Source organism: Nocardioides hwasunensis, from assembly GCF_014779665.1.
GTDB lineage: Bacteria > Actinomycetota > Actinomycetes > Propionibacteriales > Nocardioidaceae > Nocardioides > Nocardioides hwasunensis.
The window spans coordinates 112,745-169,762 of record NZ_JACXYY010000004.1 but is presented as its reverse complement, the minus strand read 5'-3'; the positions used below and the strand labels follow the sequence as shown (position 1 = coordinate 169,762).

55 protein-coding genes (2 of these 55 only partly in view) are annotated in these 57,018 nt (G+C 69.1%); 40 read left to right on the top strand and 15 right to left on the bottom strand.

Annotated elements, in window-relative coordinates:
• Both IEZ25_RS10765 and IEZ25_RS10760 read right to left on the bottom strand, forming a co-directional pair.
• Positions 1-233 carry the 5' portion of a DUF6542 domain-containing protein gene (locus IEZ25_RS10765; RefSeq protein ID WP_191199430.1) on the bottom strand. It extends 211 nt beyond the left edge of the window, so the window shows 233 of its 444 coding nt (coding positions 1-233); the start codon lies at positions 231-233; the stop codon falls past the left edge of the window.
• A 21-nt stretch (positions 234-254) separates the two neighbouring features.
• Positions 255-1,451: a DNA recombination protein RmuC gene (locus tag IEZ25_RS10760; protein ID WP_191199429.1), complete on the bottom strand. Its 1,197-nt coding sequence runs from the start codon at positions 1,449-1,451 to the stop codon at positions 255-257.
• Between the two features lie 127 nt (positions 1,452-1,578).
• Between IEZ25_RS10760 and IEZ25_RS10755 the strand changes: the two genes are divergently transcribed.
• Positions 1,579-2,889: an MFS transporter gene (locus IEZ25_RS10755; protein ID WP_318152167.1), complete on the top strand. Its 1,311-nt coding sequence runs from the start codon at positions 1,579-1,581 to the stop codon at positions 2,887-2,889.
• On the opposite strand, the gene IEZ25_RS10750 is transcribed toward IEZ25_RS10755, so the two are convergent.
• From IEZ25_RS10750 to IEZ25_RS10740, 3 genes are all read right to left on the bottom strand, one after another.
• The gene (locus IEZ25_RS10750) at positions 2,882-3,661 is read right to left on the bottom strand and encodes an exodeoxyribonuclease III (protein WP_191199428.1); all 780 of its coding nucleotides are present in this window, start codon (positions 3,659-3,661) and stop codon (positions 2,882-2,884) included. The genes IEZ25_RS10755 and IEZ25_RS10750 overlap by 8 nt on opposite strands.
• A gap of 163 nt (positions 3,662-3,824) precedes the next feature.
• Positions 3,825-5,354 (bottom strand): PH domain-containing protein, encoded by a 1,530-nt coding sequence (locus tag IEZ25_RS10745; protein ID WP_191199427.1) that lies wholly within the window; start codon positions 5,352-5,354, stop codon positions 3,825-3,827.
• Entirely contained in the window at positions 5,351-5,884 is a 534-nt protein-coding gene (locus tag IEZ25_RS10740) for a PH domain-containing protein (RefSeq protein ID WP_191199426.1), read from the bottom strand. Before IEZ25_RS10740 ends, IEZ25_RS10745 begins: the two co-directional genes overlap by 4 nt.
• A gap of 218 nt (positions 5,885-6,102) precedes the next feature.
• On the opposite strand from IEZ25_RS10740, the gene IEZ25_RS10735 reads away from it, so the two are divergent.
• From IEZ25_RS10735 to IEZ25_RS10725, 3 genes are all read left to right on the top strand, one after another.
• Positions 6,103-6,918, top strand: a complete 816-nt coding sequence (locus tag IEZ25_RS10735; RefSeq protein WP_191199425.1) for a M57 family metalloprotease — start codon at positions 6,103-6,105, stop codon at positions 6,916-6,918.
• Positions 6,919-7,062: 144 nt separating this feature from the next.
• A complete protein-coding gene (gene ychF, locus IEZ25_RS10730; RefSeq protein ID WP_191199424.1) occupies positions 7,063-8,139 on the top strand; it encodes a redox-regulated ATPase YchF in 1,077 nt (358 codons plus the stop codon).
• 288 nt (positions 8,140-8,427) lie between these two features.
• Positions 8,428-8,724, top strand: coding sequence for a DUF4193 domain-containing protein (locus tag IEZ25_RS10725; RefSeq protein WP_191199423.1), 297 nt, complete (start codon positions 8,428-8,430; stop codon positions 8,722-8,724).
• Positions 8,725-9,107: 383 nt separating this feature from the next.
• Here the strand turns inward: IEZ25_RS10725 and IEZ25_RS10720 are convergent, their stop codons facing one another.
• Both IEZ25_RS10720 and IEZ25_RS10715 read right to left on the bottom strand, forming a co-directional pair.
• A complete protein-coding gene (locus IEZ25_RS10720; protein ID WP_191199422.1) occupies positions 9,108-9,668 on the bottom strand; it encodes an RES family NAD+ phosphorylase in 561 nt (186 codons plus the stop codon).
• A complete protein-coding gene (locus tag IEZ25_RS10715) occupies positions 9,665-9,952 on the bottom strand; it encodes an antitoxin Xre/MbcA/ParS toxin-binding domain-containing protein (RefSeq protein ID WP_224748840.1) in 288 nt (95 codons plus the stop codon). The genes IEZ25_RS10720 and IEZ25_RS10715 overlap by 4 nt, the downstream gene beginning before the upstream one ends.
• Positions 9,953-10,090: 138 nt before the next feature.
• Between IEZ25_RS10715 and IEZ25_RS10705 the strand changes: the two genes are divergently transcribed.
• The 4 genes from IEZ25_RS10705 (at position 10,091) to IEZ25_RS10690 (ending at position 16,128) form a co-directional block, all read left to right on the top strand.
• Entirely contained in the window at positions 10,091-11,239 is a 1,149-nt protein-coding gene (locus tag IEZ25_RS10705; protein WP_224748839.1) for a hypothetical protein, read from the top strand.
• A gap of 626 nt (positions 11,240-11,865) precedes the next feature.
• The gene (locus tag IEZ25_RS10700; RefSeq protein ID WP_191199419.1) at positions 11,866-12,654 is read left to right on the top strand and encodes a hypothetical protein; all 789 of its coding nucleotides are present in this window, start codon (positions 11,866-11,868) and stop codon (positions 12,652-12,654) included.
• On the top strand, positions 12,651-13,223 hold the full coding sequence (locus IEZ25_RS10695) for a hypothetical protein (protein ID WP_191199418.1): 573 nt from the start codon (positions 12,651-12,653) through the stop codon (positions 13,221-13,223). Before IEZ25_RS10700 ends, IEZ25_RS10695 begins: the two co-directional genes overlap by 4 nt.
• Positions 13,224-13,710: 487 nt before the next feature.
• Complete coding sequence (locus IEZ25_RS10690; RefSeq protein WP_191199417.1) at positions 13,711-16,128, top strand: hypothetical protein; 2,418 nt, start codon at positions 13,711-13,713, stop codon at positions 16,126-16,128.
• 139 nt (positions 16,129-16,267) lie between these two features.
• Here the strand turns inward: IEZ25_RS10690 and IEZ25_RS10685 are convergent, their stop codons facing one another.
• The 5 genes from IEZ25_RS10685 to IEZ25_RS10665 form a co-directional block, all read right to left on the bottom strand.
• Complete coding sequence (locus tag IEZ25_RS10685; RefSeq protein WP_191199416.1) at positions 16,268-17,395, bottom strand: tyrosine-type recombinase/integrase; 1,128 nt, start codon at positions 17,393-17,395, stop codon at positions 16,268-16,270.
• A 58-nt stretch (positions 17,396-17,453) separates the two neighbouring features.
• Positions 17,454-17,684, bottom strand: a complete 231-nt coding sequence (locus IEZ25_RS10680) for a helix-turn-helix transcriptional regulator (protein ID WP_318152166.1) — start codon at positions 17,682-17,684, stop codon at positions 17,454-17,456.
• 229 nt (positions 17,685-17,913) lie between these two features.
• Positions 17,914-20,550 (bottom strand): MobF family relaxase, encoded by a 2,637-nt coding sequence (mobF, locus tag IEZ25_RS10675; RefSeq protein WP_318152165.1) that lies wholly within the window; start codon positions 20,548-20,550, stop codon positions 17,914-17,916.
• 303 nt (positions 20,551-20,853) lie between these two features.
• A complete protein-coding gene (locus IEZ25_RS10670) occupies positions 20,854-21,348 on the bottom strand; it encodes a hypothetical protein (RefSeq protein WP_191199414.1) in 495 nt (164 codons plus the stop codon).
• Between the two features lie 225 nt (positions 21,349-21,573).
• A complete protein-coding gene (locus tag IEZ25_RS10665) occupies positions 21,574-22,323 on the bottom strand; it encodes a glucose 1-dehydrogenase (protein WP_191199413.1) in 750 nt (249 codons plus the stop codon).
• Positions 22,324-22,370: 47 nt separating this feature from the next.
• Between IEZ25_RS10665 and IEZ25_RS10660 the strand changes: the two genes are divergently transcribed.
• Positions 22,371-22,937: a TetR/AcrR family transcriptional regulator gene (locus IEZ25_RS10660; protein WP_191199412.1), complete on the top strand. Its 567-nt coding sequence runs from the start codon at positions 22,371-22,373 to the stop codon at positions 22,935-22,937.
• Between the two features lie 6 nt (positions 22,938-22,943).
• Here the strand turns inward: IEZ25_RS10660 and IEZ25_RS10655 are convergent, their stop codons facing one another.
• The gene (locus IEZ25_RS10655) at positions 22,944-24,155 is read right to left on the bottom strand and encodes an acetyl-CoA C-acetyltransferase (protein ID WP_191199411.1); all 1,212 of its coding nucleotides are present in this window, start codon (positions 24,153-24,155) and stop codon (positions 22,944-22,946) included.
• Between the two features lie 153 nt (positions 24,156-24,308).
• On the opposite strand from IEZ25_RS10655, the gene IEZ25_RS10650 reads away from it, so the two are divergent.
• The 14 genes from IEZ25_RS10650 (at position 24,309) to fabG (ending at position 38,268) form a co-directional block, all read left to right on the top strand.
• Complete coding sequence (locus IEZ25_RS10650; RefSeq protein ID WP_191199410.1) at positions 24,309-25,595, top strand: cytochrome P450; 1,287 nt, start codon at positions 24,309-24,311, stop codon at positions 25,593-25,595.
• Positions 25,595-26,833, top strand: coding sequence for a cytochrome P450 (locus IEZ25_RS10645; protein ID WP_191199409.1), 1,239 nt, complete (start codon positions 25,595-25,597; stop codon positions 26,831-26,833). Before IEZ25_RS10650 ends, IEZ25_RS10645 begins: the two co-directional genes overlap by 1 nt.
• A 2-nt stretch (positions 26,834-26,835) precedes the next feature.
• The gene (locus IEZ25_RS10640) at positions 26,836-27,057 is read left to right on the top strand and encodes a ferredoxin (RefSeq protein WP_191199408.1); all 222 of its coding nucleotides are present in this window, start codon (positions 26,836-26,838) and stop codon (positions 27,055-27,057) included.
• An 81-nt stretch (positions 27,058-27,138) separates the two neighbouring features.
• A complete protein-coding gene (locus IEZ25_RS10635; RefSeq protein ID WP_318152164.1) occupies positions 27,139-28,929 on the top strand; it encodes an acyclic terpene utilization AtuA family protein in 1,791 nt (596 codons plus the stop codon).
• Entirely contained in the window at positions 28,926-29,690 is a 765-nt protein-coding gene (locus IEZ25_RS10630) for an enoyl-CoA hydratase/isomerase family protein (RefSeq protein ID WP_191199407.1), read from the top strand. The genes IEZ25_RS10635 and IEZ25_RS10630 overlap by 4 nt, the downstream gene beginning before the upstream one ends.
• A 170-nt stretch (positions 29,691-29,860) precedes the next feature.
• Positions 29,861-31,036: an ABC transporter substrate-binding protein gene (locus IEZ25_RS10625; RefSeq protein ID WP_191199406.1), complete on the top strand. Its 1,176-nt coding sequence runs from the start codon at positions 29,861-29,863 to the stop codon at positions 31,034-31,036.
• Positions 31,037-31,101: 65 nt separating this feature from the next.
• Entirely contained in the window at positions 31,102-31,974 is an 873-nt protein-coding gene (locus IEZ25_RS10620) for a branched-chain amino acid ABC transporter permease (protein ID WP_191199405.1), read from the top strand.
• The gene (locus IEZ25_RS10615) at positions 31,974-33,044 is read left to right on the top strand and encodes a branched-chain amino acid ABC transporter permease (protein ID WP_224748837.1); all 1,071 of its coding nucleotides are present in this window, start codon (positions 31,974-31,976) and stop codon (positions 33,042-33,044) included. Before IEZ25_RS10620 ends, IEZ25_RS10615 begins: the two co-directional genes overlap by 1 nt.
• The gene (locus IEZ25_RS10610) at positions 33,041-33,769 is read left to right on the top strand and encodes an ABC transporter ATP-binding protein (protein ID WP_191199403.1); all 729 of its coding nucleotides are present in this window, start codon (positions 33,041-33,043) and stop codon (positions 33,767-33,769) included. The genes IEZ25_RS10615 and IEZ25_RS10610 overlap by 4 nt, the downstream gene beginning before the upstream one ends.
• Positions 33,766-34,500 (top strand): ABC transporter ATP-binding protein, encoded by a 735-nt coding sequence (locus IEZ25_RS10605; RefSeq protein ID WP_191199402.1) that lies wholly within the window; start codon positions 33,766-33,768, stop codon positions 34,498-34,500. Before IEZ25_RS10610 ends, IEZ25_RS10605 begins: the two co-directional genes overlap by 4 nt.
• The gene (locus tag IEZ25_RS10600; RefSeq protein ID WP_191199401.1) at positions 34,497-35,243 is read left to right on the top strand and encodes an SDR family NAD(P)-dependent oxidoreductase; all 747 of its coding nucleotides are present in this window, start codon (positions 34,497-34,499) and stop codon (positions 35,241-35,243) included. The genes IEZ25_RS10605 and IEZ25_RS10600 overlap by 4 nt, the downstream gene beginning before the upstream one ends.
• Before the next feature lie 18 nt (positions 35,244-35,261).
• The gene (locus tag IEZ25_RS10595; RefSeq protein ID WP_191199400.1) at positions 35,262-35,573 is read left to right on the top strand and encodes a hypothetical protein; all 312 of its coding nucleotides are present in this window, start codon (positions 35,262-35,264) and stop codon (positions 35,571-35,573) included.
• Entirely contained in the window at positions 35,570-37,459 is a 1,890-nt protein-coding gene (locus IEZ25_RS10590) for an AMP-binding protein (RefSeq protein WP_318152163.1), read from the top strand. Before IEZ25_RS10595 ends, IEZ25_RS10590 begins: the two co-directional genes overlap by 4 nt.
• 5 nt (positions 37,460-37,464) lie before the next feature.
• Positions 37,465-38,268 (top strand): 3-oxoacyl-ACP reductase FabG, encoded by an 804-nt coding sequence (fabG, locus tag IEZ25_RS10585; protein ID WP_191199398.1) that lies wholly within the window; start codon positions 37,465-37,467, stop codon positions 38,266-38,268.
• A 117-nt stretch (positions 38,269-38,385) separates the two neighbouring features.
• Here the strand turns inward: fabG and IEZ25_RS10580 are convergent, their stop codons facing one another.
• Positions 38,386-39,591 carry a CaiB/BaiF CoA transferase family protein gene (locus IEZ25_RS10580; RefSeq protein ID WP_191199397.1) on the bottom strand — a complete coding sequence of 402 codons (1,206 nt, stop codon included), beginning with the start codon at positions 39,589-39,591 and terminating at the stop codon, positions 38,386-38,388.
• Between the two features lie 132 nt (positions 39,592-39,723).
• Between IEZ25_RS10580 and IEZ25_RS10575 the strand changes: the two genes are divergently transcribed.
• The 17 genes from IEZ25_RS10575 to IEZ25_RS10495 all read left to right on the top strand — a co-directional run bounded on the left by IEZ25_RS10575 (position 39,724) and on the right by IEZ25_RS10495 (position 55,937).
• Positions 39,724-40,995, top strand: coding sequence for a cytochrome P450 (locus IEZ25_RS10575; RefSeq protein ID WP_191199396.1), 1,272 nt, complete (start codon positions 39,724-39,726; stop codon positions 40,993-40,995).
• Positions 40,992-41,807 carry a citryl-CoA lyase gene (locus tag IEZ25_RS10570; protein WP_191199395.1) on the top strand — a complete coding sequence of 272 codons (816 nt, stop codon included), beginning with the start codon at positions 40,992-40,994 and terminating at the stop codon, positions 41,805-41,807. Before IEZ25_RS10575 ends, IEZ25_RS10570 begins: the two co-directional genes overlap by 4 nt.
• A 5-nt stretch (positions 41,808-41,812) precedes the next feature.
• Positions 41,813-43,075 (top strand): flavin reductase, encoded by a 1,263-nt coding sequence (locus IEZ25_RS10565; protein WP_191199394.1) that lies wholly within the window; start codon positions 41,813-41,815, stop codon positions 43,073-43,075.
• A 77-nt stretch (positions 43,076-43,152) separates the two neighbouring features.
• Positions 43,153-44,334, top strand: a complete 1,182-nt coding sequence (locus IEZ25_RS10560; protein ID WP_191199393.1) for an LLM class flavin-dependent oxidoreductase — start codon at positions 43,153-43,155, stop codon at positions 44,332-44,334.
• Between the two features lie 96 nt (positions 44,335-44,430).
• Positions 44,431-45,081: a TetR/AcrR family transcriptional regulator gene (locus IEZ25_RS10555; protein ID WP_191199392.1), complete on the top strand. Its 651-nt coding sequence runs from the start codon at positions 44,431-44,433 to the stop codon at positions 45,079-45,081.
• Positions 45,082-45,272: 191 nt separating this feature from the next.
• On the top strand, positions 45,273-45,596 hold the full coding sequence (locus IEZ25_RS10550) for a 2Fe-2S iron-sulfur cluster-binding protein (protein WP_191199391.1): 324 nt from the start codon (positions 45,273-45,275) through the stop codon (positions 45,594-45,596).
• Complete coding sequence (locus tag IEZ25_RS10545; protein WP_191199390.1) at positions 45,593-46,825, top strand: NAD(P)/FAD-dependent oxidoreductase; 1,233 nt, start codon at positions 45,593-45,595, stop codon at positions 46,823-46,825. The genes IEZ25_RS10550 and IEZ25_RS10545 overlap by 4 nt, the downstream gene beginning before the upstream one ends.
• A 99-nt stretch (positions 46,826-46,924) precedes the next feature.
• Positions 46,925-48,118: an acyl-CoA dehydrogenase family protein gene (locus IEZ25_RS10540; RefSeq protein ID WP_191199389.1), complete on the top strand. Its 1,194-nt coding sequence runs from the start codon at positions 46,925-46,927 to the stop codon at positions 48,116-48,118.
• Positions 48,115-49,164 carry a phosphotransferase family protein gene (locus IEZ25_RS10535; RefSeq protein WP_191199388.1) on the top strand — a complete coding sequence of 350 codons (1,050 nt, stop codon included), beginning with the start codon at positions 48,115-48,117 and terminating at the stop codon, positions 49,162-49,164. The genes IEZ25_RS10540 and IEZ25_RS10535 overlap by 4 nt, the downstream gene beginning before the upstream one ends.
• Entirely contained in the window at positions 49,161-49,904 is a 744-nt protein-coding gene (locus IEZ25_RS10530; protein WP_191199387.1) for an SDR family NAD(P)-dependent oxidoreductase, read from the top strand. The genes IEZ25_RS10535 and IEZ25_RS10530 overlap by 4 nt, the downstream gene beginning before the upstream one ends.
• Positions 49,901-50,356: an alpha-hydroxy-acid oxidizing protein gene (locus IEZ25_RS10525; RefSeq protein WP_191199386.1), complete on the top strand. Its 456-nt coding sequence runs from the start codon at positions 49,901-49,903 to the stop codon at positions 50,354-50,356. The genes IEZ25_RS10530 and IEZ25_RS10525 overlap by 4 nt, the downstream gene beginning before the upstream one ends.
• Before the next feature lie 83 nt (positions 50,357-50,439).
• Complete coding sequence (locus IEZ25_RS10520) at positions 50,440-51,795, top strand: MFS transporter (RefSeq protein ID WP_191199385.1); 1,356 nt, start codon at positions 50,440-50,442, stop codon at positions 51,793-51,795.
• Positions 51,792-52,667 (top strand): 3-hydroxybutyryl-CoA dehydrogenase, encoded by an 876-nt coding sequence (locus IEZ25_RS10515; RefSeq protein WP_191199384.1) that lies wholly within the window; start codon positions 51,792-51,794, stop codon positions 52,665-52,667. The genes IEZ25_RS10520 and IEZ25_RS10515 overlap by 4 nt, the downstream gene beginning before the upstream one ends.
• Positions 52,668-52,779: 112 nt before the next feature.
• Positions 52,780-53,793 (top strand): NAD(P)H-dependent flavin oxidoreductase, encoded by a 1,014-nt coding sequence (locus IEZ25_RS10510; protein ID WP_191199383.1) that lies wholly within the window; start codon positions 52,780-52,782, stop codon positions 53,791-53,793.
• Entirely contained in the window at positions 53,790-54,689 is a 900-nt protein-coding gene (locus tag IEZ25_RS10505; RefSeq protein WP_191199382.1) for a crotonase/enoyl-CoA hydratase family protein, read from the top strand. The genes IEZ25_RS10510 and IEZ25_RS10505 overlap by 4 nt, the downstream gene beginning before the upstream one ends.
• A gap of 724 nt (positions 54,690-55,413) precedes the next feature.
• Positions 55,414-55,623, top strand: coding sequence for a hypothetical protein (locus IEZ25_RS10500; RefSeq protein ID WP_191199785.1), 210 nt, complete (start codon positions 55,414-55,416; stop codon positions 55,621-55,623).
• Positions 55,620-55,937, top strand: coding sequence for a type II toxin-antitoxin system RelE/ParE family toxin (locus IEZ25_RS10495; RefSeq protein WP_191199381.1), 318 nt, complete (start codon positions 55,620-55,622; stop codon positions 55,935-55,937). Before IEZ25_RS10500 ends, IEZ25_RS10495 begins: the two co-directional genes overlap by 4 nt.
• Before the next feature lie 288 nt (positions 55,938-56,225).
• On the opposite strand, the gene IEZ25_RS10490 is transcribed toward IEZ25_RS10495, so the two are convergent.
• On the bottom strand, positions 56,226-57,018 hold the 3' portion of the coding sequence (locus tag IEZ25_RS10490; RefSeq protein WP_191199380.1) for a hypothetical protein. The gene runs 188 nt beyond the window's last position; the window shows 793 of its 981 coding nt (coding positions 189-981); its start codon lies beyond the right edge, outside the window; its stop codon occupies positions 56,226-56,228.

The following is a 57,018-nucleotide window of genomic DNA, read 5'->3' as shown; positions in this document are numbered from 1 at the left end:
GTGGCCGTCATCAGCACGGGCGGGAGCAGCGCGACCATGTAGAAGTCGCCGCGGCGGACCCGTGCGGCGAGGGCGAGGCCGAGCGCCATGAAGCACAGGTCGAAGAACAGGGTCAGGTGACCGCTGAGGATCACGTCGATGCCGACCGCGGTGAGCGTGAGGGCGACGCCCAGGAGCACGACCTGCCGGCCCGGCTCGCGCCCGGCCTCCCAGAACCCATCGGCCTGTGCCACGAGGTCAACCTAGGTCCGGTCTCAGGCGCCCCGGGCGCGCCGCGCCGGACCGCGGGTGGTCTGGATGTCCTGCTCGTCGGCGAGGAGCTCGTCCAGCGTGGGCTCGTCGGTCGGTCCCGGCACGTCCAGCGCGTCCAGGTCTGACGTGACGGGCTCGGAGCCGGCGAGCTCGGGCGCGGCGAGGGATCGCGGGGCCGTCTCCACCTGGCGCGGTGCCTCCAGGCCCTCGGTGGTCACCCCCAGGTCGGCGAACCGCCGTGCGGAGACCAGCACCCGACCCTCGAGCGAGCCCATCGCCTGGTTGTAGGCGACGACGCTGGCGTTGAGCGAGCGGCCGACCCGGTCGAGGTGTCCGGCCATCGACCCGAGTCGGGCGTGGAGCTCCTGGCCGAGGCGCTGCACCTCGTGAGCCTGCTCGTTGAGCACCTCGTGCTGCCAACCCTGCGCCACCGTGCGGAGCAGTGCGATCAGCGTGGACGGGGTGGCGAGGACGACGTTCTTGGCGGCCGCCTGCTCGACCAGGTCGGGCACCGCCTGGAGCGCGGCCTGGAGGATCGCCTCGCCTGGCAGGAACAGCACCACGAACTCCGGAGTGCCGGGCACCGCCTCCCAGTAGCGCCGCGACCCGAGGTCGCCGACGTGCTTGCGCACGTGCTCGCCGAGCCGAGCCAGCGCGCGGTCGTGCTCCGCCGGGTCATCGGAGCCGGTGAGGTCGAGGAACGCCGCCAGCGGCGCCTTGGCGTCGACCGCGATCGTCCGGCCGCCGGCCAGCGAGACGACGAGGTCGGGGCGCAGCCGGCCGTCGTCGAAGCGCACCTGCTCGGCGAAGTCGCAGTGGTCGACCAGCCCGGCGAGCTCGACGGTGCGGCGCAGGTGGAGCTCGCCCCACTGACCGCGCACCTGCGGCTTGCGCAGGGCCGTGGCCAGGGTGGTGGTCTCGCGGCGCAGGGTGTCGGTCGAGTGGCGCATGTCGGCGACCTGCTGGTGGAGCTGGGCCTGCCACGCGACCCGGTCGTGCGCGAGGTCGCTGAGCTGGTCCTGGAGGCGGTCGAGCCCGTCCTGCACGACGGCGTGGTCGGCCACGCGCTGCTGGAGGGCGGCGATCGCCGGGTCGTCGGCGGGGCGGCTGCGCGACCACAGCACCCCGATCACCGCGCCGAGCGCCAGGCCGACGGCGAGGACCAGCGCCAGGGTGAGCAGCAAGGGGAAGGTGTCCATGGCCCCAGCATGGACGGCCCCACCGACAGCTCGTCGGCAGCGGGGTGGGCGAACGCGGCAGGATCCGTGCGCAGATTGACATTCCGGCCACTCGTCCACCGGGTGCCCCAACCGTGAGGATGTCCGGGTGACGACGGCGACCCCCGCAGGGACCCCGACCGGTCCCCACGCCACCCGACGCCCGCCGCTCCACTGGGCGTGGATCGTCGCGGCTACGGCGTTCGTCACCCTGGTCGGCGCCGCCGCCTTCCGCTCGGTGCCCGGCGTCCTGATCGAGCCGCTGCACGAGGAGTTCGGCTGGTCGCGCGGCCTGATCGGCTCGGCGGTCTCGCTGAACCTCATGCTGTTCGGGCTGATCTCGCCGTTCGCCGCGGCTCTGATGGACCGCTTCGGCGTCCGTCCGGTCGTCACCTTCGCCCTGGTGATGGTGTCGGTCGGCAGTGGCCTCACCGTCTTCATGACGCAGGCCTGGCAGCTCGTCCTCTGCTGGGGCCTGCTCGTGGGCATCGGCACCGGCTCGATGTCGATGGCCTTCGTCGCCACGATCACCAGCCGTTGGTTCGTCGCCCGCCGCGGCCTGGTCAGCGGCATCCTCACCGCCGGCAACGCCACCGGCCAGCTGATCTTCCTACCGGTGGTCGCGTGGTTCGCGACGCACCACGGCTGGCGTACGGCGGCGCTGCTGGCGTCGGCGGCCGCACTGGCCGTCGTACCCCTCGTCCTGCTGCTCCTCCGCAACCACCCGGCCGACCTGGGGCTCCGGGCGCTCGGCGCCACCGACGCCGACCCTGGTCCGCCGCCGCACCAGCAGGTCGGCTCGAGCGCGGGCCGCGCCCTCGCGGTGCTGCGCGACGCCGCCCGGACGAGGACCTTCTGGCTGCTGTCCGGCGGCTTCGCGATCTGCGGGATGACCACCAACGGCCTCATCGCCACCCACTTCGTGCCCGCCGCCCACGACCACGGCATGCCCGCGACCACCGCGGCCGGCCTGCTCGCGGTCGTCGGGATCTTCGACGTCGTCGGCACCATCGCGTCGGGCTGGCTCACCGACAAGGTCGACCCGCGGCTGCTGCTCGTCGGCTACTACGTCCTGCGCGGCGTCGGGTTGATGGCCCTGCCGGCGCTGATGGCGCCGCACGTCGAGCCGAGCATGTGGGTCTTCATCATCGTCTACGGCCTCGACTGGGTGGCGACCGTGCCGCCGACCGTGGCGATCTGCCGCGAGTGGTTCGGCGCGGCCTCCGGGCCGATCGTGTTCGGCTGGGTGTTCGCCAGCCACCAGGTCGGCGCGGCGGTGGCCGCCACCGGTGCCGGCCTGGTCCGCGACCTCACCGGCGGCTACGACCCCGCCTTCTACGCCGCAGCCGGGCTGTGCGCTGTCGCCGCGCTGATGTCGTACGCCATCCGGCGCACGCCGCGTCCGGTGCCGATCAGCTGAGGTCCACGACCACGGGCGCGTGGTCGGACGGGGACCCCGTCCCCTGCGCGGGGTCGCGCTCGTCGCGGTCGATGAAGGCACCCGCGACCCGGTCCGCGAAGGCGGGGGAGCCGAGGACGAAGTCGATCTTAAGGCCGCGGTCGCGCTCGAAGCGCTGGCGGTAGTAGTCCCAGTAGGTGTAGCCCGGCGCGTGCGCGCGGGTGACCTCGGCGTAGCCGTCGTCGAGGAAGCCCTGGAACGCCGCGCGCTCCGGCGGTGTGACGTGGGTCGACTTCGCGAACTGCTTGACGTCGAAGACGTCGTCGTCGGTGGGGCAGACGTTCCAGTCCCCGACCAGCGCGGTCTCGCCGTCCAGCCACCCGGTCGCGGCCGCCCGGAGCCGAGCCAGCCAGTCGAGCTTGTAGACGTAGTGCGGGTCGTCGGGCTTGCGACCGTTGGGGACGTAGAGCGACCAGATCCTGACGCCGCCGCAGGTCGCTCCGATCGCGCGTGACTCGGCCGCGGCCGGGTCGCCGTACGGCGGCATGTCGGCGAAGCCGACCTCGACGTCCTCCAGCCCGACGCGCGAGAGCAGCGCCACGCCGTTCCACTGGTTCGTGCCGGCCACCGCGATGTCGTAGCCCAGCGCCTGCAGCCCCATCAGCGGCAGCTGGTCCTCGCGCGCCTTGGTCTCCTGCAGCGCCAGGACGTCGATCTCGTGTCGTTGCACGAAGGCCTCGACGCGGTCGATGCGGGAGCGGAGGGAGTTGACGTTCCAGGTCGCGATGCGCACGGCACCACCCTACGAACCGGGGACACCGTCCACAGCGCCGGGCGATTGCCCCCGATGCCGCGGCGCAGCGAGTACGGTGAGCAGATCAAGTCCGAACGCCCCTTCTGTCCCGAGCGGAAGGGGCGTTCACCTTGCGGGGGTGATCGGTCCCCGGCGTTGCCGGTCAGGCAGTCTCGGCCAGGAAGTCGCCGAGCAGGCCGGGCGTTGCGTCGTCCGCCAGCGCGACCGCCACGTCGAGACGTACGTCGCGCACCAGCACGCGCTCCGCGCCGGCCGCGGTGGTGGCCGTCAGGTCGGCGAGGCCGATGCGGCGCTGCCACCACGACTGGGTGATGACCCAGCCGATGATGCCGTCGGTCTCGAGCACCGTGCGGATCCGCGCGAGGACCCCGCTGCCCGCGACCAGGTGGTCACCGGAGAGCCGGTGCCCGAGGTGGCGGTACGACGCCTCGCCGGCCGCCGCGGCGAGCACGAGGAGGACGGCGGCGAGGCCGACCAGCCACCACCACGAGAAGTCGAGGAACCACCAGGCGATCGCCGCCACCACCAGGACGTCGAGCGCGTTGAGCACCTGCCGGATCCACGCTCGCCGGCGCGCCCGGGGGCCGTGCTCGACGAGGGCGTCGGTGAGCGGACCGCGGTGCTCGACGACCGTCTCGCCGACACCGACCGCGACGTCGCGCGGGCACGGCGGCAGCACGCGGGTGACGCCGTCCTCGACGCCCGTCGCCAGTGTGGCGAGCTCGGCCCCGCCGACGACGCGCATCAGCACGGGCTCGGTCAGCACGACCCCGCGCACCTTCGCCTCCTCGACCGTGATCGAGCGGCGCGTGAAGAGCCCTGATGTCAGGTGCAGCGAGCCGTGCTCGCGGACGAGCAGGAAGTTCCACCACTGCACGACGTAGCCACCGACCGAGACCACCAGCCACACGCCGAGGCCGACGACCAGCAGCACGACGACGATGGCGATCACCGCGAACTGGGTGAGCCAGTTCCACGTCGAGGTCGCCGTCTCCTCGTTCCAGATCGGCAGGTTGTCGCCGAACTGCGAGAAGACGCCGACCGCGCCGGCGAGGATCACCAGTCGGCCGAGGGAGAACGGCGCGAACCGCAGCCACGACCAGTCGATCCGGGCCAGCAGCACCGGCGCGGGCTCGGGCGCCGGGGGAGCGGGGCCCGTCGGCTCCTGGTGCTCATCCAGCGCCGCGCCGGCCGTCACGTCGGCGATCGGGTCAGGTGCCGTGCGGCGGCGCAGGAGCGTCGTACGCAGTGCCTGGGCGTCGGCGGCCGCGAGTGCGTCGAGCGTGATCCGGTCGTCGTCGACGCCGGTGCCGATCTGCACCTTCTGCACGCCGAGGACTCGGTGCAGCAGGGACGCCTCCAGATCGACGCTGCGCACCCGGTCGAGCGGTGCGGTCGAGGTGTTCTTGTTCAGGATCCCGCTGCGCACCTGGATCTGGGTCTCGGTGAGCCGGAAGTGCGTGGTGAGCCAGGGCAGGATGCCGAAGAGCAGGGGGGCGACGATCGCGATCGGCAAGATGATCGGCCAGAAGCGTGGGTTCTGGCTGATGCCGACCAGCGCCACGACGACAGGCACGATCGCCTGCCCGACGGCCTTCACCGGGTCGAGCAGGAGCTTGCGCGGGCTCAGCCGGGACCACCCCTCGTCGGGGCCGCCGGGAGCGGGGATCACGTGGCGTCGCCCTCGGTCGCGGCGGTGATCTCGGTGAGCCGTGCGACCACGTCGCGGGCCACGTCGGCGTCGAGGCAGTCGACCGTGATCGGTCCCGCCGCCGAGGCGGTGGTGACGGTGATCGAGGCCAGCCCGAACAGGCGCATCAGCGCCCCCTGGCGCGAGTCCACCGTCTGCACGCGGCTCAGCGGCGCGATCCGCGTCTCCCGCCCGATCCAGCCCTCCCGGGTGTGGACGGCCGTGTCGCTGACCTCCCAGCGGTGCACGCGGAAGCGGATGCGCGGCATCAGCGCGACGTGGGCGGCCGCGGCGAGCGCGAGGGCCAGCACGACCAGACCCGTCCAGCCCGGGACGTCGGGGATGAGGAAGTAGGCCAGCGCCGCGGCGACCACGACCACGCCGTCCCCCAGCAGGGCCGACACCGTCCAGAACGGGACCGCCTGCCGCGAGACCTGGTGGGCCGGCTCCCGCAGGACCGGCGTACGGCTGGCAGCGCTGGTCACGCCGTCACTGGCCCCGACATCACTCATGCGGCCGAGTCTTGCAGGTGCGGGGCCGACGCTCCGCCCCAGCGACCGCTCAGCAGGCGCAACGCAAAAATGTGCAGTCCACGAAGGCGTTCGATAGGCGGACGAACTTCTGCAGGTTCTTGCAGTGCACATTCCTGACCGACCGTTCGGCTTCCATCCCGCGGTCTAGACAGGTTGGTTGGAGGGGCCAACCGAATCCAACCGGAAGAAGTGAAGCAATGTTGAAGACCACGATCAGTCGGTCCATCGCGGCAGCCTTCAGCGCAGGGGCGCTCGCCCTGTCGATGGCCCCGGCCAACGCGGCCCCGGCCGGGGAGAACGTCCCGACGTTCGAGGAGTTCCAGGCCTCGACCTTCCGGGACGTGGGCGGGCAGTACGTCGTCAACGGCGACGAGACCATCGCCAACACCAAGGCGCTCCGGGACTACTACGACCGGATGGTCAGCTCCAGCAAGCCCGGCGGCTCGACCTCGCTCGTGGTCAACACCAACGGCGGAGCTGACGACCTCTGGAGCGACGCGACCACGCTGACCTACTGCGTGAGCAACTCCTTCGGCTCCGACAAGTCAGCCATCGTCTCCGCGATGCAGTCCGGCGCGGGCCAGTGGGAAGCCGCCTCCAGTGGTGTCGACTTCACCTACGTGTCCTCCGCCGACGCCAGCTGCAACACGTCGAACAGCTCGGTGACCTTCTCGGTCGAGCCGACCAGCACCACGCAGTACATCGCCCGCGCCTTCTTCCCGAGCAGCCCCAAGTCGCAGCGCAACGTCCTGGTCAACGCCTACTCGCTGCAGAACTCCGGCTCCTGGACCCCGTCGAACATCCTGGCCCACGAGCTGGGTCACGTGCTGGGCTTCCGCCACGAGCACACCCGGCCCGAGGCCGGCACCTGCTTCGAGGACAACAACTGGCGCCCGCTGACGCCGTACGACTCGTCCTCGATCATGCACTACCCGCAGTGCAACGGCTCGTCGAGCGACCTCTCGATGACCGCCACGGACCGCGCCGGGGTTGCGTCGGTCTACGGCTCCTGAGGCGTCACTGACTGGTCACCGACCTGCTCACCGACGCTCGAGGAGCGAGGGGCCCGGCCGTGGGGCCGGGCCCCTCGCATGTCCGGACGACGACCGGGCTCGCGTTTCGTCGGCCCGTGCCCGGTCGCCGTAGACTCCCCGCCCGTGGCTCTCACCATCGGCATCGTCGGTCTCCCCAACGCGGGCAAGTCGACGCTCTTCAACGCACTGACCAAGAACGACGTCCTCGCGGCGAACTACCCGTTCGCCACCATCGAGCCCAACGTCGGCGTCGTCGGCGTGCCGGACGAGCGGCTCCCGCAGCTCGCCGAGGTGTTCGAGTCGGCCAAGGTGCTGCCCGCCACGGTCGAGTTCGTCGACATCGCCGGCATCGTCCGCGGCGCCTCGCAGGGCGAGGGCCTGGGCAACAAGTTCCTCGCGCACATCCGCGAGTCCGCGGCCATCTGCCAGGTCACCCGGGTCTTCCGCGACGAGGACGTCACGCACGTCGACGGCGAGGTCAACCCCGCCAACGACATCTCGACCATCCAGACCGAGCTGATCTTCGCCGACCTCGAGACCGTCGAGAAGGCCATCGCCCGGCTCGAGAAGGAGTCGCGCAAGGTCAAGGACCTCGTCGCCAACCTCCACGCGGCCCAGGCTGCCAAGGAGGCCCTCGAGTCCGGCACGCCGATCATGGCCACCGACATCGACCGCTCCCTGCTGCGCGAGCTGTCGCTGCTGACCGCCAAGCCGTTCATCTACGTCTTCAACTGCGACGCCGACGAGCTCGCCGACGAGGCGCTCAAGGACAAGATGCGCGAGATCATCGCGCCGGCCGAGGCGATCTTCCTCGACGCCAAGTTCGAGGCCGACCTCGCCGAGATGGACGACGACGAGATGGCGCACGAGATGCTCGGCGAGATGGGCATCACCGAGTCCGGCCTCGACCAGCTCGCACGCGTCGGCTTCGACACCCTCGGCCTGCAGACCTACCTGACCGCCGGCCCGAAGGAGACCCGGGCCTGGACGATCAGGAAGGGCGCGACCGCGCCCGAGGCCGCCGGAGTCATCCACACCGACTTCCAGAAGGGCTTCATCAAGGCCGAGGTCGTCTCCTTCGACGACCTGATGGCCGCGACGTCCATGCTCAAGGCCCGTGAGGCCGGCAAGGTCCGCATGGAGGGCAAGGACTACGTGATGGCCGACGGTGACGTGGTGGAGTTCCGCTTCAACGTCTGAATCGCTGCGTTTTCGCAGGTCAGAGCGGGTGCGACCCTCACCAGTCCGCACGCAGTCCGCAAGAATTTCGGTCCCTGGCGCGGAGCGGCATTGGTTGCGATCACGGGATGGGCGGGTGCGGAGGCTCGTGAAGTCGTGTACGCGCGTGCTGCTGGCGGCGAGGTCACGTGACCGATGTCGATCAGTGAACGCTCTTCGAGGCCCGGATGCCCGTCTGGCCACGTGCAGGGGGACCGACTGAGTACGGCAGACTTCGCCCGCCCGAACGAATAGAGAGCACTTCCCGCCATGGCAACTGACTACGACGCCTCTCGCAAGAGCGAGGAGGAGCAGAAAGAGGAGAGCCTCGAGGCTCTTCGCCTGGCCGCGACTGACAAGGACGCAAGCTCCGGCAAGATCGACGAGGACGAGACCGAGGCCGCCGAGTCCTTCGAGCTCCCCGGAGCCGACCTGTCGAACGAAGAGCTCAGCATCGAGGTGGTGCCGAAGCAGGCCGACGAGTTCACGTGCTCGGTGTGCTTCCTCGTCCACCATCGCACCGCACGCGTGTCAGACAATCCGCTCGTCTGTCGCGACTGCGCGTAGGCATGTGCGTGCCCGCTCAGTCCGGTCGATACGGGTGACGCGACGAGCGCAGTGCTAACCGCCCGGCGCGGTGGCGAGCGGCATTGGACCGCAGTCCCCGATAGGCGGCGGACAGACGCACCCTGCTGAACCCTTTCGTGAGGATCGCCGCACTCGACCGCCAGGCGACTCGGCAGGCTTCGCACCCGCGTGTTGGCCTTGCTGCTCAAAGTTCTCTCGCGAAGGTGGACCGGGTGACACATAGACGGAACCTAGTGCTTGGTTGGTGGCCAGCATCGGCGCCTTCTGATCCACGATGGAGGTGGCTATCGCCCGAGCCTCTGGTCTAAGCAACACGAGAGTCCCGCTGGCGCGCCGATGCCGTCGGTCGGAGCTAGTGCCCGTCAAGTCGGACGCTTCAGGGACTCGTAGGACGCGTAGTCGATGGGTGTCGTGGTGATGCCGGTGACCTGCCCGGGTGTGGTGCGGTGTTCGAACAGAGCGAGGGTCACGCCCGCGCCGACGGCTGAGGGCGCCAGCACACCTTGGAACTCGAGGAACCACGCGGCGTGTCCGACTGCCTGACATGGCTGCCACTCGCCGCGGAGGTCATCGACATCAAGGCCAAGGATGTCTTGGGTGGCCGACACGGTGAGGTCGAGGACTTGGACGTCGACCAGCTCGATGGTGTGCAGGACGTGGGGGATGGTGAGGAGTTCCTGCACGGTGAGGTGACGGTCTTCGGCGGCCCGGGCCAGTTCGCGCATGCACGCCTGGACGGGCTGGGCGAGGTAGATCGTGGGGAACAGGTCCGGGGGGTTGTACCGGCCGCCGAAGAGCCGTGCGCCTACCCCGGACAGAGCCTCGCGGCGCGCGGTGGTGTACCGGTGGGTCTGCCCTGACCAAGAAGTGCGGCCGATGCGGTCGACGGCCTCAAGGAGCGCGTCATCAGGAACCGACGTCAAGCGAAGACTCCGTCGGCCATGGCCTCGATGAGGGCTAGGACTTCCTTGTACCTTCCGGCCTGGATCAGTGTCGACGGCTTCTCATGCTGCAACGCCCGCTGAGGGGTGAACAGCCAGGTGTTCGCATGGTCGCGGGGAAGAACCTCACTGAGGACATCCGCAACATAGACGAGCTCAAGCAGACGTTCCTTGTTCAGGCGTTGCGGGACCACCTCGCCGGCGGCCCACCTGGCCACCGAGCGCCCTGAGGCGTCAACGATCGAACCCACTTCCTCGTCGCTCAAGCCGAGAGTGTCCATGGCCCCAGTTACTTTCTCTGCGAGCGCACCCGCTGCGACACGCCCCATGGCTGTCCATCCCGTTCTGTCGAGGTTCTGTCGCTAGTATGTCAGCCTAGTCAAGACCTCCCGGAAGGCACGCCGATGAGTCTCCAGATCGCCCTGGGCCACAACGACCAGAAGGTTGTTGAGGACTTCCTGTCCCGCCAGCCCGCCGCAACCTCGGCGATCGTGCTCGACGCCAAGGCCGCTGCGAAGCAGCGTCACGCCGCCGAAGCGGCCGCAGAGGAGGGCATCAAGGTGCTGTGGGAGCCGGCAACCCAGCTCCTCGCCGCCGCAGGCTACGGCCTCGAGCGGTTCCCCCTGTGGGGCGGCGCTCCCTACGACGTTGACGTGCTGGCGACCTCGCTCGAAGCGCGGCACGTCCTGGTCGAACGGACCATCGCCGCGCACCCCGACGGCACCACGGACGTGACCGCCCCCCACTTCTATGCGGTCTCGGACCGCGCGGCTCACCTCAACGTCGACCTCGCCGAGGCCACGGCGCTGCAGTCCGACCGGCCCGTGCGCGCCATCCTGACCGCGCCGCAGCGGTACCTGCGCTCGCGGGCCGCCGCCCTTGGCGAGGAGTACCACCAGGCCGGCATCCGCCACCTCGAGCTGCGCATGTCGCCGTTCGGCGGTGAGGACGAGAGCCTGAAGAAGATCGTCGACGGATTCCAGATCGCCCAAGACCTCACCGAGGCTGGACTCCACGTCACGCTGGGCTACTCCGGGAACCTCGGCCAGGTCGCCGTTGCCCTCGGCCACGCCGCGGCATACTCCGTCGGCGTCGGCATGATGGAACACGTCAACCACATGACGCAGGTCAACCGGAAGAGCAAGCCCCCGAAGCCGCTCGAGGACGGTGAGAGCGGCGGTGGGCCGCAGGCCGGCGTCTACCTGCCGGCACTCGCGTATACGGCGCCGCTGCGCGTCGCGCGGCGGCTCATGGAGCAGTCCGACCTTCGCGTGCGGATCGGGTGCCGGGTCGGCAGCTGCGGCACCAGCGTGCTCGGGCCCGTGCTTGACGTACGCGGGCACTACCTCCACAGCCGTGACCTCGAGGTGGCGACCCTGATGGCGAAGCCGGCGGGCTGGCGGCCCACCGCGGAGCTCCAGCGGCTGCGCCAGGCCCTGACCCTGCGCAACCAGATCAACAGCAACTACCTCGAGGTCGGCCAGCCGGCCATCAAGACCCGCACCCTCGACAGCCTCATCGTGGACATCGAGCGGGTCCAGGCCGCCTCCTGACCCACGCCGGGCTCAGCCGTCGCCCTGAGATGCCCTGCACGCCTGCGCGCGGCCGCGGGACCAGTCGAGCTCGACGGGTCGAAGGCGCGCCAGGCGGATGATGTCGACACGACTGCCCGTCGGTGACGCCCGGCGCGCCCATGCAGTCCCGGTGCCGTCCTTGTGCCGATGCCACTCCTCGACCACGCCGAAGCACCAGATGGCGACGTCGACGTAGACGACGACCTCGCCCCCGTGTCGGCTGCAGGATCCTCAAGTACCACGGGAGCCGACCCGGCTGCACCACCCCCGGATCGGGCACACGGTCCTGCTCCTCCACCACGAACCCGACGGTAAACCGACAGCCCCATGCGCCAAGACGGCCGGCGCTCCCACCCCGGCCGACACGTCCCGCGATCGGGGACGAAATGAATCGGCGACGATGACATTCCAGCGGTTCCCAACTGTCGCGCCCAAGGAGCTCGGTTGTCTCGCTGGCGCGACCAACGGGAGTGGGTCTGTGATGGAGCTACGAGGGGATTGAGAGAGTACTTAGATGGTTCTTCACTATTAGTCCCGCTCCCGCGACAATCCGCAGCCGTCGGCTGCGGCCCAGGTGGCGCGCTGGCGCTGGCACAATGGTCCGCATGACCAGCACCCCTACTCCCGAGCAGGCGGCCACTATCGCGGCCGCGCTGAAGGCTGCCGGGCGCACCAGCAAGGCCGCTCCGCTGCGGCGCTCGTTCGTCCAGCAGGGTAGCCAGAAGAACCCCAAGCCAGGCCCCCTGCAGGCCATGGTGGAGCGCCACGACGAGACCGGCCTCGACCTCTACCTCCTTCTCGTCGCCGGCGCCAGCAGCGAGCCGTGGGACGTCGCACGAGACGCACGCGTCTGGGGCCGCGCGATCGGGCACGGCTTCGACGTCGACGGAGGCCGCTCGATCGTCTCAAAGGCCTGGCTCCGGCTCGACGAGACCTACCATCTCGTCGAGCGCCAGAGGAGCGGACGGCTGGCCCGCATCACCCTCCTCGACGAGTCCGGCAACGGCGAGCCCTACACCTCGCCCGAGAAGGCCTACCTCAAGCTCCCCTTCGCGTATTGGAGCGCCGAGGAGGCCTGGTACGCCCAGCTGACGCTCCGCGCGAAGGCAACCCTGCTCATCGCGCTGTCTCTGCGCCAGCCGTTCGTGCTGCCCGCCGAGCGGGCCGAGAGCTGGTACGGCATCTCGGCCGACAGCATCGACCGAGGTCAGCGCGAACTCCGCAAGCACGGGATCCTCACGCGCAACTTCACCGTCGTTCCCGACTGGCTCTCCGGGACCGGGTCGCGCACCGACTACACCTTCTCCCTCAAGTCGCCGTTCGCGCCGATGAAGAAGCTCACCGGCAAGAAGCCCGTCACCAAGGGGCACCTCAGCGCCGTGGCGCAGCCGTGAGCGCCCGCACGCTATGCGGTCACGTCGACGAGTCGATGTCCGACACCCGCCGCGACCCCGGGGCGTACATCCTCGCCGCCGCTATTTGCGACACCACGGCCCAAGACGAGATTAGGGCGGAGATGGAAGTGCTGCGACTCAAGGGCCAGAACAAGCTGCACTGGCACGACGAAGACCACAAGCGCCGCCAAGTCATCATCGAGCGCGTCGCACAGCTGCCGCTGATGCACCTGGTCGTCGTTCGAGACCAGATGCCCGACGCCCGAGCCGAACGGCGACGGCGGCTGTGCATGCAGCGCTTGCTGTTCGAGCTCGACCAGCTCGAGGTCGCCACCGTCACCTTCGAGTCCCGCGGGCCCGCCGACGACCGGCGCGACATTGACATGGTCGGCGCCATGCGTGCCGAGCAGACCATCACCAGCCAGCTGCGCATCGAGCACCAGAAGGGCCCCCTGGACCCGCTGCTGTGGGTACCGGACGCCGTGTGCGGCGCGCTCACTGCCGACCGCGTCGGTGACTCCACCTACTTCGCGGAGATCACCGCGCACACCCAGCTCATCACCCTGTAGAACACTCCGGTGCTGCAGGCAAGGGCCCGAAAATGCCGCGAGCCCGGGACCCCGTCGTCCGGCGGGAACTTCCCAGGCTCACTTCCTACTCCACCTCGATGGAGCGGCTTATGCGTCAAGTGTGACGGGTTTCGGCAAACACGTCAAACACCGCTAGCGCGGCACCCATCCTCAGATAGGCAGGACACGTTATGCAACTCCGACCAGCCCATCAGCGCCAACCTGAGACGCCCGCGAGCTGCTAGGGACGCACCCGCAATAGTGGGCTGCCCAGCAGGTCAGCCGGCGTGGGCGTGTCCTGGACGGCCGCGGCGATCAGGCGCGCCTCGACGGACTTCTATGTCGGGACCTCGTCCCGCTGCGTAGTTGGCCTGCTGCACGTGTCAACGTCGACGCCCACGCGCACCGGGACTGACCTTCTCCGTTCCACAGCGAAGCTCAGAGATCCAGGACTAGCCTCGGCGGCTGGAACCATCAAGGGGGCAACATGGAAGCCACAAGGCTCAGCAAGCACGAGCTTGCGGACAGGTACGCCGATGCAGAATGGCGAGAGCGCTTCATAGATGCGTCTCGCCTCGGCGAACTCCTTGCGGGCAGTATCCTCCGCGAGAAGTACAAGATCCCCGATGAACTTGTCGGGACCGTCCAACTCACCGAGTTCGGAAACAAGGTCCTTCAGAAGCTGGTGACGAAGAACGATCTCCCGGCTAAAGAGGCACGACTACTCTGCTTCTTGCGCCTTGTCCATCGTGAACCGCTGGTTGACGTCGTGCGAACCGACCTTGACGAGCTTCGGCGGATCATCGACAAGCAGATCCGCGGAAGGGATCTCCTGTTCCCCTTCGTGCTCGGTCGCGAGCTCTACGATCGGGCCGCCGACGTGTACGAAGACATGCGCGACACTCTGTCTCATGCAGAGACACTCAAGCTTCTGGAGCCCATGCCGATCGGCGTGTTCCAGGTTGAGAACTACGTAACCGGTCCCTACGGGCTGCTGAGAAGTCCGGAGCGGCGCTGGTTCGGCCCCGTGACTACGGTTCCCCTGTTTCACTGCAGCGAGCTGACCTGCTCCCGTGTCCACACTGCAAGGCTGAGCAGCGACCACAGCGCGCCCATCAATCAGCACTCCCCCGTCGTGGATCGTGTTCTCGAGTCGTTCGGCGACGATGAGTCCGAATGGGGCGAGTTCATGCAAGACGTCGCTGGGACGGAAGGCTTCCGCTTCGACGACCGCTCCTTGGAGCCGATGTTCTTGGCGCTTGGCGATCTGCTTGCGGACGATGAGCTGCGCGTGCTGCTCGCACACCTACTCGACAACAGTTCGGGGTCCCTGCGCGACCTGCTCGAACCTCTCGCGCTGGTTGGCAAAGCAGACGATATTGCTGCCGGCTTGGACCGAGCTGGCCTCACTCAGCTCCTCATGCTGACTCGCAACGAGGAGATCGTCTCCGCGCTGGATACCCTTATCCTTGCCACGGACGAGCAACCGCGAAGGATTCGGGTGGAGGTTGGCGAGATCCGTCGGCTAATGACAAACCGGCGCCTTGCTTACGGAACCTTTGGAACCTTCCCCGAACTGTCTTCTCTGGGCGTCAGGTTCACCTCCGACGAGCACTCGCTAGGTCCCATGCGCCTGAAGCGACTAGTCGACGAGCTCTACAAACTCGATACGCCAGCGGAGGTCGACGAGCTGCAATGGCAGCTTCGGACTGTCGAAGGCGAAGAGCCACCGGAGAGACTTGAAGAGTTTGTGCGTTCAGCTGAGCCCGACGAAGTGATCGAGAGACTCATCCTTTCCAGGCGCACCAATCTCGTTCTTGCCTGTGACCGTCTCGGTCTTCGGTACGAAGACTTCGCCGACGATCCGACCTTCGTGCAGGCCGTCCTGTGGAAGCTCGGCTTCTATCGCCACGAAGCGCCAGACTTACGTGCCGCATTCTGGGACCACTTCGGCCGGCTCAAGTCGTTCTGCCAGACGGCAGGCGTCGGCGCACGCGTCGATGCAGTCGAGTTGAGGTCGAAGGCCGCCAACTACTTCGTTGAGCTCGAAGGCGTTCTCGACGACAGCCTTAGTTTCGCCACTTGGGCACTGACACACGATCACATCGCCGCAGAGCGCCCGTTTGACTACGAGCCAGGACGCCACCGACTGATGGCTTTCGACGTCCTTAACGAGCAGTTCCGGCTCGAGAACCCCGGCGCCGACCCGCTACTGAAAGACAAGAACACCCTCCAGCCACTCATCACTGGCTTCGGGGTACTTGCTGACTACCTCGAGAAGCTTAGGACGCGCCCGTCTGACTGGCGTCGGGATGCCGATGCGTATCCGCGCTACGCGCGGTTCACAGATCTCAAGAAGTTCCCCTTCGAGCACCGGGCCCCCTTCCTCGATCTGCTGCCCCGCTCGCAGGAACGCATCGTTGAGTCGGTGAACTACGTCCGGACGACACTTGATAGTGCCAACGTCGCGAATGCACGCAACGAGCACATGCACTACCGGATCACGACGCCCGATCTGACGAAGTTGAGCTCTGCGCTCGATGCGGCAGAGAAGGCCGTCGCGCGCCTAGAAGCCGATGGGCTTTGCCGAACGCTTTTCAAGCGCGTGAGCGTGCATGGAGACAGTTGGGATCGGCGCGTTTACACCCTCAGGAGCGCCAAGGGCACCGAGCTGGCGTTCGCTCGTCCCAGCGCATATGACTGGTCGCGCATGCCAGCACTCGTTGGGGGACCCCAGTACGCCATGCCAGCGGCCGTTTTTGCTCGGCCAAACGAAATCCTTCGTTTCAGGCAGACCTTTGATACCTCGTACGCCGCCTATTGGGAGAATTACCCGAAGCGGCGACTTCCCCGTGGGGGAGTGATCGGGGCCCGCGTCGCGGCCGGCCAGGAAGCATCGTCCTAGTCGACCGCTTGGGCTGGCTCCCGGCCGCAGCTCGGATCAACGCGGAATGTGCGTACGCAGATGATGAGCAGTCAGCCGCTCCTGGCGGTGCTGCATTGTGGGCGATGAGCAGTAAGTCGATGTGCGCATCTCCGAGCGGTCAGGGCAACACGTTGGAGGGTGCCGCCGGCCCACCAGGAGGCGCATCGGGCGCTCCAAGAGACTCGGAAATGATCGATTCTGCGGCCCTCCTGGTGCGATCCTCTGCGGTGGGCCAGAGATGAGCGTAGGTATTGAGGGTCGTGGTCGCCTTGGAGTGACCGAGCGACCGCTGAACCGTGACGACATCGCACCCGGCCGCGATAAGGCCTGAGGCGTAGAAGTGCCTGAGATCGTGCAGTTTGATCTGCGAGAGGCTGGCGTCAGTGAGCGCCTTTCGCCACCAGTAGCCGACCGTGTTCTGGTGCGGGGGATCGTCACCCTCTCCGGCGAACAGCCAACGGTCCTTTCCTGAAGTGCCGTGGGCGCCCACGTGCTCGGTCAGGATGTTGACGAGGCTGTCGGCAAGGAAGACGACTCGCTCCGAGCCGTACTTCGGTGCGCGGACATCGATCGCTCCGCCGGTGACGCGTTGGATCTGGCGCGAGACCTTGAGCGTCCGTCGGAGGAAGTCGATGTCTCCGAGCTGCACGCCGGCGGCTTCGCCTAGTCGCAGTCCCGCGAACGCGCAGAGGGCGATGAATGGCCGGAACCGCTCGTCGGCGACGGCCATGAGCTGTCCGACCTCCTCGGGCGTGGGAATCGACATCGCAGCATCCGCGCGCCGGCCGCGGGGGAGGCGTACGCCGTTGGTCGGGTCAGTGCCGATGACGCGGTCCTTAACGGCGGCCCTGAACACGGAGCGGACGTTGACGTAGCGCGTCTTGATCGTCCCGGGCGCGAGTCCGGCGGCGTGCATCTGCTTGATCCAGGTCTCGACGTCTGAGTGCCGGACGAGCTTCATCGGTCGGTCCGTGAAGGGCACCGATCTCGCTGCCAACGACATCGCGAGGACGGTGCCAGGAGCCCATACCTGGCGTGCCGACCACTCGCCGAAGAAGGCCGAGAACGTGATCTGGCCGGCTCGCGGGTCGGCGTACGTTCCGGTGACAACGGCTGAGGTGACCTGGTCCAACCACTGCTGCGCGTCGATCTTGCGATCGAAGTGCCGTGAGTGCTCCTTGTCGGACTCGTCGCGGTACCTCGCCCGCCACTTGCCGTTGGGTCTCTTGGCGATGCTCCCCGCCATGGTGATGCTCCCTTCAGGATCGATCCATCGTCTCTCCGGGTTCCGACATCGACAGCGATCAGTGGTGATCCTGTGGACGGTTGGTCTGTTCGGCGAGCCAGAGGGTGAGGTCGGCACGCCAGTAGCGGACGTGGCGGCCGATCTTGAAGCTGCGAGGGCCGCAACCGAGGTGTCTCCAGTAGCGCAGGGTCCCTTCGGGAACACGCAGGAGGCTGCAGGCCTCCTGGAGGGTGAGAATCTCGTCGCCAGCGTCTCGGCGCGGGCTGGGTGTGTGCGGCTGGGCGGTCACGGGTCCTCCTGAGTGATGGTGTTCGGCTGACACGAGAGGCGACGTCGGTCGGTGCCTCTCGGACATCGGTGAACGTGACTCGTCGCGTGTGATTGGAGTCGACCAGCGTGGACGCTCAGGTTTACCGGGTTGCGGTGCCGAGGGCGGGGGAAGGCTGGGGAGGACTGAGGGGGAAGGCTGGAAACGCGCAGGTCAGCAGGCTTCCCCAACTTTCTGACGATGACGTACGTCAGAGCCCGATTCCGGCGGATCGGGTGGCTGTTGGGCTGGTGTAGTCGTAGGGGGAAGGCTGGCCCGCCGGCCGCGGAGAGTGCGGTCCGCAGCGGTCGATCGCGTCGAGGGCGGCCCGCTGCATGTGGGCGGGGCCGAGGTCCGCGCGGTCGCGGTCGAACACTTGGCTCCACTGCTGACGGGCTTCGTCGAGAGTCGCAGCGACGAGGTGCGCGACGTTCGATTCCCGGCCCCGGGTCATGGCGACGTACGTCGCTGCTGCGCCGGTGGACTCGGCGATGGCGACGTGGGCGTGGTCGACGGTCTCTCCTTGCGCGCCGTGGATGGTCGTGGCGTAGGCCAGCTCGACGTGATCGCGCACGAACGCCGCCGGCAGTTGCCGGTCGTAGTAGAGCTCGGGGGAGTGGACGACCAGGTCGCCGGCTTCGCTGACCCTGGTGACGGTCCAGGTCTGCCGGTTGGTGACGCCGAGCGCGGGATCGTTGCGGCGTGTGGCGACACGGGCACCGACCCGAAGCTGCTCACCACGCCGTGTGATGACCATCCCGGCGGCGGACTGGTGAGCGGGTCCGTGTGTCCGCTTGTAGCTGATGGCCGCGTTGAGCGCGGCGACCTGTTCGCGGGTGTCTGCGACCACGAGTTTGCCGGTGGCTCCGACCTCGGCGAGCGCGGCCGTGCGTTCGGCTTCTGAAGCGTGGACGGCGATCTGGCCGCGTTTGAGGAGCTGGTCGAAGAAGGCGTCGGGGTCTCGTCCGTCGCGCATGCGGAGGCTGATCTGGGCGTAGTCGGGGTCGGTGAAGCGGTGGACCTGCTCGAGGGTGAGTGCGGCGCTGGGATGTGCCCAGGCGAGGACGTGGTCGAGTACGCCGCCGCGGCCGACGGCTGGGAGCTGGTGCCGGTCGCCGAGGAACGCGATCCGGGCGCCAGCTTCGTCGGCGAGGGTCAGCAGGGCCAGGGCGTCGTCCTGGGTGACCATGCCCGCCTCGTCGACCAGCAGCAGATCCCCGCGCCGCAGTCGCGCCTCCGGGCTGGGCAAGCCGGATTGCCGGCTGGGTTGCCGGCTCCAGTGGCCGTCGTCGTCCCATCGCCAGCCGTACTGGTGGATCAACCAGGCGGCGGACTGGGCTGCGCCGCCCGTCTCACGGGAGGCGACGTCGGCCGCCTTGCGGGTCGGGGTCACGACCATCAGTCGATGTCCGTGCCTCGCCAAGTGCGCGCTCACAGCGGAAAGGGTGGTCGTCTTGCCAGCGCCGGCTGGGCCCTCGACGACGACCAGCGCACCCCGACCGGTCAGCGCCGCGACCACCCGTGCCTGATCCGGACCCAACCGCGCCAGGGTCTGGCGCGGCATCCGGGAGTGCTCGGCAGGCTGCGCGCGACGCATGAGCCGCTCGAGGATCTGGGTCTCGACGGCGAGCACATCTGGCGAGGTCAACGCTCGCACGTGTTCGGGGACGTCGGGGCGCAGCAGCAGGGGCCTGCAGCGCGCCGCCGCGCGGGCGGTGATGTCCTCGGCGAGCTCGATCCGGACGCCGGCTGCGGCGACAACGCCGCTCTGGGCGATCAGGTTCTCGACCTGCCCTCGGATGTCGGCGGTGTTCCAGGCGGACCGCTTGGCGCCCAGACGCGAGAGCACGAGCTCGGCCGCCCGATCACGGTCGAGCTCCGAGATCGACGCGGACCGCAATGGAAGAGCCGCAGCCGGGCCTCGGTAGCCGAGCGCACGCAGGTCCTCGTTCCACCCCTCGATCACCTGAGCGCCGTCCTTCGGAACGACCTTGTCAGGTCTGGCCTCCGCCCACGCGCGCCGATCCCAGACCTCTCGCAACTGCGGTCCTGGCTCCTGGCCGGGGTGATCGGACCGCCAGCCTGCTTCGTACCGATCGACGTTGGCCCGGATCTGGGCGCTGCGGGCGCTGAACGCGCCCGAGAACTGCTCGAGCTCCTTGACCTCGCCGGACGCGAGATCGAGCGTGAATCCGGCATCGGCGAGCGCCGTCCGGAACTCGGGGTCGGTGGCCACGGCGGCATGGCCGATCCCGTTGATGGCCTCGATCATGTCGCGGACCCCGACCGAATGGAGTCCACGCCACTGGCCGGCAGCGAACACGCGAGCGTTGACCTGCAGGTGAAGGTGACGGTGCGGGTCGCCAGCACGCGACGTGTAGTGCCGAATCGCGGCTGCCTCGAGCTGCTCGACTGGGATCTGTACCTGGCGTCCCCGTGGCCCGATCCGGGTGGTGGCGTGCTCGGCGAGGTAGCCGATGATCTGCTCGGCGGCACGATCCTGTGCGGCGTCCAGCGCAGTTGACACCTCGGGGCGCAGCGCGGCAGCGAGCGACCACGTCTTGGGGCCATTGATGGTGACCTCGACAAACCGCAGAGCGCTCGCGTCCGTGCGAAGCCGACCCTTCGGCTCACCGGACTCGACATCGACCCCTGCAACCCAAGCCTCGTAGGCCGCTCCGTCGAGGTCCGGTCGTCTGGCAACTTTGCTCAGACCGTCGGGGGACCGCGCGGCCGCGAACCGCATCGCGATGCCAGCGCCTTCGGCGAGGTAGTAGTCGTCGTAGCGAGCGCAGTCCTGCTCGACGTAGGTGCGCGCGGCCTTCGGGGTGCCCCGGTAGAACTTCACGCCGCCGTGCACGCCGACCACCCGCCTCAACGCCGTCCGTCGACAACCAACGGACCCCTAGAAATGCCGCGTGGGCCGCTCCAACCGGAGCAGCCCATCTACGAACCTTCGTAGCATGCGTGCCGCTTGGTGGGGAAGGGGTTGAGAGCCGGCGAGGAGTGGTGAGAAGGACGAGATCTTCTAGGCCGAGCTTGTCCGATGGTGTTCAACGGTCTGAAACAAGTGGAGTGTTCTGGAAGGGCTGGGCTGTTAAGGCTGTCGGTCGTGGGCGTATTGGCGACGGACGCGCAGCGACGCGGGTGTTCAGCCTCGAGCCCAGAACTTGGGTCCTCCAGGACGAAGGAGCGAACGGGCAGTGACCACTGCCGAGTCTCCGGACGAGGCGTCCTCAAGCCTGCGCAGGAGCCAGCTCAGCAACTCGCAATCGACGGCGTACGGCCAGTTTTCGATGAGTGGCTGGTCGAGCTCCTGCCACGGTCCCAACTCCAGGTCGTCGATAGCACTCGGAAGATCGCCGTGGACCGCCTCTTCGCCGTCGTAGACCACCGCGTCGTGGATCCGTCGCATCAACTGCAGGGCGGCACTGAACAACTCGTCCTCGTCGAACGCGGCGAATAGTTCAAGTTGTTCATCTGGTGTCATAAATCCATCACAACAAGTGTCGTGCGCTCTCGACGTGGTTCGGTTCACCAGCTGGGGATAGAACGCCTTCAGTTGCTTTTTAGCTCCAGTTCTGGTCGATGCGCCGACCGCCACGCGAGACACATGAATTGAATGATAGGCGGACATCTGGGTCACCCTCACCACACTCTCGTGGGCAAGGGGACAGTAGGTCAGCTTCGGACGAACGCAATGGTCACCAGGCCGGCAATGCATGGGTGGCGCTTTTTCCGCCGGGTCGAAGTGGCTTGATCAGAGCCTAAACGCTGGTCGTGCGCTAATCGACTGTGCATTGCTTAGGTCGCTTGCCCAAGGCAGTCGCCGTCTGGCTGCGCATCACTTCGGCGTCGCGTGGCCTGCCAGCTATTCGGCCAGAAGTCCTCCGTCTACCACTAGCTCGGCACCGGTGATGTAGGAACTGGCGTCGGAGGCGAGGAACGCCACCGCCTCGGACAGTTCGCGCGGGTCTGCGAAGCGCCGCAGGGGGACTCGGCTGTTGATCCGCTCCTGGTCGTCGGGCGATATAGCCGCCGCGAGCATCGGAGTCATGACGGCCCCAGGATGGATGGAGTTCACGCGGATCCCGTAGGTGCCGTACTCCGACGCGGCGGACTTGGTCATCCCGCGCACGGCGAACTTTGCACCCGTGTATGCGACGTTGGGCGTCCAGGGCTGGTGGGCGAAGCCGGCGATCGAGGAGATATTGACGATCGAGCCGCCGCCCGCGCGGCACATGTCGGGGATCACGGCTTTCATGCCGAGGAAGATGCCGAGCATGTCGACGTCGACTGTGCGCTGGTAGGCCGCGACGTCGAGCTCCGTGAGCGAGTCGTTGGGTCCGGGAAGGCCGGCGTTGCCGACCAGCACGTTGACGGGGCGGTTGAATATGCCTCGCGCCCCACGCAGCACGCGCTCCCAGCCCTCCTCGTCGGTCACGTCGAGCTCGGCGAAGACGGCGTTGTCGCCCAACTCGTCGGCCAGCGCGGCACCTTCGTCGGTGACGACGTCGGTGAGGACCACCTTTGCCCCACGTTCCACGAAAAGGCGGGCGTGAGCGGCGCCCATGCCCATCGCCGCGCCGGTGATCAGGGCGATCTTGTCGTGAAGCTGCATCGGGGTGTCCTCCTAAGTGGCAGTTACTGCCAACCTAGCATGTGCTTGTGACCTACACCACGAAGATGCTGTCGGCATCCGAGCGATGCTGCGAGCACCTAATCGCCGCCGGTTCGGCCTCTGCCACCGTCGCCGAGCTGGCCGACGCAGCCGGGGTGCCGGAGCGCACCTTCTACCGCTGGTTCCCGACCAAGGAGGCGTGCGTCGCACCTGTGCTCGATGCCGGAAGCACGCGACTCGCCGCCCACTTCCGCACCGCTGGGGGTGAGACGTTGGCCGACCTGATGCTGACCGGGTACGAGGTCGTCCTCGGTGAGTCGTACGACGAGCGCACGATGCGGCTGTTCCCGATCCTCCACTCGCGTAAGGAACTGTGGGCCGAGGTCGCCCGCGCCGTCAACGACGGGGAGCACCTCTACCGGCCCGACCTCGCCGGGCGCCTCGGCGTCGCACCGGACGCGCCGCTCGCGCTGGTCGCCGCGAGCGCAGTCTCGAGCGCCTTCCGTCAGAGTGTCGACCTGCTCGCCCGCGCTGGCGACGACCCACGGCGCACCTTTCGGCTGCTGGTTGAGGCGTCGCCGACGACCGACCTGGCCGTGAGCGGTGCGGCCTGATCGGGCTTAGACGCGCTCGAGGATCATGGCCATGCCCTGGCCGCCGCCGACGCACATGGTGATCAGGCCGGTGGTCTTGTCGTGGAAGTCGAGGCTGTTGAGCATGGTGTTCTGCAGGCGGGCGCCGGTCATGCCGAAGGGGTGTCCGACGGCGATGGCGCCGCCGTTGACGTTGAGGCGGTCGAGGTCGATGCCGAGGTCCTGGTAGGACGGGACGACCTGGGCGGCGAAGGCCTCGTTGATCTCGACGAGGTCGATGTCGCCGATGCTCATGCCGGCGTGCTTGAGGGCGTTCTTGGTGGCCTCGACGGGGCCGAGGCCCATGATCTCGGGCGAGAGGCCCGAGACGCCGGTGGACACGATGCGGGCGAGGGGGGTGAGGCCGAGCTCGGCGGCCTTGGTGTCGGACATGATGACGACGGCTGCGGCGCCGTCGTTGAGGGCGCAGCAGTTGCCGGCGGTGACGACGCAGTCGGGGCGGAAGACGGGGTCGAGGCCGGCGATGGCGTCGTACGTCACCCCGGCGCGGGGGCCGTCGTCGGCGGTGACGAGGGTGCCGTCGGGGGTGGTGACGGGGGTGATCTCGCGGGCCCAGAAGCCGTCGGCGATGGCCTTCTCGGCGAGGTTCTGGGAGCGGACGGCGAACTCGTCGAGCTCCTTGCGGTCCAGGCCGCGCAGGCGGGCGACGTTCTCCGCGGTCTGGCCCATCGCGATGTAGATGTCGGGGAGCAGGCCGTCTTGGCGCGGGTCGGACCAGTCTGCGCCCGAGATGGCGCGCTCCGCTGAGCGCGCCATGGCGTCGGCGAACAGAGCGTTCTCATTGCCCGGGAGGTCGGAGGTCCCGGCCCGGAAGCTGGAGACGCTCTCGACGCCGGCGGAGACGAAGGCATTGCCCTCGCCGGCCCGGATCGCGTGGAAGGCCATCCGGGTGGTCTGGAGCGAGGACGCGCAGTAGCGGGTGACGGTGGTGCCGGGGACGGTGTCCCAGCCGTTCATCACGCTCACCACCCGCGCCATGTTGAAGCCCGCCTGCCCGCCTGGCAGCCCGCAGCCGAGGATCAGGTCGTCGATGGTGGCGGGTTCGAGCCCCTCGACCTTCTCTAGCGCAGCCCGCGTCGCCAAGGCAGCCAGGTCATCGGGCCTGACGTCGCGCAGTGAGCCCTTGCTCGCCCGCCCGATCGGCGTACGCGCGGTGGCGACGATGACGGATTCCCTCATGAGTTCCTCCCAGTTCGAACACTTGGGTAAACGATCGATCACGCGCCATGTGGACGCAGACCGGCCCAAATTGGGTGTTGACCATCCTGCCTCGTGGACTTAGGTTTACGAACGATTGTTCACGTGACGGACGTCTCAAAGGAGGACTTGATGGTGACGCGCTTCGAAGCTCCCCCGTACGAGGGACTTCAGCGATTCGACGACTATGCGGACGTAGACGAGATCCTGCGATCCGCGCAGTTCCGGCAGGGTTCGCATGGGGAGAGCCTCGTCTTCTTCGGCGACTCGCTGCTGCTGACGGACGGTGAGGACCACCTCACCCGCCGCCGGCTCGCCTCCACGCTCTTCTCCCGCGCCGCCCTCCAGGTCTATGAGACCGAGGCGCTGCTGCCGGTCATCTCGCGGCTGATGCTCGACCTCGAGGACTCCCGTGGGGCCGACGGCATCATCCGCGCCGACTTCGTTCCCCTCGCCAGGGCGATGCTCACCCGCATCACCGCCCTTGTTGTCGGCGTCGACGACGTCGACACCCCGGAGAATACCGAGATCTTCCAGTCCTACGTCGCCAAGCTCGGCGTGGCCGCTTCCGTTGAGTGGTCCCTGCGCGACCACGACGAGGTGGTCGCCGAGGGCGTCGAGGCCAAGACTGCGATCATCGAGGAGTTCCTGCGCCCGTCGATGGCCAAGCGTCAGGAGCTCGCAACCCGCCTCGAGCGCGGCGAGCTTCAGCGCGAGGACCTGCCGACGGACCTGCTGACGATGCTGGCCGTGCACGCCGACCAGTTCTCCGGTCTCGACGACGACTACGTCTGGCGCGAAGCGATCCTGGCGCTCGTCGCCGCCTCGCAGACCACGACCCACGCGCTGCCGCACGTGCTGATGCACCTCGAGAAGTGGTTCGAGACCCACCCGGAGGACCGCGAGCGGGTGCAGGAATCCGAGTTCGTACGACGCGCGGTGACCGAGAGCTTGCGCCTGCACCAGCCGGCCCCCGCCCTGACGCGCATCGCCACGTCCGATGTACAGCTGCGCTCGGGCCGCACGATCGCCGACGGCGAGCAGGTCGCGCTGTTCTTCACCTCCGCCAACCGCGACGTCGCGAAGTTCGGCGGCGAGGCCGAGGAGTTCGACCTGTCGCGCGACCTGCCGACCGGCACCCAGCCGTGGGGGCTCAACTTCGGCAGCGGCATCCACATGTGCCTGGGCCGGCCCCTCGTGACCGGCCAGCCCAACAAGGCCGACGAGTCGCAGAGCACCGAGGGCACGATGGTGAAGATCGTGAAGGCCGTCTACCGCGCCGGGTTCACCTTCGACCCCGACAACCCGCCGCAGCGCCAGACGCACTCGGTGCACGACACCTTCGAGTCGATGCCGATCCTCCTGCGCGACCCGGCCGCCGCGGCCGAGTCCGTGCGGGGCACCGGGACGGAGGTCGCGTGATGCTGCGCTTCGAGGCACCGCCCTACGCCGACCAGACCCGCATCGAGGCCTACGACGAGGTCATGGAGATCCTGCGGTCGCCGCACTTCATCCAGAACTCGCACAAGGAGAGCGTGCCGGTCTACGGCGATGTCCTGCTCCTCACCGACGGCGCCGTGCACATCAAGCGGCGCCAGATGATCTCGACCCTGTTCTCCCGCGGCGCCCTCCAGTACCTGGAGAGCGAGGCGCTGATGCCCCCGATCGAGCACCTGCTGTCGGAGCTGGCCAAGGACAAGAACGCCGACGGCGTCGTGCGCACCGACCTAGTGCCGCTGGTGCGCGCGATGCTCACCCGGATCACCGCGCTCGTGACCGGAGTCGACGGCGTGGACACCGACGAGAAGACCGAGCGATTCCGGATGCAGGTCGCGCTGCTCGCCGAGGCCTCGGCCGTCGAGTGGTCCAAGCGACCGCACGACGTCGTGCTGGCCGACGGCGTACGCATGTTGGACGAGTGCGTGCAGGAGTTCCTGCGCCCGTCCTACGAGCGCCGCCGGGCGATGGCCGCCGAGATCAAGGCGGGCACCCGCGACGTGGCCGACGGCCCGACCGACCTCCTGATGCTCCTCGCGCTGCACGAGGGCGACGGCGATTTCACCGAGGACTACGTGTGGCGCGAGTGCGTCCTGGCGCTGGTGGGAGCCAGCGCGACGACGACCCAGGCCCTGCCGCACGCCTTCATGCACCTCGAGGACTGGCTCGCCGAGCACCCGGAGGACCGCACGCGCGTCGACGACCCGGAGTTCCTGCGCCGAGCCGCCACCGAGTCGCTGCGCCTGCACCTGCCGGCGCCCGCCTTGTCGCGCAAGGCCGTGCAGGACGTCGAGCTCAAGAGCGGGCGCCGCATCGCCGCGGACGAGGAGGTCTGCCTCTTCTTCACCCACGCCAACCTTGACACCGACAAGTTCGGCGACGACGCGCACGAGTACGACCTGGAGCGCGAGCTGCCCGCCGGCACCCAGCCGTGGGGCCTCAATTTCGGCAACGGCGTGCACATGTGCATCGGCCGACCGCTCGTCACCGGACTCACCAACCGGGCCGACCCCACCCAGTCGACCGACGGAACGATGGTCAAGATCCTGCGCGCCCTCTACGCCCACGGCGTCGAGCGCGACCCGGACCAGCAGGCCCAGGCCAACCAGAACTCCGTCGAGGACGCCTACGCCTCCGTTCCCGTGATCTTCAGGAAGTTGTGACCATGACCGACGCCGCCTCCGCCGACATCCTCATCGACACCGACGTCTGCCAGGGCCTCGGCTACTGCGAACGGGTCGCTGCGGAGATCTTCCACGTCGACGATGACCTCGGCGTCGCCGTCGCACCGGACTTGGTGACCGGCGCGGACAGCGCCCGGGCGGCCGTCGCCGCCGAGGAGCTGTGCCCCACCCGAGCGATCTCGCTCCGCCTCCACATGGCCTGACCCACCCACCAAGGCGAGCGAGCGACATACCCGCAGTGCGCGCACTGACACACGAACGATCGTTCAGAGAGTAGGACCCTCGTGACACCTCCACCCCTGCGCATCGGCGCCTTCGGCGGCTACTACGGCGACCGCCGCGGTGCGCTCGACAGCTTCGTGGACGAGCCTGTCGACGTCCTGATCGCCGACTACCTCGCCGAGCTGACGATGCTCGTCCTGGGCAAGAACCAGGAGCGTGGCAAGCCGGGGTACGCCGAGGGCTTCCTCGAGGAGCTGCGCCCGAGCCTTCCGTGGATCGCCTCCTCGGGGGTTCGCGTGGTCACGAACGCCGGCGGCCTCGACCCGTCGGCGTGTGCCGCGGCCATCCGCGAGCTGTGCGCCGAACTCGGCATCGAGGTGAAGGTCGCCGCCGTCTGTGGCGACAACGTCAAGGCGGCGCTGACAGCGAGCGATGCGCACCAGCTGGTGAACCTCGATACCGGCGAGTCCTTCCCGGTGGACGTGGACCAGGTCATCACCGCCAACGCCTATTTCGGCGCGGGCGGCATCGTTACCGCCCTCGAGCGCGGCGCGCAGATCGTGGTGACCGGTCGGGTCACCGACGCCGCCCTCGCCCTCGGTCCGGCGATCGCCCACTTCGGCTGGGCGACCGACGACTACGACGCCTTCGCCGGCGCCATCGCTGCGGGACACGCGATCGAATGCGGCGCCCAGGTGACCGGCGGCAACTACTGCTTCTTCGACCGCGAGGGCGACCTGGGCATGCCCGGCATGCCGATCGCCGAGGTCCACGCCGACGGGTCAGCGGTCGTGACCAAGATCGGTGGCTCCGGCGGGGTCGTCAACGTCGACACCGTCACCGCGCAGATGGTCTACGAGGTCACCTCGACGGAGTACCACAACCCCGATGTGGTGGTGGACTGGACGTCGATCCGGCTCGAGGACGAGGGCCCCGACCGCGTGCGCGTCTCCGGGGTGCGCGGCACCGCGCCGACGCCATTCACCAAGCTCTCGCTGAGCTACCACGGCGGCTACCGCAACAGCATGACCCTGGGCCTGACGGGCCCCAACGTGTCGGCCAAGGTGGCCTGGCTGCGCGACCAGATCAGTGGCTACGTCGGCTCGCCCGAGGACTTCGACGCCTTCGACATCTCGCTCATCGGCGGCGAGCGCCCGGACCCCGAGTCGTACGGCGCCGCGACCTCGTGGCTCGTCGTCTCGGCTCGCGACGCCGACTACGAGCGGGTTGGTCGCGAGCAGTTCGCCGACCGCATCGTCGAGCTCGGCATCTCCAGCATCCCCGGCCTCTACTTCACCGGCCCGCCCACCAAGCCGCGCAGCGTCGGCATCCAGTGGCCTTGCTTGATCCCGAAGGAGGACGTCGAGATCGTCGTCGACATGGGCGAGGAGGTCGTCGAGGTCAAGTGGGGGCCATTCTCTGCCGAAGCGGCAAAGCCCGCCGACCAGTCCGCCACGCGCGCACCCCAGCCGCTGGTGGACCACCCCGCGGAGTCCACGATGGTCGCCCTCGGCACGGTGCTCGGCGCACGCAGCGGCGACAAGGCCGGCATCGCCAACCTAGGCGTGTGGGCGCAGGATGACGCGGGGTTCGCGTGGCTCAGCGAGTGGCTCACAGAGGACCGCCTCCGAAGCCTGATGCCCGAGCTCGAAGAGTGCCCGATCGTGCGCTACGACTTCGCCAACATGCAGGCACTGAACTTCGTGATCTACGGGTTCCTGGAGCGCGGCGTCTCGGCGACGATGCGCTTCGACGCCCAGGCCAAGGGTCTGGGGGAGTACCTGCGGGCCCGCGTCGCGCCCGTACCGATCCATATCGTCGAGTCGTCCGCCGGATCGGCGGTCACCTCATGAGCGACGCCCTCATTGTCGAACGGCGCGGGCAGGTCCACGAGATCACCATCAACCGTCCGGAGCAGCGCAACGCCCTCAACGAGGAGGTGCGCAACGGCCTCTTCGACGCCTTCCGAGCTGCGCAGGAGGACCCCACCTGCAGGGTCGTCATCGTGACCGGAGCCGGCGACCGGGCGTTCTCGGCCGGAGCCGATCTCAAGGAGCTCGCGGAGCTCGGCATCACCGACCCGGGGCCCGACTTCACGCCGCGACTGGGTCGCAACGTCCAGCTCGACAAGCCCGTCATCGCCGCGGTCAACGGGGCTGCGTACGCCGGCGGCTTCCTGCTCGCCCAGATGGCCGACCTGTGCGTGGCATCCACCAACGCGTCGTTTTGCATCGCCGAGGCGCGGGTGGGGCGCGGCGCCCCGTGGTCGACCAAACTCGCGGGCTTGTTGCCCCGCAGGGTGTATGTCGAGCTGCTGGTGCTCGCCGACCCGATCAGCGCGCAGCGCGCCTACGAGCTCGGCTTCGTCAACCGGCTGGTTGAACCCGACGCGCTGATGGGGGCGGCCCGCGAGCTCGCAACGCGCATCTGCGCCAACGCGCCGTTGACGGTGGCCGGTCACCTCCAAGTCGTGGACCTGGCCTATCGCATGGACGAGCACGCTGCCGAGGACGCGGCCAATGAGGTGTTCGCCCCGATCTACCACAGCGAGGACGCGCAGGAGGGCCCTCGGGCCTTCCGGGAGCGACGCGCCCCCGTCTGGAAGGGCAGGTAGCACCCGCTCCCGCGGCGTGGCTGGAGCGCACCGGACTCCTCCGGTCCAGCCCACGTCGGTCATCTTCCACACAACTCGGATACATCCCGTCACGATCATTGACGGGTGTGGCGCACATCACTACGGTGGACGAACGCTCGTTCACCTCGAGCAGCACTCAAGGAGAATCCATGTCAAAGAAGCTGGTCGGCCTGACGGTCGCGTTGACGACACTCAGCACGGCTCTGGCAGGTTGCGGGGGCGGCGGAGACTCCGCCTCGGGCGCGGGCGGTGACGAGATCGTCATCGGGGCGTTCTCCCCCCTCTCGGGTCCCGCCGTCTCCGCCTCGTCCGGCATCTACGCCACCAAGGCGGCGCTGGACAAGGTCAACGACGCCGGCGGCATCGACGGTCACAAGATCAAGTTCATCATCAAGGACGACCAGTTCGACCCGGCCAAGACGCCGGGTGTTACCCGCGAGCTCGTCGAGACCGATCGGGTCTCGATGTTGTGCGGCCCGCAGGGGTCCGTCCCGTTCGGTGCCGTGAAGGACTACCTCGCGGCCCGCAAGATCCCCACGATCGTCAACGCAGGTGCCCCCACGCTAGCCGGGGAGTACTCCTACCTGGTGAGCTCGCCGTTCGACGGCGTGGGCGCGATGCTCGCCCAGTTCGCCGTCGAGGACCTCGACATCGACAAGGTCGCCATCGCCTACAGCGACGACGCTCTCGGCACCTCGGCGCGCGACGGTGCCGTGCGCATCCTCGAGGCTGACGGCCTCGAGCCGCTCGGCGAGATCAAGTACGACATCACCGCCACTGACTTCAGCTCCCAGGCGATCCAGCTCAAGGCCACCGGTGCGGACTTCGTCAGCATCCCGGCCGCCCAGGCCAACGTCGCCGGTCTCGTCATCAACGCAGCCGAGAAGATCGGCTACAAGCCGATCTGGGGCCTGTCCTACGCGGCACAGAACAAGACGCTCGTCGACGTCACCAAGGGTGCCATCGACGGCCGCGCCTACTTCGCCACGCCCTACATCACCGAGGAGTCGGAGACCGGAGCCGAGTACGCCGCGACGCTGGCCGAGTACGCGCCCGACGTCGAGGTGAACAGCGGTGCCACCATCGCCGGCTACACCATCGGCGAGCTGTGCGTCGACGTCCTCACCAAGGCCGTGGAGGCAGCCGACGGCGAGGTGCCTACGAGTGCGCAGATCCAGGAGACGCTGAGCTCCTACACCGCCGACAACGACTACATCCAGGGCATCGACTGGAGCGACGAGCCCGACGGTGCCGCGGCCGCGCAGATCCTGCAGCTCAAGGACGGCAAGTACGTAGAGAGCAAGCCGTTCGCGCCGCTTCCCTGACTCTCACGGGCGACGGACCGGCCTCATCGCCGGTCCGTCGCTGAGGACCAATCGAAGGAAGTTTGATGGAACTGCTGCAGACCAGCCTGATCCTCGGCGTCGTCGTGGGAATCGTCTACTCCCTCTCCGGCGCCGGTCTCGTCGTGATCTTCCGGACGTCCGGATACATCAGTTTCACCCAGGGCGACATCGCAGCGGTGGGGCTCTTCGTCGGTCTCGCCGCCTACAACTCCGGTGCCGGCTACGTCTGGACCGCGCTGCTCGTCATCGCGGTGAGCACGCTCGTCGGTGGTCTGGTCGGGGCGCTGATCACTGTTCCCCTCGAGAAGCACGGGCACCTTCCGGCGGCCCTCTCGACCATCGCCACGGCCCTCATCATCAGCGGCCTGCTCAACCTCACGGTGGGTGGTGACCCGCGCTCCTTCCCCGAGGTCAGCCGGTCGGAAGCCCTCTCAATCCTGGGTGTGCAGATGAGCTGGTCCGACGTCGCGGGCGTGCTCGTCAGCGCCAGCGTGTTCATCGGGCTCGGCGTGTTCTTCAGCCGCTCGCGCATGGGTGTGGCGATGCGGGCGGTCAATGACAACAAGCTCGCCGGCGAGCTCCTCGGAGTTCCCGACAGGCGGCTCAAACTCGTCAGCTGGACCGTCGCCGGTGCCCTCTCGGGCCTGCTCGGCCTCTTCGTCGCCCCGATCCTGTCCTTGTCGACGGTCAGCGTGAACACGCTGCTCGTCTTCGGGTTCTGCGCGATCGTGATCGGCGGCTTCGACAGCATCTTCGGCGCGCTCGTCGCGGGCACCGCCATCGGTGTGATGACCAACCTGACCAGCACCTACCTGGACCCCAACCTGGTGCCCACCGTCCTGTGGGCCTCGATGCTGCTCGTGCTGCTCGTTCGACCCAACGGCCTCTTCGGCCGCCGAAAGCTTGTGAGGGTGTAATGACGACGACCGTTGACCGTCCAACAGCGGACCCAGGCTCCGCACCGCGACGCCGCAGACGACTCAGTGACCGTGCGGCCACCACGACGGGACGCGGCCGCGTCGGGGCGAGGCTCGCCACGCTCGTCGTCGCCTGCCTCGCGATATTCGCCTTCGGGCAGTCCTCCACCCCGGCCATCAAGTACGCCGTAATCCTGAGCGTCGTGTACGCCATAGCCGTCCTCGGGAACAACGCCGTGCTGGGGCTCCTCGGCGAGATGAACCTCAGCAGCGGGGTCTCGATGGCGCTGGGCGCGTACGCGTTCTGCTACTTCGCCAACGACGGGATGGGTGTGGTGGCCGCCGCGGTGGCCGCCGTGGCGCTGTCCACGGCGCTTGCCGCGATCGTCGCGATCCCTACCACTCGGCTGCAGGGCATCTTCACCGCCCTGGCCACCTTCGCGCTCGCCTACGCCATCCCGACGCTCGCCATCTACATGAAGGAGTACACCGGGGGCGACGAAGGGACTCCGGCGCCGTTCGACTTCGAGATCTTCGGCCAGCTGGTGTCCGGCTCCACCACCGGAATGCTCGTCGCCGCGCTGGTGGTGTTTGCGGTCCTGGCGGCGGCGTCGCTGCTGATGCTCAACGCCGCACCCGGCCGAGCCGCGCTCATGGTTGGCGAGTCCGAGCTCGCAGGCGTCACGAACGGATTCAACCCGCGGGTCATCAAAGTGCTCGTTTGGACCTGGGCCGGGTTCGCCGGCGCTGTCGCCGGGGTCCTCTACGCGTTGACCGTGGGATTCATCGGACCCACCGGCTTCGGGTTCATGCTCGGCGTTTGGATCCTCGTCGGGGGTGTGGTCGCGGGCGCCCGCAGTGCGTGGGGAGCCCTGCTGGGCGGGCTCTTCGTCGGTCTCGTGCCGGTAGAGCTCCAGTCCTACGTCCCTGCCGAAGGCACGAGCATCGTCTTCGGCGTGATCCTGCTGCTGGCCCTGCTGGCCGGCGGCAACGGACTCGCACAGTGGATCGAGCGCATCGGCCTGCTGATCAAGGAACGCACCTTCGGACGGAAAAAGGTGGACGCATGACCGCCGCTCTCGAGGTACGCGAGCTGTACATGACCTTCTCCGGCGTGGACGCTCTCTCGAGCGTCTCGCTCTCGGTTCCGCAGGGCACCTGGATGGGGCTGATCGGGCCTAACGGCTCTGGCAAGAGCACCATGCTCAACGTGCTCTCCGGCCTCTACAAGCCTCGCGCCGGTGCCGTCGTGGTGTCGGGCTCCGACCTGGGACGGGTGCCGGCGAGGTCGCGGATCAAGCACGGCGTGTGCCGCACGTTCCAGCACCCGCAGCTCGCCGCGAGCCTGACCATTCTCGAGAACGTGATGGTCGGTGCGGTGAGGGGCAGGGGTGCCTCGGCGGACGACGAGACCGGCCTGCAGTGGCTCGCGCGCCTCGGATGCGCCGAGTACGCCGAGCACCTTCCGGCGGAGGTGCCGTACGGGGTGCAGAAGCGGGCCGAGGTGGCTCGAGCGCTGATCTCCGAGCCGTCGCTCCTGCTCCTCGACGAGCCCGCTGCCGGCCTGAGCGCGCGAGAGCGTGCCGAGCTGGTCGCCGCTCTGCGCGAGGTGCGCGAGGTGCTCCCCGACCTCACCCTGTGCCTCGTCGAGCACGACGTCGGACTGGTCGCCTCGGTGTGCACCGAGCTCGCCGTGCTGAGTGCAGGCAAGCTGATCGCGCACGGCCCCACCGACGAAGTCCTCGCCGACGACGCCGTCAAGCTCGCCTACCTGGGATCGAGGAGCACCACATGACCGACGACATCCTCACGCTCGAGAGCCTCACCGCCGGCTACCTCGCCGACGTCCCGGTGCTCGAAGGCGTCGACCTGGCGATCGCGCCGGGGCAGGCCATCGGCATCATCGGCCGCAACGGCGCGGGCAAGAGCTGCCTGGCGATGACCATCGCGGGAGCGCTGGCGCCGCAGCACGGAGCGATCCGGCTCGCCGGCGAGGACATCTCCGCCACGTCCGCCCGCGCGCGGGTCCGGTCGGGGATCGCGCTCGTGCCCGAGGGGCGTCAGGTCTTCGCGCAGCTCAGTGTGCGGGAGAACCTGGTCGCGGCCGCCTACGGGGTGGGGCGACGGCTCACCGGATCCGCGTTCGGTCAGGTGACGGAGTTCTTCCCGATCCTGAAGAAGAAGGAGAGCCACCTCGCCGCGAGCCTCAGCGGTGGCGAACAGCAGATGTTGGCGATCGCGCGAGCGCTCGTCCAGTCGCCCCAGGTGATCGTCTGCGACGAGCCGTCCCTCGGCCTGGCGCCGGTCGCCATCGACTCCCTCGCGCAGACCTTGGCCACGATCCGCGACAGCGGTGTGGCGTTCATCTTGATGGAGCAGAACCGCGGGCTCCTCGAGGACCTCTGCTCATCGGTGAACTTGCTCGACGCGGGCCGCATCAAAATGACGGTCTCTCCCGAGGAGCTGAGCCGTCCCGAGGTGATGGCGGCCTACCTGGGTCACGCACCTACGGCGGACGCTCTGTGAGCGCCGACGGTGGACCCGGTCGCGGCGTGGTGGTCACCGGCGGCGGTCAGGGCATCGGCGCCGCGACGGTCCAGGCACTGGTCCAGGAGGGCTACCGCGTGGTCTCCCTCGACCTCGCCGAGCCGACCGCAGCCGTGCCGGGCGCCACGTACGTCGTCGGAGACGTGACGTCGACCGACGACCTTCGCGGTGCCGTCCAGGCCGCAACCGAGGACGGCGCGCGACTGGCTGCGATGGTCGCGAACGCCGGGATGAACCGACCGGGCCCCCTGGCGGACCTGTCGCGGCAGGACTGGGACGCAGTCATGGCGGTCGACCTGACTGCGGTGATGGAGAGCGCGCGAGTCGCCCACGCCCACCGCGACGGCCCGCTCAGCATCGTGGCCGTCTCGTCGTACTCGGGGAGCATGGCCCTAGCGAACCGCACCGCCTACGGCGCCGCGAAGGGCGCCGTGAACTCGCTGGTGCGGCACCTGGCGGTCGAGTGGGCATCCGACGGGGTGCGCGTCAACGCCGTCGCTCCCGGCTTCATCGACACCGAACTCAGTCGCCGCGCCCGCGCGCTGGGGCTGCAGTCCGAACAGGTCGTGCGCGCACGCGTCCCCTTGGACCGCTACGGCACGCCCGCGGAGATCGCGGACGCGATCTGTTTCCTGGTCGGCGACCGTTCGACCTACGTGACCGGGGCCGTGCTCGCCGTCGACGGCGGCGCCAGCATCCTCGGCCTACCCCTCGAGAGGTGAGGCGACGTGCACGTGCATGTGGACCCAGGCGAAGGCGATCGGGTCAGGCTCGAGAAGGCCGCAGACTGCGGTCGCCTCGACGTGCGGGTCGCACCCGGCCTACCCGCCGCCGAGGCCGGAGCGGTGCTGCAGGCCCACGGTGCAGGCAGGTCGTTCGACGACGAGCACGTGCACCTCTCCGTGGACTGGCTGCGCAGCGCGGCGCTGGCGGCGAGCCCGGCGGCCGACCCGGCTGACCTCGACGCGATGCTCGAGTACGCCGCCAAGCAGGGATGGTGCACTGCCGACGGCTACGTACGCGCCCACCTCGAGAAGGAGCAGGCCGCGTGAGCGGCGAGGCGGTCGCCGCCCACCGACGCAGCCTGGCCGACCGCGAGGCGTTTTGGCTCGAGGCCGCGACGGCGGTCGAGTGGCGCACCCCGCCGACGCGCGCGCTGGACGACTCGGCCGCACCGTTCTACCGGTGGTTCCCCGACGCCACCCTCAACACTTGCTTCAACGCAGTCGACCGCCACGTGCGCGACGGCCACGGCGACCGGGTCGCCATCGCCTACGAGAGCCCGGTGACCTCGGCGTCGGCTGAAGTGACCTACGCCGAACTGCTCGACCTCGTCGCCACCTGCGCCGGCGCGCTGGAGGCACTCGGCGTCGGCCACGGCGACACCGTGCTGATCTACATGCCGATGGTGCCCGAGGCCGTCGTCTCGATGCTCGCGTGCGCGCGCATCGGCGCGGTCCACTCCGTCGTGTTCGGAGGCTTCGCCGCTAACGAGCTCGCCGCTCGCATCGACGACGCCAGGCCGGCGGTCGTGCTGTCGGCGTCGTGTGGCATCGAGCCCACCCGCGTCGTGGACTACAAGCCGATGCTCGACCAGGCCGTCGAGCAGTCGGCGTCGCCGCCGCGCCACTGCGTCGTACTCCAGCGCGATGCGTCGCGCGCGTCGCTCGTCGACGATCGCGACCTCGACTGGGACGACTTCATGGCCCTCGGGACGGACCGTCCCGCGGCGTGCGCCGAGCTGGCGTCGTCCGACCCGCTCTACATCCTCTACACCTCCGGCACCACCGCGCGGCCCAAGGGAGTGGTGCGCGACAACGGCGGGCACGCCGTCGCGATGACGTGGTCGATGCGCCACGTCTTCGACATCGGTCCCGGCGACACGATGTGGGCCGCTTCCGACATCGGCTGGGTCGTCGGCCACTCCTACATCATCTACGGGCCGCTCCTCACCGGCGCCACGACCGTGCTCTACGAGGGCAAGCCCGTCGGCACCCCCGACGCCGCCCAGCTCTGGCGGGTCGCGGCGGCGCGCGGGGTCAAGGCGCTCTTCACCGCGCCCACCGCGCTGCGCGCCGTGCGCAAGGAGGACCCGCACGGGCAGCTGGTCGGCGACCACGACCTGAGCGCCCTCGAGACCCTCTTCCTCGCCGGCGAGCGGCTCGACCCGGCGACATTCTTGTGGGCGGGCGAGGCGCTCGGCGTCCCCGTCGTCGACAACTGGTGGCAGACCGAGACCGGCTGGCCGATCGCTGCGAACCTGCGCGGGCTCGAGCCCTCGGAGATCAAGCCCGGCTCGCCCTCGCGCCCGGTGCCGGGCTACGACGTCCGCATCCTTGACCCCGACGGCCACGAGGTCGCGCCCGGTGTCGAGGGCGCCATCTGCATCCGGCTGCCGCTTCCGCCGGGCTGCCTCCAGACGGTGTGGGGCGACGACGAGCGCTACCTGTCGTCGTACCTCACCGACTTCCCCGGCCACTACCTGACCGGCGACGGCGGGTACGTCGACGAGGACGGCTACCTGTTCGTGATGGGCCGCACCGACGACGTCATCAACGTCGCCGGCCACCGGCTCTCGACCGGCGCACTGGAGGCCTGCCTGTCGCGGCACCCGATGGTCGCGGAGTCGGCCGTGGTCGGGGTCGCCGACGACCTCAAGGGCCAGGTGCCCCGCGGCTTCGTGATCGTGAAGGCCGGCGCGGAGGTCGACGACGATGTGCTGCGCGCGGAGCTGGTCGACCTGGTCCGCGACGAGGTCGGAGCCGTCGCCTCGCTGCGCGACGTCACCGTCGTCCACGCGCTGCCCAAGACCAGGTCGGGCAAGATCCTGCGCAAGGTGCTCCGCGACATGTCCGACGGCAAGGCCGTTGAGACCCCGCCGACCATCGAGGACGTCGCCGTTCTCGACAAGCTGCGCGACCGGCTTGGGCGACCGTGACGGGCGTGACCGCCGTCCCGCGCCGGCTCGTCGGCCGATGCGCCGTCGTCACTGGCGCCGCGAGCGGGCTGGGCGCCGCGATCGCGGTCAGGCTGGGCGCCGAGGGCGCCCGGGTCGCCGTGGTCGACCTCGACGAGGCCCGCGGTGCCGACACGGTCGCCCGGATCGAGGCCGACGGCGGCGAGGCGGCTGCGTTCGGCTGCGACGTCGCCGACGCGCAGTCGGTCGACCGGCTCCGGGGCGAGGTCATCGCAGACCTCGGATCAGTCGACGTCGTCGTCAACAACGCGGGCGTGCTGCGCGACGGAGGCCTGCTGGAGATCTCCGACGCCGACTGGGACACCGTGCTCGGAGTCAACCTGACCTCAATGTTCTACGTCGCGCGGGCCTTCGTGCCCGACATGACCGCTCACGGCGTCGGCTCGATCGTCAACATCAGCAGCCGCTCCGCGCTCGGGAGCGCTGGGCAGGCCAACTACGCCGCGGCCAAGGCCGGCGTCATGGGACTCACGGCCAGCCTCGCGATCGAGCTCGGCCCCCACGGCATCCGCGTCAACGCAGTCGGCCCGGGCTTCTTCGCCACGCCCATGACTGACTCGGTCGCCACCGCCAACGGACGCGTCCCCGAGGACCAGCACCGCGCTGTAGCCTCCCGAACGCCGCTGCGGCGCGTCGGCCGCCCCCACGAACTGGCGTCCGTCGTGGCGTTCCTGGCCGGCCCCGATGCGTCGTACGTCTCCGGGCAGACGATCTTCGTCAACGGCGGTGCGCTCACCGCCTCGCCGATCCGCGCCGACGACGAGGCCTGACCTCCTACCCCCCGGGGGATGGTCCTCATCAAACGTCTGGTCTCGACGCCGCCCGATCGCCCAGACGAATGATGCGGATCTTGGGAGAGGGAGCGGGCGTACGGCGGGGGAGGGGCGTCAGATGACGCCCGCGGCCTCGAGTCGCTCGAGCTCGTCGGCGGAGAGGCCGAGCCCGTCGCCGTAGATCTCGCGGTTGTGCTGGCCCAGGGTGGGCGGGGCCTCGCGGGCGGGCAGGTCGTAGTCGGAGTAGAGCATCGGCGTGCGCACGCTCGGCACGGTGCCGATCGAGGGGTCCTCGATGTCGAATCGGATCCGGCGCGACTGCACATGCTCGGCACCGAACACCTCGTCGATGGTCTGGATCGAACCCACCGGCAGGCCGACGGCGTCGAACTCGGCGATCAGCTCGTCGCGCGTGCGCAGCAGCGTCCACTTCTCGGCCTCGGGCTTGATGAGGTCGTGGAATCGCTCGGCGCGCTGGAGCGTGGTGGACAGCCGCGGGTCGGCGACCAGGTCGTCGCGGCCCAGCGCGTTGCAGAACCGCTGCCACATCAGCTCGGTCGGGAGCACAAGGGTGATGGAGCCGTCCTTGGCGCCGATGATGCCGAGAGGGGAGTAGAGGTCGACGCCGGGCTTGGGCACGTAGCCGGTGAGCGCGTGCAGGAGGAGCGGGCGCTCGACGAGGGAGACCATCGTGTCGTACATCGCCTGGTCGATGAAGGTGCCGTGACCGGTGGTCGCGCGGCCCACGAGGGCGAAGCCGATCGCGGTGGCGCCCGCCAGCCCGGTGTAGATGTCGGCCATCGCCGCGGAGCCGAGGGTCGGCTCGCCGCCGGGCTGCCCGACGACCGACGCGAAACCCGACATCGCCTGGACGGTCGCGTCGAAGGCGCGCTGCCCGCTGTAGGGGCCCTCATGCCCGGCGAGGCGGCCGAAGCCGCTGATCGCGCAGTAGATCAGGCCGGGGTTGGTCGTCTTGAGGTCGTCGTAGGCTATGCCGTACTTGGCCATCGCTCCCGGATGGAGGTTCTCCACGATCACGTCGGCGGTGTCGGAGAGCAGACGGAAGAGCTCCACGCCCTCGGGCGTCGCGAGGTTGATGCTGACGCTCTGCTTGTTGCGGTTGTAGCCGATGAAGCCGCCGCTCATCGAGCGCCCGTCCTTCTCGTAGAGCGGGTCGTAGTGGCGACGCGGGTCCCCCGTGCCGGACCGCTCGACCTTGATTACCTCGGCCCCCTGATCGGCGAGCGTCATTGCGCAGTAGGGGGCGGCGATGTACTGCCCCACCTCGAGGACGCGGATGCCGGACAAGGGGCGGGTCATGGAACCTCCTGGAAACGAACGATCGTTCACACCCTAGGAATGGTCCTTCATGGCGTCAAGCGTCTTGACAAAGAAGTTGTGACGGCCTTCACTTCATGAACGAACATTCGTCCACCTTTGATGGGAGCAGCCGTGAGGAGTCTGGTCCAAGACGAGGGTGCGCCGTCCGCGCGACGACGGGTCGAGACGTGGCGCGACGCCGCCGAGCTCCTCCAGCTGCCCACCCTGCGCCAGGCGCTCTATGACGGCTCCCACCTCATGGACGGCTCGCTGGTCACCCTCCACGGCGACGAGCACCGGATGCGCCGCGAGCTCGAGTCGCCCGTCTTCACCCTGGCCGCGGTCACCGCCTTCGAGAACGACGTGTTCCCCACGACCATCCCGATGGTGCTCGGCCCCCAGGTCGCGCAGGGCGAGGCAGATCTGGCCGCCATCGGCATCGAGTGGATGCTCACGACCGCGGCGGCCGCGGCGGGTATCGATGTCGACGGCATGGACGACATCCGACGGCTCGCCGACCACATCCGCCGATTCGCCGAGGCGCTGGTCATCGCGCACACGACCCGCGACCCCGACGACGTACGCCGTGAGGCCGCCGAGGCGCTCGACGCTTTCGACCGCGACTTCCTGACCCCGTCGATCGAGAGGCGTACGGCGCTGCTCGCCGACGTCGACAACCCGACCGACCCCCGGACCAACGTCGACGTGCTGACCGCGGTGCTCGCCCGCGGCGACGGCATCGGCCTCGACCGTGACACCGTCCTGCACGAGATCGCCGTCTACGTGATGGCCGGCAGCAACAGCTCGACCTCTACCCTGCTGCGCAGCCTGCACCTGACCTTCGAGTGGCTGCGCGAGCACCCCGAGGACCGCGAGGCGCTGGTGGCCGACAAGGGCCTGGTGCAGCGGTTCGTGCTCGAGTCGCTGCGGCTGCACCCGCCAACGCCCGACATGGTGCGACAGGCGACCGAGACCGTCACCACTCGCAGCGGGCTCACCATCGAGGCCGGCGAGATCGTCCACATCGACGCCGAGGCGGTCAACCACGACACCTCGGTGTTCGGCCCCGACGCCGACCGGTTCAACCCCTATCGCCCCGCCTCCGTGCAGGCGCGGCCGGTCGGCCTGAGCTTCGGCCTCGGCATGCACCAGTGCATGGGCCAGCGCGTCGCCGGCGGCATCCTCGCCAGCGCTGAGAACCGCCGCGGGCGCCCTTACGGGCTGGTGCCGGCCATGATGCACGCCCTCCTTGTCGAGGACGTACGACCCCACCCCACGCGCCCGCCGGTCCCCACCACGACCCACACCCGGCCACTGCACTGGAGCAGCTACCCGGTGGCCCTCGGCCCCGACCAGATCTCCGACCAGACGTCCGACCACGCCCCGACCGTAGGAGCCTCATGACCACCCACACGCCCGAGCCCCGCTGGCGTACCAAGATCACCGACGCCTCCGCAGAGGGGGTCCGGATCCGGGGGTACGACCTCTCCGAGCTGTCGCGCTCGGTCGACTTCGCCTCGACCTTCTATCTCCTGACTGTCGGCGAGCTGCCGACCGAGGCGCAGGGAAAGGCGCTCAACGCGCTGATGATCTCGGCCTGTGATCGCGGGATCACCCCGTCGTCGGCCATCTCGCGCACCGTCGCCTCGTGCGGCGCCCCGCTTCAGGCGGCCGTCGCCGCCGGCATCCTCACCTTCGGCGACGTCCAGGGCGGGGTCGGGATCGAGATGGGCCGCGGCCTGCTCCGCGCGACCGCGGGGCTCGAGGGCTCAGTGACCCACGACTCGTCCGAGGCGCGTGCCGCGGCCGAGGCATTCGTCGACCATTATGAGGCCCTGGGTCAGCGGATCCCGGGCTACGGCCAGCCGCTTCACCCCGACGGCGACCCCCGCGCTCGGCGCCTGATCGAATACGCCTTCGACCTCGGCGTCGACGGCACCGCACTGGCGGTCGGGCTCGCCGCCGAGGTCGTCATCGCCGAGCGCAAGGGTCGCCCGATCCCGATGAACGTCGACGGCGCCATCGCCTGCGTGGCCATTGACATCGGGATGCCGCCCGACATCATTCGGGCCATCAACTTCGTCGCCCGCGCCGCCGGGCTGTCGGCTCACGTGCTGGAAGAGATGGAGACCAGTACGAGCTTCCGCCTGCTCGCGACCGACGACGAGGTGGCCTACGAAGGCACCGGACCGCGCTCGATCGACGGGCAGGGGTGATCGCCGTGTCCGCCACTCCTTCCGCAGGCGAGGTCGACTTCGACTCCGCGCAGTTCCGCAAGGTGCTCGGCCGCTTCCCCACCGGTGTGGTCGTGGTGACCGCGATAAGCGCGTCGGGTGAGCCAGTCGGCATGACGGTCGGGTCATTCACCTCAGTCTCGCTCGACCCGCCGCTGGTCGGCTTCCTGCCCGACCGTTCGTCGTCGAGCTTCCCGCGGATCCGGGAGGCGAGCCGATTCTGCGTCAACGTGCTGAGTGCCGACCAGGCGCCGGTCTGCCGGCAGTTCGCGGCCAAGGGCGCCGACAAGTTCCAGGGCCTGGGCTGGACCCCCGGCCCGCGCACGGGTGCGCCGGTGCTCTCCGGGTCGGTCGCGTGGATCGAGTGTGACCTGCATTCGGTCACCGACGCCGGCGACCACTACTTCGTGCTCGGGGACGTCCTCGGCATCGGGGCCGGCCACGAGCAGCTGCCGCTGCTCTTCTTTCAGGGCGGCTACGGTCGCTTCTCCTCGCTGTCGATGGCCGCTTGGGACGAGGCCGGGCTGCTCGAGCCCCTCCAGGCCACGACCGTCGGACGGTCGGTGATGGAGGCGCTGGCCGCCGAGCTCGACATGGAGGTGCTCGCCATGGTGCTGCGGGGCGAGGAGATGATCGTCGTCTCCTCGGCCGGCAACAGCTTCCGCGAGCACGGCGTGACCAGTCGCGTCGGCGCACGCGTGCCGCTCGTACCCCCGATGGGCTCCTACGTCGTCGCCTGGGACGAGGTCGCGGCAGGCGACTGGCTCGACCGCGCCGAGCGAAGCGTCGGGTCGCGCGCCGAGGCCGAGAACGTCCTCCAGCGCGTACGCGACCGGGGCTGGTCGCTCGGACTGATGAGCGAGCGGCAGGTGGCCTTCGACATCGCGGTGTCCAACGCGTCGGTCGCCAACCCCACTGACGAGCAGCGCGAGGCGCTGGACCGGTCGATCGCCGACATCCGGCTCGAGGACACTGAGCCCGAGGTAGTCTCGCCCGACCGCACCTACGCGATCCGCCACATCGGCGCGCCGGTGTTCGCACCCGACGGCGGGGTGCTGTTCGCGCTCAACGCGTTCGGCTACCGCAGCCTCGCCGGCCACGAGATCGCCATCATGTCGCAGCGCATCGTGGCCGCCGCCAACCGGATCTCGGCCCTTGTCGCCGAGACCCTGCCGCTCGTACGGCGCGAGTTCGAGCCGCGGGTCACCGAGGCGTCTGTGACCGTTGACACGTCCCACCACGCCCAGTAGTTTATGAACGATCGTTCATCCAGTTTCGTGTAGGTCAGAGCAAGTAATCAGATCATTAGGTCGAAGGAGCAACAGGCATGAGTGCGAAGTCGCGAGGACTGAAGTTCGGGGTCTTCACCGGGCCGTACCACCTCGTCGGGGTGAATCCCACGCTCGCCATCCGCCGCGACCTGGAGATCGTCGACCACCTCGATGCCCTCGGTTTTCACGAGATCTGGTTCGGTGAGCACCACTCCAGCGGCGTCGAGACCATCGCCTCGCCGGAGCTGATGATCGCCGCGGCCGCCGAGCGGACCAAGCACATCCGCCTCGGCACCGGCGTCAGCTCGCTGCCGTACCACCACCCGTTCATGCTTGCCGATCGCATCGTGCAGCTCGACCACATGACGCGCGGGCGGATGATGTTCGGCGTCGGGCCCGGCCAGCTGCTGCAGGACGCCACCACCCTCGGCATCGAGCCCTCCACCCAGCGCGAACGAATGGAGGAGGCGCTCGGCGTGATGCTTCGGCTCTTCGCTGGCGAGACGGTGACCCACGAGTCTGACTGGTTCATCCTCCGCGACGGCGCGCTCCAGCTCCGGCCCTACTCCGACTTCGAGATCGCCGTCACCGCCGCGGTCTCGCCCACCGGGCCCAAGCTCGCGGGCCGCCTCGGCCTGAGCCTGCTCTCGCTGGCCGCCACCGACCCCGCCGCCGTCGACCGGCTCGCCGGCCACTGGGACGTGCTGGAGGTCGAGGCCCAGGAGCACGGCCACGTCGCCGACCGCTCGACCTGGCGGCTGATGGGACCGATGCATATTGCCGAGTCGCTGGAGCAGGCCAAGAAGAACATGGAGCACGGCTTCCTCTGGCTGATGAACTACATGAAGCACGTCTCCCCGACGACCAGCGGCGAGTTCACCGACATCAGCGAGCTCGTCGACGTCATGAACGAGACCGGCAAGGGCGTCATAGGCACGCCTGAGATGGCGGTGGCCCAGCTCAAGCGCTTGGAGGAGAAGTCCGGGGGCTACGGCACCTACCTCATGCAGGGCGCCGACTACGCCTCGTTCTCGGCCACGATGCGCAGCTACGAGCTCTTCGCTGAGCAGGTGATGCCCCACTTCACCGGCGCCCTAGAGTCGGTGGTCGACTCCCACGACCGCCTGGTCGCGTCGGCAGGCGCCAGCGTCAAGGCGACGTCGGCCTCGCAGGCGGCGGCGACCGCCCGCTACCAAGCCGAGCGTGAGACCCGGGAGCCCACCGGCGCCCGTTCCTGAGCGGTCTGCGGCGCGAGGAATCCTCGACGCTGCGTTAGTCTGCGGATGCCGGCCGGCTGTGTGGCCAGACGGCTCCGCACCAACGGGAGGTCCGGCGTGGCAAGGCAGAACTCAGCAGCCGCCATTGAACGAGCGGCCGTTCGGCTCTTCGCGAAGTACGGTTTCGTCGGCACCTCGATCCGCGACCTCGCGTCCGAGGTCGGCGTCAGCACCGCGAACATCTACAACCACACCGCCTCCAAGGAGGAGATGCTGTGGAAGATCATCTCGCGCACCATGGGCGACCTGCTCGTCAACGCCGCCCGCGCCGAGGGCGTCAGCACATGCCCGGTAGCCCAGCTCGAGGCCTTCGTCTCTGCCCACGTGACATACCACGCAACTCACCGCGGTGAGGCTCGCATCGGCAACACGCAATGGCGCCACCTCTCCGACGAGCGCATGCAGGTCGTCCACGGCCAGCGAGACCAGTACACCCACGCCCTCGAGGCGATCATCGAGCGCGGCTTTGCCCAGAGCTACTTTAAGCAGCCGCAGGGCAAGTTCGCCACGCTCAGCCTGATCGCGATGGGCCTCGGAGTCAGCCAGTGGTACCGCTCCTCGGGCAGCCACGACACCACCGACATCGCCGCCATCTACGTCGGCTTCGCCTTCGACATGCTCCACCTCGACGCCGCCTTCCATGACGAGAACTGCCCCGACCCCGGGCACACGCAGATCGCCGCTTCGACGGCCAGTTCGGCCGTCTGACGCCCGCCCGCCGTCGTACGCCTCCCCTCCTCGGGGCCGCGCCGGCGTCATGTCAAGCCACGCCCCATGTGTCGGTGTCGCGACGACGCCGGCCACGCCAGCCACGTGACGGTCGGCACATCCGGCCTTGACTTCGGGAGGTCGTCTTTCTAGTGTTGGTGAACGTTCGTTCGTTCACCCAGGAGGCCCTTGTGCCCAAGATCGTCTTCGTCTCATCGGACGGCTCCGAAGAGACGGTCGCCGTCGACGCAGGCACCTCGATCATGTCGGCTGCCCAGCAGCACGGCATCGAGGGGATCGTCGCCGACTGCGGCGGCTCCTGCTCTTGCGCGACCTGCCACGTCTACGTCGAGCAGGAGCTCGCCGACCGCTTCGACCCCGTCGGACAGTTCGAGGACGAGCTTCTCGACACGACCGCGTGCGAGCGCCTGTGCAACTCCCGGCTGTCATGCCAGCTCGTGATGGGTGACCACGTCGACGGCGTCAGGGTCGAGATCCCCGAGAGCCAGATGTGAGCGGCGTCGTCATCGTGGGCGCCTGCCAGGCCGGCCTCCAGGCTGCCGTCAGCCTCCGCGAGCTCGGCTACCAGGAGCCTATCGCGCTTGTCGGCGACGAACCCCACTTGCCCTACCAGCGCCCGCCGCTTTCGAAGGGGTTCATCACCGGCCAGACCACGTCCGAGCAGCTGTCGCTGCGGGTCGGCTCGTTCTTCGACGACCACGACATCGACCTCGTCACCGGCGAGCGGGTCACCGGCATCGACCGGTCCACACAGCGCGCCGTCACTGCGTCGGGTCGCGAGCTCGCCTTCGACCACCTCGTGCTCGCCGTTGGCGCCGCTCCGCGCACCCTCGGCGTCCGAGGCACCGACGTCGCGGGCGTGCACGATCTGCGTGGCCTCGACGACGCCGAGGCGATCGCCGCCGGTCTCAAGGAGGCACACGACGTGGTTGTTCTCGGAGGCGGCTTCATCGGCCTCGAGTTGGCCGCTACCGCGGCCGGGCTCGGCCGGTCGGTCACCATCGTAGAAGCGACCGCCGGCCTCATGGGACGCGCGGTCTCGCCCGCGATCGCGGCCACCTTCCTGGCGCAGCACCGTGCCCGCGGCGTCGATGTCAGGCTCGGGACCTCGGTCGTAGAGGTCGTCCACGACGGCACCCGCGCCACCGGCGTACGCCTCAGTGACGGCGAGGTGGTCGCGGCCGACCTCGTGATCGTGGGCATCGGCGCGAGCCCTCGCACCGAGCTTGCGACCGGGCTCGGCCTCGACGTCGCGACCGGCGTGCTGGTCGACGGCTTCGCCCGCACCAGCGACTGCCGCGTGCTCGCCGCCGGAGACTGCGCCCAGCATCGGGAGATCAACGGCACCTCGCTGTGCGTCACCTCGGTGCAGAACGCCATCGACCAGGCGGTCGTCGCCGCCCGCACGATCGTGGGCGACCTGGAGTCGCCCTACGCGGCCACCCCGTGGTTCTGGTCCGACCAGTACGACCTGAAGCTGCAGATGGCCGGCCTCCCGCAGGCCTACGACCATCGCGTCGTGCGCGGCGACCCCGCGTCGGGCGCGTTCTCGATCCTCTACGTCCGCGACGACCGACTGGTCTGGGCGGAGAGCGTCAGCAAGCCGGGCGACCACGTCCTGTCCCGCCGACTTATCACCCAGGGCAGTGCCGTCGACGTCGCACTGGCGGGCGACCCGTCGGTGCCGCTGCGCGATGCCGTACTCGCCACCACAACCGCCTGACCTCCGCCTGACGCCGACCCGGCCTCGCCATCGCCCCGCGCGGCGGTGCGGGATCGCGCCGTCTGCGCACCACGCACCACCACACCCACAAGGAGCACCATGCAGGCGAACCCCGACGTGCAGGACATCGTGGCGAGGACGTCCGCGTTCATCGAGGAGGCGGTACTCCCCGTCGACGACGAGTACGACGGAGACGTGACCGCCGCGGGCGGCGACGACCTGCGGGTGCGGCTTCAGACAGAGGCGCGCAGCCGCGGCTTGCTGACGCCTCACGGACCGATGGAGTTCGGTGGGCTCGGCCTCGACATGACCCGGCGCGCGCCGGTCTTCGAGGCGGCCGGCTACTCGCTCTTCGGGCCGATGGCGATGAACCTCAACGCCCCCGACGAGGGCAACCTCCACCTCCTCGACCAGGTGGCGACGTCCATCCAGCGCGAGCGCTACCTCGGCCCGCTGGCGCGCGGCGAGGGGCGCTCGGCCTTCGCCATGACTGAGCCCGCGCCGGGCGCCGGCTCCGACCCGGCCGCGCTGCGCACCCGCGCCGAGCGCGTCGACGGCGGCTGGAGGGTCACCGGACACAAGCACTTCATCACCGGCGCCGACGGTGCCGCCTTCTACATCGTGATGGCCCGCACGAGCGGCGAGCCCGGCGAGGCGCGCGGGGCGACGATGTTCCTGGCGCCCGCTGACGCACCGGGCATCACGCTCGTGCGGCACCTGCGCACCTCGGACCGGTCGATGATCGGCGGCCACTGCGAGCTCCGCTTCGACGACCTGCTGGTCCCCGACGACGACGTGCTCGGCGAGGTCGACCTCGGCTTCGCGTATGCGCAGGTGCGCCTCGGCCCGGCGCGGATGACCCACGTGATGCGCTGGTCCGGGGCAGCGCGGCGTGCCCACGAGGTGGCGGTGCGCTACGCCGCCGACCGGATGGCGATGGGCCAGCGGCTGGCCGACCTGGGCATGGCGCAGCAGCTGATCGCCGACAATGAGATCGACCTCGCCGCCACCCGCGCGCTGCTGATGGACGCCTGTGCCCAGCTCGACGCCGGCCAGCGCGCGTCCAAGGCGACGTCGATCGCCAAGACATTCGCGGCCGAGGCGCTCGACCGGGTCGTCGACCGGGCAACGCAGCTGTGCGGCGGCCTCGGCGTGACCGCCGACCTGCCGGTCATGAAAATCGCGCGCGAGCTGCGCCCGTTCCGCATCTACGACGGCCCCTCGGAGGTCCACCGGTGGGCGCTCGCCCGCCGGGCCGTGCGCGATCTCGCCGGGGCGGGGCGCGAGCGATGACCGTCCCGCTCACCACCGACCTGTCGCTGAGCGACACGGACCTCGAGGTCGTCGCCGGGGCGATGGCTGGGGTTGGCGCCGCGGTGTGCGGCGACCTTCGCGCGGAGCTCCTCGCGGGCGGCCGCTCCAACCTCACCTACCGGATCACCGACGGCACCACCGCCTGGGTGCTGCGCACGCCGCCACGCGTCGGTCGTACCCCGTCGGCGCACGACGTAGCGCGTGAGTTCCGGGTCACCGCCGCGCTCCTCGGCACTGGCGTCGGCGTCGCCCGCCCGGTGGTGCTCTGCGGCGACGACACCGCGATGGGGCTGCCGTTCTCGGTGGTCGAGTTCGTGGACGGCGAGACGCTGCGCACCCGCACCGACCTAGACGCCCTGGCTGCCGCGACAGTCGGCGCGCTCGCCGACGAGCTGGTCGGCACGCTGGCCGCGCTGCACGCCGTCGACCACGTCGCCGTCGGCCTGGAGCGCTTCGGGCGCCCGAACGCCTACTTCGAGCGGCAGGCCCGCCGCTGGGCCGGGCAGTGGGACCACGTCGGGGCTCCTGAGCTTTCGGCGCTCGCGGGCGAGGTCGTACGACGGCTCCAGGCCGCACGACCCACCCAGCCCGCGACCAGCATCGTGCACGGTGACTTCCGCGTCGACAACACCCTCGTCCGGCTCGACGACGGCCCGCAGATCGCCGCCGTCGTCGACTGGGAGCTCTCAACCATCGGCGACCCAGTCGCCGACGTGGCGCTGATGTGCGCCTACCGCGCGCCGGTGTTCGACCTGATCGTCGGCTCCGAGGCCGCCTGGACGAGCCCTCGGCTCCCGGGCGTCGGCGACCTCGCTGCCCGCTATGAGGCGGCGTCAGGACGGCGGCTCGACCACTGGGACCTCCACCTCGGCCTCGCCTACTTCAAGATCGGCGTCATCGCTGCCGGCATCGCCTACCGGGCGTCGGTCGGCGGCGCCACCGGCCCCGGTTTCGACACGGCCGGGCAGACGGTCGCGCCGTACCTCGAGCTCGCCCGCGGTGCGCTCGCCGGCGGCGTCGCGTGAGCGCCCCGCGCACCGCGCTCGTTACCGGCGCCTCGCGCGGCATCGGGCGGGGCATCGCGCTGGAGCTCGCGCGCCAGGGCTACGCGCTCACTGTCAGCGCGCGCTCCGAGGCGGCCCTCACCGCGCTGGCGACGGAGCTTGAGGCCGCGGGTGCCCCTAGCGTTACCGTCTGCGCCGCCGACCTCGCTGCCCCCGAGGCCGCCGCCGCGCTGGTGGCATCCCATACGGCAGCGTACGACGCTCTCCACGCGCTCGTCCTCTGCGGCGGGGTGGGCACGGCTGAACCGCTCGACGCCCTCACTGAACGGCGCCTCGACAAGACCTTCGACGTCAACCTGCGCACCAACCTGCTGCTGGTGCGTGACTCTCTCGACCTGCTGCGCGCCGGTGCGGCCGCCGACCCACATCGCGGCGCTCGGGTCATCGGCGTCGCCTCCATCACGGGCGTCTTCGCCGAGCCGGGACTGACGGTCTACGGCGCGAGCAAGGCCGCCCTGATCTCGATGCTGGAGACCCTCAACGCCGAGGAGTCGGCCGGCGGGGTGATGGGGACGGCGATCGCCCCGGGCTTCGTCGACACGGACATGTCCGCATGGACCGCCGACACGATCGCTCCGGAGTCGATGATCACCGTCGACGACGTGGTGGCCGTGGTCCGGATGCTCGTCGGGCTCGGCGTTACGGCATCGATCCCGCGGATCGTGATGGCACGCAGCGGCACGGCAGGCTACGTCGCGTGAAGCGTCACCTGCCGTCGCGTCGCGAGGTGGCGCCCCTGCTGAGGTTCAAGAGGCCGGAACTCTCGCGCAAGGCGCGGCGTCTGGAAAAGGCGCCGCCAATTGATGATCTGCGTCGGGTCGCGAAGCGTCGTACGCCCAAGCCGGCGTTCGACTACACCGACGGTGCGGCGGACGGCGAGGTGTCGCTGACCCGAGTGCGCGAGGCATTCGCCAACGTGGAGGTCCATCCCTCGATCCTGCGCGACGTCTCGCAGGTCGACACCTCGCGCGAGGTGCTGGGCAAGCGGGTGGCGCTGCCGTTCGGGATCGCGCCGACCGGCTTCACCCGGATGATGCAGGCCGAGGGTGAGATCGCCGGGGCCACGGCTGCAGCCGCCGCGGGCATCCCGTTCTCGCTGTCGACCATGGGCACCACCTCGATCGAGGACGTCGATGCGGCGGCGTCGCGGTGAGCGTGGGGCGCGGCCAGCCCGCGACGGTGGGTTGGCCGGCTCCCGCGCCGCCCCTGCGTCGTTCGCCCGCGGTCACGCTCACGGTGCTCGCCGCGAGTGTGACGCCGTTCTCGCTGCTGCAGTCGCTGACCGTGCCGACACTCCCGACCATCCAGCGTGAGTACGGTGCAGACCAGCCCACTACTGCCTGGCTGCTGACAGGGTTCCTGCTGACCTCCGCGGTCGCTACCCCCGTGCTGGGCCGGCTAGGAGACTCGTACGGCAAGCGGCGCGTGCTGGTCGTCGCGCTGGCGGCGCTGCTCGCAGGATCGCTGATGGCGGCGCTGGCGCCGACGATGAAGTGGATGATCGTCGCCCGGGTGATCCAGGGCGTGGGGGGCGGCAGCTTGCCGCTGTCCTTCGGGATCATCCGCGACGAGCTGCCCGATGACCGCATCGCGAGCGGCATCGGGCTGATCTCCGGCCTCCTCGCCGGAGGCTTCGGCCTCGGCATCGTCATTTCGGGCCCGGTCGTCGAGCACTTCGGCATACACTGGCTGTTCCTGCTGCCGGCGATCGTCGCGGTGGGGGCGGTGGTCGCCGTGCTCAGGCTGGTCCCGGAGTCCCCGGTCCGGACGCGGCAACGCATCCCGCTCGTGCCGGCGCTACTGCTCGCCGTCTGGCTGAGCGCCTTGCTGATCGGCATCAGCGGTGCCCCCTCCCACGGCTGGGGCTCGCCCTACGTGATCGCGCTCGTCGGGGTTGGCGTCGTCGTGCTTATCGGCTGGGTCTTCCTCGAGCTGCACCTCACGATCCCGCTCATCGACCTGCGCCTGATGACGCTGCGGGCCGTGTGGACCGCCAACGTCGTCGCGTTCCTGACCGGGATGGCTCTCTACGGCTCCCACGGGTTCATCCCGCAGTTCACCCAGACCGCCACCGACTCCGGCTACGGGTTTGGGTCCAACGTCACCGAGGCTGGCCACATGATGCTGCCGGCCGCGGCGGCGACGCTCGTCTGCGGTGTGTACGCGGCGCGGGCGGCTGCCGTCGTCGGCTCCCGCAACCTCGTCGCGATCGGTTGCACGACCGCGACCGTGTCCTTGCTGCTCGTCGCGCTCGTCCACGACGTCCCAGCCCTGATGTACGTCTGGACCGGTCTGGGTGGCCTGGGCACCGGGCTCGTCTTCGCCTGCGTGGCGAGCGCGATCGTCGCCGCGGTGCCGCAGGAGCACACCGGCGTGGCCGCGGGCACCAACACCAACTTCCGCACCCTGGGCGGCGCCTGCGGCACGGCGCTGACCGCGTCGATCCTCAGCGGCTACGGCACCGCGAGCGGCGTACCTGCCGAGCAGGGCTACACGACCGCATTCCTCGTCCTGGCCGGCGCTGTCCTCGTTGCAGCGGTGCTCGCCTGCTTTATGCCTAGCCCTCGACCGATACGGAGATCCCGGCCATGACAAGTGCCACACCCCAGCTCATCGACGTCGCCCGCGTCGGAGTTGTCGGCTGCGGACTGATGGGCGCCGGCATCGCCGAGGTGTCGGCGTGCGCGGGCCTGGACGTGGTGGTCGTCGAGTCGACCGCGGAGGCGGCCAACGCGGGGCTCGACCGGATGGGTGCGGCGCTCGTGCGCGCCGAGGCCAAGGGTCGGATCGCCTCAGCAGCCGAAGCACTCGCTCGCGTGCAAGTGGTGGTCGACCTCGATGCGTTGCACGACCGTGAGGTCGTGGTCGAGGCGATCGCAGAGGATGAGACCGCCAAGACCATCTTGTTCCGACGACTCGACGACCTGGTGACCGAGCCCGCCGCGATTCTCGCGTCCAACACCTCGAGCATCCCGATCATGAAGCTGGGTGTGGCCACCCGGCGCCCGGAGAACGTCATGGGCATCCACTTCTTCAACCCAGTACCGGTGCTCGGCCTCGTCGAGCTCGTGCCGAGCCTGCTCACCTCGCCCGAGACCACCTCCCGTGCTCGCACGTTCGTCGAGACGCGGCTGGGCAAGCAGACGATCGACTGCCAGGACCGCGCCGGATTCGTGGTCAACGCGATGCTCGTCCCCTTCATCCTGTCGGCCATCCGGATGGTCGAGTCGGGGTTCGCGACCGCCGAGGACATCGATCGTGGTCTGGTGCTGGGGGCCGCCCACCCGATGGGGCCGCTGGCGTTGGCCGACCTGATCGGACTGGACACCACCAAGGCCGTGGCTGAATCGCTTTACGAGGAGTTTAAGGAACCGCTGTACGCGGCGCCGCCCCTGCTCGCGCGGATGGTCGATGCTGGTCTGCTGGGTCGCAAAGCTGGGCGGGGGTTTCATGGCTACAGCTAGCGCGTGTGTCGTGCGGTTGTCTCCGGCGTCAGCGACCGCCGGTCCATTCGCTCGCTCGAGTCGACCCCGAGCCCAACGTCATACCGCACCCCATCGCCACAGGAGGCCACCCATGCTGCGCACCAGGTTCACCGAGGAGTTCGGGATCGAGCACCCGATCGTGTGCGGCGGGATGACCGCCGTCGGTACGGCCGAGCTCATCTCCGCGGTCGCCAACGCGGGTGCCCTTGGCTTCCTGACGGCACTGACCCAGTCGACGCCAGCCGCGCTCGCTGAGGAGATCGCGCGCTGCCGGTCGATGACGGACCGTACGTTCGGCGTGAACCTCACGATCCTGCCCACCATCGACCCGGTGCCGTACGACGAGTACCGCGACGCGATCATCGACTCCGGCATCACCGTCGTCGAGACTGCCGGCGCCAACCCGGCCGCGCACGTCGCGGCGTTCAAGGCCGCCGGAGTCAAGGTCATCCACAAGGCCGTTGCGGTGCGGCACGCCATGAAGGCGCAGAGCCTGGGCGTCGACGCGGTGAGCATCGACGGCTTCGAGTGCGCCGGACATCCCGGTTCCGACGACGTGCCCGGCCTCGTCCTCATCCCGTCAGCTGCCCAGAAGGTCGACGTTCCCCTCATCGCCAGCGGCGGGTTCGCCACGGGCAGGGGCCTCGTTGCCGCGCTCGCGCTGGGGGCCAGCGCCATCAACATGGGAACCCGATTCGTCGCCTCCGCCGAAGCGCCCGTGCATGGCAACGTCAAGCAGCAGATCGTTGCCAACGACGAACGCTCCACCGTGCTCGTGTTCCGCGAGCTTGGCAACACTGCTCGCGTCGCGCGCAACACCGTCTCGGAGGAGATCGCCCGCCGCGGCGCCGAGCCGGGTGCCACGTTCAGTGACGTGGCCGGCCTGGCCTCAGGTGCACGTGCACGTCAGCGCGTTCTGACGGACGGCGACGTCGAGGGCGGCATGTGGTGGGCCAGCCAGGCGCAGGGTCTGATCTCCTCGGTCGAGACTTGTGCCCAGATCGTCACCGACATCATGAACGAGGCCGCGGAAGCCATCGGGCATCTCGACGTGGCCCGTGCGCCACTCAACTCCACCACGAAGGGCTGCCCCAACACGCCATGAACTCCATCGCCACCGGATACGACACCATCAGCCACGACCTCGACGACGGTGTCCTGACCGTCCTGCTGGACCGTCCCGAGAACCTCAACGCCTTCACCGTCGCGATGGCCGAGGAACTGGAGTCGACCTTCCGCGACGTCAACACCAACGACGACGTCCGCGCCGTCATCGTCACCGGGGCCGGGCGCGCGTTCTGCGCCGGCATGGATCTCGACGTGCCTGGCAACGTGTTCGGCCTCGACGAGGACAAGAACCCAACGCTCGCCGACATGAGCGACCTCGATCACCCCGACATCGCCCGCGTGCGCGACACCGGTGGGCGCGTCACCCTGGCGATCCACGACTGCCGCAAGCCGGTACTGGCGGCGATCAACGGCCCTGCGGTCGGAATTGGCGCGACGATGACCCTGGCGATGGACCGGCGGATCATGTCCGACACTGCCCGCATGGGGCTCGTGTTCGGGCGCATCGGCATCGTGCCCGAGGCGGCATCGTCGTGGTTCCTCTCACGGATCGTCGGACCATCGGCCGCACTCGACCTGACCTACCGGGCAGACATTCTCGACGCCTCGGCGGCGCACGCGGTCGGGCTCGTCGACGAGACCACCGACGCCACCGCCCTACTGACGCGCGCACGGGAGGTCGTCGACGCGTGGACCAAGGAACGTTCCCAGGTCGCAACCGCACTGCTCCGGCAGATGGTGCGCCGAAACGCCGTCCTGCCGCACCCCGCGGACGCCCACCGGGTCGACTCCCTCGCGATGTTCTTCACCAGCATCGGCGATGGAAAAGAAGGCGTAGCCGCGTTCCTCGACAAGCGCGCAGCCGCCTTTGCCGGGCGTGCGTCCGAGTTGCCCGCCTTCTACGACGAGTGGATCCATGAGAGCGGAACATGAGCTAGACCCCTGACCGAGCGTCGAGGACATCGGCGTCGTCGGAGAGGGTCGGATACGCGAGTCCTCCGCACGCTCCCACGCGATCGTCATAGCCCACTTCACGATTTTGACCCGAACCTGCCTGACTCTTGAAGTCGACCAACGGAAAGGAGATCCCTTGTCGGGTGACAAGATCGTAGTCGTCGACGACGCCCCCAGGTCGGTCGGCAACAGCAGTCGAGAGTTCCGTGATGGATGCGCTGCTTCGCACCGCGATGACGGCCCGCGCGTAGCGGCCGCCGCACCGGCAACCGCCTTCTTCGTCACAGGCCCCTTTACTCGCACTTCGAGCTGGTCCGCAGCACGACGCATCGGGGAGACACACGCGAAGGCGCCGGGAACCAGCGTCACCGCCTGTGGTCTCACAGCTACCTCGTGGAAGGTTTTGTGGAGCGTCCCGTTCGAGCCGGCGCGGCTACGTGGCGCTTGCAAGGCCTGTTCCGTTCTTGTCCAAGAGGCGGTTGCCCCATCGCGAGCTCACGTGGTTCCCGACACTCCTGGTCGTTGACGCGCGTGCTCATGCTGCTCTTGTTTCACGACTACAAGCGCAGGCAGCAACCATTGGCGTTCAGGCATCGCTCTTCCGCATCGACACCAGCGCCGACCCGATCTTCTGGGGCCGCCTCAGCGCTCGGAGTAGCCTGTCCTTGTGTCGCTGAGCGAGTCGGAGCTGTACGAGGCGGGGATGTCCCTGCCTCCTGACGTGCGCAAGCACGTCGCGCTCCGGCTGCTCGAGTCGGTCGACCCGCCAGAAGGGTTCGACCCGGCCTCGGACTCGTGGCTGCACTCCGACGCCGCTGCTGCGTACGACGCGTTGAAGGCGGACCCAACTCGAGGGATCTCTGCTGATGACATCCGGGCCGGCTTCGAGTCCAAGTGGGCCGCCCGTCGATGACGGGTCGGATCACCTACACCCCTGAGGCACGGCAGCAGCTGGATGCTCTCGACGACTGGATTACCGACAAGGCTTCTCCTGACGTCGCTCAGCGTTTCGTCTCGGCGATCCTCGATCACGTCGACGGCATCGTGGCCTTTCCTCACGCGGGCCGTGCGCGGGACGATGTCCGTCCGGGCATGCGGACAACCACCTTCAAGCAGCGCACACTGATTGCCTACGAGGTCGACGAGTCCTCTGGGAATGTCGGGGTGAACATCCTCGGCGTCTTCCACGGCGGCCAGGACTGGGAGGCAGCTCTCAGCGACAATTGATCTACGTTTCGACCGTCGCGCAGTCCGCAAATGGTCCGCAAGACGTTCGGCGGAGGCCGATTCTCACCGACGGTGTCCAACGCCTCTGGACACGCGTTTTCGCAGGTCAGGTCACATCCTTCGTCCCCAGCCAGCGCTGGCCGTCGACGCCCGGAACTGCCGTTTTCGTTCCGCTTCAACGTCTGACTCGACCCGGTCCGCGGCTCCGGGGACCGCACACAGACCTCCGGCGAGGACCTCGCGCCCGACGTGGTGATCCCGGTGGGCTCCCGTCGAGGTGCCGGTGCGTCACGACCGGGTCTCGTCCACCCACGTGGTGATCATCCCGATCTCGCCGTCGCCGTCGATGCTCAGGTGCAGGAACCGCTCGCGGACGACGTAGCGGAGGTAGCCATCCCTGCGCTGCTCCGGCTCTCCCAGCAGGGCGAGGACGTCGTCGGTCCGCGCCGCCGGTGGGAGCCCTGCGAGGAGTGGGCCGATCGGGTGATCCTGGAGGAAGACCGTGGTCAAGGTGCCGCGCTCGAACTCCACCTCGACCTCGCGAGCCCGTAGCGCCCGCGCTGCCTTGCGCAGGCCGCCGTCGACCAGCGGGACGTCGAGCAGGTCGGCGAGCGCACGCACCTGCGGCGAGCCGTCCGGCGTGCCCAGTGCGGCGAGAACGACCTCGAGGTCGCCGGCGACCTCGGTGGTCGAGGACGGTACGGGTGCAGGCTGGGGGCCAGCCTCGCCCAGCTCGCGACGTACCCACGCGGTGAAGACGTCGTCCTCGGCGGCCGGCCACTCCTCCGGCACCTCGACGGCGAACGTTGCGCCCACCCATGACCGGAAGTCGGTGTGGGCCTCGACCGCATGCTCATCGTCGGGAGGCAGACCGAGCTCGATCTCGGTGATCTCGACGTAGCCGATCGCCAGCAGCGTGAGCAGCTCGACCGCCGAGCCCGCGACCTGGTGGGCGCCGCCCTCCGAGCCCAGCACCACAGCGCGAGTCACGCCGCCGTCGTCCTCCCACAGAGCAAGGATGGAGCCATCGCCACCGGCCTCGCCGATCGGGCGCAGCCGCTGCGCGGCCTCGCTGTCGGCA

What these genes read in the sequence shown, in the direction of transcription:
- IEZ25_RS10760 (WP_191199429.1), bottom strand. Translation starts at nt 1,451, where the DNA reads ATGGACACCTTCCCCTTGCTGCTCACCCTGGCGCTGGTCCTCGCCGTC.
- IEZ25_RS10740 (WP_191199426.1), bottom strand. Translation starts at nt 5,884, where the DNA reads ATGAGTGATGTCGGGGCCAGTGACGGCGTGACCAGCGCTGCCAGCCGT.
- IEZ25_RS10735 (WP_191199425.1), top strand. Translation starts at nt 6,103, where the DNA reads ATGTTGAAGACCACGATCAGTCGGTCCATCGCGGCAGCCTTCAGCGCA.
- IEZ25_RS10725 (WP_191199423.1), top strand. Translation starts at nt 8,428, where the DNA reads ATGGCAACTGACTACGACGCCTCTCGCAAGAGCGAGGAGGAGCAGAAA.
- IEZ25_RS10705 (WP_224748839.1), top strand. Translation starts at nt 10,091, where the DNA reads ATGAGTCTCCAGATCGCCCTGGGCCACAACGACCAGAAGGTTGTTGAG.
- IEZ25_RS10700 (WP_191199419.1), top strand. Translation starts at nt 11,866, where the DNA reads ATGACCAGCACCCCTACTCCCGAGCAGGCGGCCACTATCGCGGCCGCG.
- IEZ25_RS10690 (WP_191199417.1), top strand. Translation starts at nt 13,711, where the DNA reads ATGGAAGCCACAAGGCTCAGCAAGCACGAGCTTGCGGACAGGTACGCC.
- IEZ25_RS10685 (WP_191199416.1), bottom strand. Translation starts at nt 17,395, where the DNA reads ATGGCGGGGAGCATCGCCAAGAGACCCAACGGCAAGTGGCGGGCGAGG.
- IEZ25_RS10665 (WP_191199413.1), bottom strand. Translation starts at nt 22,323, where the DNA reads ATGCAGCTTCACGACAAGATCGCCCTGATCACCGGCGCGGCGATGGGC.
- IEZ25_RS10655 (WP_191199411.1), bottom strand. Translation starts at nt 24,155, where the DNA reads ATGAGGGAATCCGTCATCGTCGCCACCGCGCGTACGCCGATCGGGCGG.
- IEZ25_RS10645 (WP_191199409.1), top strand. Translation starts at nt 25,595, where the DNA reads ATGCTGCGCTTCGAGGCACCGCCCTACGCCGACCAGACCCGCATCGAG.
- IEZ25_RS10640 (WP_191199408.1), top strand. Translation starts at nt 26,836, where the DNA reads ATGACCGACGCCGCCTCCGCCGACATCCTCATCGACACCGACGTCTGC.
- IEZ25_RS10630 (WP_191199407.1), top strand. Translation starts at nt 28,926, where the DNA reads ATGAGCGACGCCCTCATTGTCGAACGGCGCGGGCAGGTCCACGAGATC.
- IEZ25_RS10625 (WP_191199406.1), top strand. Translation starts at nt 29,861, where the DNA reads ATGTCAAAGAAGCTGGTCGGCCTGACGGTCGCGTTGACGACACTCAGC.
- IEZ25_RS10620 (WP_191199405.1), top strand. Translation starts at nt 31,102, where the DNA reads ATGGAACTGCTGCAGACCAGCCTGATCCTCGGCGTCGTCGTGGGAATC.
- IEZ25_RS10615 (WP_224748837.1), top strand. Translation starts at nt 31,974, where the DNA reads ATGACGACGACCGTTGACCGTCCAACAGCGGACCCAGGCTCCGCACCG.
- IEZ25_RS10610 (WP_191199403.1), top strand. Translation starts at nt 33,041, where the DNA reads ATGACCGCCGCTCTCGAGGTACGCGAGCTGTACATGACCTTCTCCGGC.
- IEZ25_RS10605 (WP_191199402.1), top strand. Translation starts at nt 33,766, where the DNA reads ATGACCGACGACATCCTCACGCTCGAGAGCCTCACCGCCGGCTACCTC.
- IEZ25_RS10580 (WP_191199397.1), bottom strand. Translation starts at nt 39,591, where the DNA reads ATGACCCGCCCCTTGTCCGGCATCCGCGTCCTCGAGGTGGGGCAGTAC.
- IEZ25_RS10570 (WP_191199395.1), top strand. Translation starts at nt 40,992, where the DNA reads ATGACCACCCACACGCCCGAGCCCCGCTGGCGTACCAAGATCACCGAC.
- IEZ25_RS10560 (WP_191199393.1), top strand. Translation starts at nt 43,153, where the DNA reads ATGAGTGCGAAGTCGCGAGGACTGAAGTTCGGGGTCTTCACCGGGCCG.
- IEZ25_RS10540 (WP_191199389.1), top strand. Translation starts at nt 46,925, where the DNA reads ATGCAGGCGAACCCCGACGTGCAGGACATCGTGGCGAGGACGTCCGCG.
- IEZ25_RS10535 (WP_191199388.1), top strand. Translation starts at nt 48,115, where the DNA reads ATGACCGTCCCGCTCACCACCGACCTGTCGCTGAGCGACACGGACCTC.
- IEZ25_RS10515 (WP_191199384.1), top strand. Translation starts at nt 51,792, where the DNA reads ATGACAAGTGCCACACCCCAGCTCATCGACGTCGCCCGCGTCGGAGTT.
- IEZ25_RS10510 (WP_191199383.1), top strand. Translation starts at nt 52,780, where the DNA reads ATGCTGCGCACCAGGTTCACCGAGGAGTTCGGGATCGAGCACCCGATC.
- IEZ25_RS10505 (WP_191199382.1), top strand. Translation starts at nt 53,790, where the DNA reads ATGAACTCCATCGCCACCGGATACGACACCATCAGCCACGACCTCGAC.
- IEZ25_RS10500 (WP_191199785.1), top strand. Translation starts at nt 55,414, where the DNA reads ATGTCCCTGCCTCCTGACGTGCGCAAGCACGTCGCGCTCCGGCTGCTC.
- IEZ25_RS10495 (WP_191199381.1), top strand. Translation starts at nt 55,620, where the DNA reads ATGACGGGTCGGATCACCTACACCCCTGAGGCACGGCAGCAGCTGGAT.